Annotated in this window: 45 protein-coding genes, 3 tRNA genes and 1 pseudogene (2 of these 49 only partly in view); 36 read left to right on the plus strand and 13 right to left on the minus strand. The window is 59.4% G+C overall.

Annotated features, from left to right (window positions below):
• From dapB to AEQ67_RS07070, 5 genes are all read left to right on the plus strand, one after another.
• Positions 1-257, plus strand: the 3' portion of a protein-coding gene (gene dapB, locus AEQ67_RS07050; RefSeq protein ID WP_059403178.1) for a 4-hydroxy-tetrahydrodipicolinate reductase. 550 nt of this gene lie to the left of the window's left edge; 257 of the gene's 807 nt are visible here — the last part of the coding sequence; its start codon lies beyond the left edge, outside the window; the stop codon is at positions 255-257.
• Positions 258-516: 259 nt separating this feature from the next.
• A complete protein-coding gene (carA, locus tag AEQ67_RS07055) occupies positions 517-1,653 on the plus strand; it encodes a glutamine-hydrolyzing carbamoyl-phosphate synthase small subunit (protein WP_059403179.1) in 1,137 nt (378 codons plus the stop codon).
• Positions 1,654-1,772: 119 nt separating this feature from the next.
• A complete protein-coding gene (gene carB, locus AEQ67_RS07060) occupies positions 1,773-4,994 on the plus strand; it encodes a carbamoyl-phosphate synthase large subunit (RefSeq protein ID WP_059403180.1) in 3,222 nt (1,073 codons plus the stop codon).
• A 2-nt stretch (positions 4,995-4,996) separates the two neighbouring features.
• Positions 4,997-5,473: a transcription elongation factor GreA gene (greA, locus tag AEQ67_RS07065; RefSeq protein ID WP_033058235.1), complete on the plus strand. Its 477-nt coding sequence runs from the start codon at positions 4,997-4,999 to the stop codon at positions 5,471-5,473.
• A gap of 28 nt (positions 5,474-5,501) precedes the next feature.
• Entirely contained in the window at positions 5,502-5,906 is a 405-nt protein-coding gene (locus tag AEQ67_RS07070; protein WP_059403181.1) for a hypothetical protein, read from the plus strand.
• 9 nt (positions 5,907-5,915) lie between these two features.
• Here the strand turns inward: AEQ67_RS07070 and AEQ67_RS07075 are convergent, their stop codons facing one another.
• A complete protein-coding gene (locus tag AEQ67_RS07075) occupies positions 5,916-6,224 on the minus strand; it encodes a YhbY family RNA-binding protein (protein ID WP_059403182.1) in 309 nt (102 codons plus the stop codon).
• Between the two features lie 105 nt (positions 6,225-6,329).
• Between AEQ67_RS07075 and rlmE the strand changes: the two genes are divergently transcribed.
• From rlmE to AEQ67_RS07160, 17 genes are all read left to right on the plus strand, one after another.
• Positions 6,330-6,959, plus strand: coding sequence for a 23S rRNA (uridine(2552)-2'-O)-methyltransferase RlmE (gene rlmE / locus AEQ67_RS07080; protein WP_028623127.1), 630 nt, complete (start codon positions 6,330-6,332; stop codon positions 6,957-6,959).
• 202 nt (positions 6,960-7,161) lie between these two features.
• On the plus strand, positions 7,162-9,072 hold the full coding sequence (ftsH, locus tag AEQ67_RS07085; RefSeq protein ID WP_059403183.1) for an ATP-dependent zinc metalloprotease FtsH: 1,911 nt from the start codon (positions 7,162-7,164) through the stop codon (positions 9,070-9,072).
• 8 nt (positions 9,073-9,080) lie between these two features.
• Positions 9,081-9,932, plus strand: a complete 852-nt coding sequence (gene folP, locus AEQ67_RS07090) for a dihydropteroate synthase (RefSeq protein ID WP_059403184.1) — start codon at positions 9,081-9,083, stop codon at positions 9,930-9,932.
• 16 nt (positions 9,933-9,948) lie between these two features.
• A complete protein-coding gene (glmM, locus tag AEQ67_RS07095; protein WP_059403185.1) occupies positions 9,949-11,286 on the plus strand; it encodes a phosphoglucosamine mutase in 1,338 nt (445 codons plus the stop codon).
• A 66-nt stretch (positions 11,287-11,352) separates the two neighbouring features.
• Positions 11,353-12,108, plus strand: coding sequence for a triose-phosphate isomerase (gene tpiA, locus AEQ67_RS07100; protein WP_059403186.1), 756 nt, complete (start codon positions 11,353-11,355; stop codon positions 12,106-12,108).
• A 4-nt stretch (positions 12,109-12,112) separates the two neighbouring features.
• The gene (gene secG, locus AEQ67_RS07105) at positions 12,113-12,496 is read left to right on the plus strand and encodes a preprotein translocase subunit SecG (protein WP_017336473.1); all 384 of its coding nucleotides are present in this window, start codon (positions 12,113-12,115) and stop codon (positions 12,494-12,496) included.
• A 22-nt stretch (positions 12,497-12,518) separates the two neighbouring features.
• Positions 12,519-12,604: transfer RNA gene (locus AEQ67_RS07110), tRNA-Leu, on the plus strand.
• 96 nt (positions 12,605-12,700) lie between these two features.
• Positions 12,701-12,777, plus strand: a tRNA-Met gene (locus tag AEQ67_RS07115).
• Between the two features lie 138 nt (positions 12,778-12,915).
• Complete coding sequence (gene rimP / locus AEQ67_RS07120; RefSeq protein ID WP_010463487.1) at positions 12,916-13,374, plus strand: ribosome maturation factor RimP; 459 nt, start codon at positions 12,916-12,918, stop codon at positions 13,372-13,374.
• A gap of 47 nt (positions 13,375-13,421) precedes the next feature.
• Positions 13,422-14,903 (plus strand): transcription termination factor NusA, encoded by a 1,482-nt coding sequence (nusA, locus tag AEQ67_RS07125; protein ID WP_008024459.1) that lies wholly within the window; start codon positions 13,422-13,424, stop codon positions 14,901-14,903.
• A 27-nt stretch (positions 14,904-14,930) separates the two neighbouring features.
• Positions 14,931-17,459 carry a translation initiation factor IF-2 gene (gene infB / locus AEQ67_RS07130; protein WP_059403187.1) on the plus strand — a complete coding sequence of 843 codons (2,529 nt, stop codon included), beginning with the start codon at positions 14,931-14,933 and terminating at the stop codon, positions 17,457-17,459.
• Between the two features lie 159 nt (positions 17,460-17,618).
• Entirely contained in the window at positions 17,619-18,020 is a 402-nt protein-coding gene (rbfA, locus tag AEQ67_RS07135) for a 30S ribosome-binding factor RbfA (RefSeq protein ID WP_059403188.1), read from the plus strand.
• Between the two features lie 3 nt (positions 18,021-18,023).
• Positions 18,024-18,941 (plus strand): tRNA pseudouridine(55) synthase TruB, encoded by a 918-nt coding sequence (gene truB / locus AEQ67_RS07140; protein WP_059403189.1) that lies wholly within the window; start codon positions 18,024-18,026, stop codon positions 18,939-18,941.
• Between the two features lie 117 nt (positions 18,942-19,058).
• Positions 19,059-19,328, plus strand: a complete 270-nt coding sequence (gene rpsO / locus AEQ67_RS07145; RefSeq protein WP_003197723.1) for a 30S ribosomal protein S15 — start codon at positions 19,059-19,061, stop codon at positions 19,326-19,328.
• Between the two features lie 195 nt (positions 19,329-19,523).
• Positions 19,524-21,629, plus strand: a complete 2,106-nt coding sequence (gene pnp / locus AEQ67_RS07150) for a polyribonucleotide nucleotidyltransferase (protein WP_059403190.1) — start codon at positions 19,524-19,526, stop codon at positions 21,627-21,629.
• Between the two features lie 139 nt (positions 21,630-21,768).
• Positions 21,769-21,844: transfer RNA gene (locus tag AEQ67_RS07155), tRNA-Thr, on the plus strand.
• A 290-nt stretch (positions 21,845-22,134) separates the two neighbouring features.
• Positions 22,135-22,440, plus strand: coding sequence for a DUF6388 family protein (locus AEQ67_RS07160; RefSeq protein ID WP_059403417.1), 306 nt, complete (start codon positions 22,135-22,137; stop codon positions 22,438-22,440).
• 118 nt (positions 22,441-22,558) lie between these two features.
• Here the strand turns inward: AEQ67_RS07160 and nadC are convergent, their stop codons facing one another.
• A complete protein-coding gene (gene nadC / locus AEQ67_RS07165) occupies positions 22,559-23,407 on the minus strand; it encodes a carboxylating nicotinate-nucleotide diphosphorylase (protein ID WP_059403191.1) in 849 nt (282 codons plus the stop codon).
• A 299-nt stretch (positions 23,408-23,706) separates the two neighbouring features.
• Here nadC and AEQ67_RS07170 point away from each other — a divergent pair, with 299 nt between their 5' ends.
• The 5 genes from AEQ67_RS07170 to AEQ67_RS07190 all read left to right on the plus strand — a co-directional run bounded on the left by AEQ67_RS07170 (position 23,707) and on the right by AEQ67_RS07190 (position 30,274).
• Entirely contained in the window at positions 23,707-25,917 is a 2,211-nt protein-coding gene (locus AEQ67_RS07170) for a DUF1631 domain-containing protein (RefSeq protein WP_059403192.1), read from the plus strand.
• A gap of 63 nt (positions 25,918-25,980) precedes the next feature.
• Positions 25,981-26,541 (plus strand): 1,6-anhydro-N-acetylmuramyl-L-alanine amidase AmpD, encoded by a 561-nt coding sequence (ampD, locus tag AEQ67_RS07175; protein WP_059403193.1) that lies wholly within the window; start codon positions 25,981-25,983, stop codon positions 26,539-26,541.
• Positions 26,538-27,377 carry a regulatory signaling modulator protein AmpE gene (ampE, locus tag AEQ67_RS07180; RefSeq protein WP_059403194.1) on the plus strand — a complete coding sequence of 280 codons (840 nt, stop codon included), beginning with the start codon at positions 26,538-26,540 and terminating at the stop codon, positions 27,375-27,377. Before ampD ends, ampE begins: the two co-directional genes overlap by 4 nt.
• Before the next feature lie 242 nt (positions 27,378-27,619).
• Positions 27,620-29,650, plus strand: a complete 2,031-nt coding sequence (locus AEQ67_RS07185; protein ID WP_059403195.1) for a methyl-accepting chemotaxis protein — start codon at positions 27,620-27,622, stop codon at positions 29,648-29,650.
• Between the two features lie 234 nt (positions 29,651-29,884).
• Positions 29,885-30,274, plus strand: coding sequence for a hypothetical protein (locus tag AEQ67_RS07190; RefSeq protein ID WP_059403196.1), 390 nt, complete (start codon positions 29,885-29,887; stop codon positions 30,272-30,274).
• Here the strand turns inward: AEQ67_RS07190 and AEQ67_RS07195 are convergent, their stop codons facing one another.
• Together AEQ67_RS07195 and cra are read right to left on the minus strand one after the other, a co-directional pair.
• Complete coding sequence (locus AEQ67_RS07195; protein WP_059403197.1) at positions 30,275-31,051, minus strand: TatD family hydrolase; 777 nt, start codon at positions 31,049-31,051, stop codon at positions 30,275-30,277. It abuts the gene before it with no gap.
• A 3-nt stretch (positions 31,052-31,054) separates the two neighbouring features.
• On the minus strand, positions 31,055-32,050 hold the full coding sequence (cra, locus tag AEQ67_RS07200; protein WP_059403198.1) for a catabolite repressor/activator: 996 nt from the start codon (positions 32,048-32,050) through the stop codon (positions 31,055-31,057).
• Between the two features lie 288 nt (positions 32,051-32,338).
• Here cra and ptsP point away from each other — a divergent pair, with 288 nt between their 5' ends.
• The 4 genes and pseudogenes from ptsP (at position 32,339) to AEQ67_RS07220 (ending at position 39,598) form a co-directional block, all read left to right on the plus strand.
• Positions 32,339-35,200: a phosphoenolpyruvate--protein phosphotransferase gene (gene ptsP, locus AEQ67_RS07205; protein WP_059403199.1), complete on the plus strand. Its 2,862-nt coding sequence runs from the start codon at positions 32,339-32,341 to the stop codon at positions 35,198-35,200.
• Positions 35,200-36,141 (plus strand): 1-phosphofructokinase, encoded by a 942-nt coding sequence (gene pfkB, locus AEQ67_RS07210; protein ID WP_059403200.1) that lies wholly within the window; start codon positions 35,200-35,202, stop codon positions 36,139-36,141. Before ptsP ends, pfkB begins: the two co-directional genes overlap by 1 nt.
• Positions 36,142-36,152: 11 nt before the next feature.
• The gene (locus tag AEQ67_RS07215) at positions 36,153-37,892 is read left to right on the plus strand and encodes a PTS fructose-like transporter subunit IIB (RefSeq protein ID WP_059403201.1); all 1,740 of its coding nucleotides are present in this window, start codon (positions 36,153-36,155) and stop codon (positions 37,890-37,892) included.
• A 165-nt stretch (positions 37,893-38,057) separates the two neighbouring features.
• Positions 38,058-39,598: pseudogene (locus tag AEQ67_RS07220) on the plus strand (alkaline phosphatase D family protein).
• An 80-nt stretch (positions 39,599-39,678) separates the two neighbouring features.
• Here AEQ67_RS07220 and AEQ67_RS07225 read toward each other — a convergent pair.
• The gene (locus AEQ67_RS07225; RefSeq protein ID WP_059403202.1) at positions 39,679-42,207 is read right to left on the minus strand and encodes a PepSY domain-containing protein; all 2,529 of its coding nucleotides are present in this window, start codon (positions 42,205-42,207) and stop codon (positions 39,679-39,681) included.
• 225 nt (positions 42,208-42,432) lie between these two features.
• Positions 42,433-44,757, minus strand: coding sequence for a TonB-dependent receptor (locus AEQ67_RS07230; protein WP_059403203.1), 2,325 nt, complete (start codon positions 44,755-44,757; stop codon positions 42,433-42,435).
• A 207-nt stretch (positions 44,758-44,964) separates the two neighbouring features.
• Between AEQ67_RS07230 and AEQ67_RS07235 the strand changes: the two genes are divergently transcribed.
• Positions 44,965-45,645 (plus strand): Fe2+-dependent dioxygenase, encoded by a 681-nt coding sequence (locus AEQ67_RS07235; RefSeq protein WP_059403204.1) that lies wholly within the window; start codon positions 44,965-44,967, stop codon positions 45,643-45,645.
• Entirely contained in the window at positions 45,642-46,409 is a 768-nt protein-coding gene (locus tag AEQ67_RS07240) for a tetratricopeptide repeat protein (protein ID WP_059403205.1), read from the plus strand. Before AEQ67_RS07235 ends, AEQ67_RS07240 begins: the two co-directional genes overlap by 4 nt.
• Before the next feature lie 167 nt (positions 46,410-46,576).
• On the opposite strand, the gene AEQ67_RS07245 is transcribed toward AEQ67_RS07240, so the two are convergent.
• From AEQ67_RS07245 to AEQ67_RS07265, 5 genes are all read right to left on the minus strand, one after another.
• Complete coding sequence (locus AEQ67_RS07245) at positions 46,577-47,740, minus strand: type III PLP-dependent enzyme (protein WP_059403206.1); 1,164 nt, start codon at positions 47,738-47,740, stop codon at positions 46,577-46,579.
• 466 nt (positions 47,741-48,206) lie between these two features.
• Positions 48,207-49,373, minus strand: coding sequence for an osmoprotectant ABC transporter ATP-binding protein OsmV (locus tag AEQ67_RS07250; protein ID WP_059403207.1), 1,167 nt, complete (start codon positions 49,371-49,373; stop codon positions 48,207-48,209).
• Complete coding sequence (locus AEQ67_RS07255) at positions 49,370-50,023, minus strand: ABC transporter permease (protein ID WP_007900392.1); 654 nt, start codon at positions 50,021-50,023, stop codon at positions 49,370-49,372. Before AEQ67_RS07255 ends, AEQ67_RS07250 begins: the two co-directional genes overlap by 4 nt.
• Positions 50,024-50,035: 12 nt before the next feature.
• Positions 50,036-50,929, minus strand: coding sequence for a glycine betaine ABC transporter substrate-binding protein (locus tag AEQ67_RS07260; protein WP_059403208.1), 894 nt, complete (start codon positions 50,927-50,929; stop codon positions 50,036-50,038).
• A 20-nt stretch (positions 50,930-50,949) separates the two neighbouring features.
• A complete protein-coding gene (locus tag AEQ67_RS07265) occupies positions 50,950-51,666 on the minus strand; it encodes an ABC transporter permease (RefSeq protein ID WP_059403209.1) in 717 nt (238 codons plus the stop codon).
• 457 nt (positions 51,667-52,123) lie between these two features.
• On the opposite strand from AEQ67_RS07265, the gene AEQ67_RS07270 reads away from it, so the two are divergent.
• The 3 genes from AEQ67_RS07270 (at position 52,124) to AEQ67_RS07280 (ending at position 55,704) form a co-directional block, all read left to right on the plus strand.
• Positions 52,124-53,707, plus strand: a complete 1,584-nt coding sequence (locus AEQ67_RS07270) for a peptide chain release factor 3 (protein WP_054049990.1) — start codon at positions 52,124-52,126, stop codon at positions 53,705-53,707.
• Between the two features lie 347 nt (positions 53,708-54,054).
• Positions 54,055-55,293, plus strand: a complete 1,239-nt coding sequence (locus AEQ67_RS07275; RefSeq protein ID WP_059403210.1) for an MFS transporter — start codon at positions 54,055-54,057, stop codon at positions 55,291-55,293.
• A 156-nt stretch (positions 55,294-55,449) separates the two neighbouring features.
• Positions 55,450-55,704: a hypothetical protein gene (locus tag AEQ67_RS07280; protein ID WP_059403211.1), complete on the plus strand. Its 255-nt coding sequence runs from the start codon at positions 55,450-55,452 to the stop codon at positions 55,702-55,704.
• Between the two features lie 176 nt (positions 55,705-55,880).
• Here the strand turns inward: AEQ67_RS07280 and AEQ67_RS07285 are convergent, their stop codons facing one another.
• Both AEQ67_RS07285 and AEQ67_RS07290 read right to left on the minus strand, forming a co-directional pair.
• Entirely contained in the window at positions 55,881-56,861 is a 981-nt protein-coding gene (locus tag AEQ67_RS07285; protein WP_059403212.1) for a peptide ABC transporter ATP-binding protein, read from the minus strand.
• A protein-coding gene (locus AEQ67_RS07290; protein ID WP_059403213.1) for an ABC transporter ATP-binding protein crosses the window boundary here: on the minus strand, positions 56,861-57,671 show its 3' portion. Its footprint extends 158 nt past the window's final position; only the last 811 of its 969 coding nucleotides appear in the window; the start codon falls outside the window, past its right edge; it ends in the stop codon at positions 56,861-56,863. Before AEQ67_RS07290 ends, AEQ67_RS07285 begins: the two co-directional genes overlap by 1 nt.

A 57,671-nucleotide genomic window follows, 5' to 3' on the forward strand; every position in this document is an offset into this window, starting at 1 on the left:
AGAAAGTTGCGGTCTACGGACGTGAAGGCCACACCGGTGCGCGTGAGCGTGAAACGATCGGTTTTGCCACTGTGCGCGGCGGTGATGTGGTCGGCGATCATACGGTGCTGTTCGCCTGTGAAGGTGAGCGCCTCGAAATCACGCACAAGGCTTCCAGTCGCATGACCTTCGCCAAGGGCGCGGTACGTGCCGCGTTGTGGCTGGAGGGTCGTGAGGCAGGCCTTTACGACATGCAAGACGTGCTCGATCTGCGTTAAGATGCGCCCGAAATCGGGTTCGAACACAGCGTTTGAGCCCGGTTTCACTCCGCCAAGCGACGTCCTGTCGCATTCCCCGGCCTTTAAGGCTCATTGGCGGTAGACCAAAAATGCCTTTTTCTGTAAGCTACAGCTTTAGTGTGTCCACTAAAAGCGCGCAGAATTATTCGGTGAAGAAGCGGGGTGACGTGTCCATACGTCACTCCGCTTTTTTACAACCTGCGATCGCCCTTTCAGGCTTTATTTACGGGAGGTCTTCTTGACTAAGCCAGCCATACTCGCCCTTGCTGATGGCAGCATTTTTCGCGGCGAAGCCATTGGAGCCGACGGTCAAACCGTTGGAGAGGTGGTGTTCAACACCGCCATGACCGGCTATCAGGAAATCCTTACCGATCCTTCCTACGCCCAACAGATCGTTACCCTGACTTACCCGCACATCGGCAACACCGGTACTACACCGGAAGACGCCGAGTCCGACCGCGTATGGTCCGCTGGCCTGGTCATCCGTGACCTGCCACTGGTTGCGAGCAACTGGCGTAACACGATGTCCCTGTCCGACTACCTGAAAGCCAACAATGTGGTGGCAATCGCCGGTATCGACACCCGTCGCCTGACACGCATCCTGCGTGAAAAAGGCGCACAGAACGGCTGCATCATGGCCGGTGACAATATTTCCGAAGAAGCCGCCATCGCCGCTGCACAGGGTTTCCCTGGCCTCAAAGGCATGGACCTGGCGAAAGTCGTCAGCACCAAAGAGAAGTACGAGTGGCGCTCGACTGTCTGGGAGTTGAAAACCGACAGCCACGCGACCATCGACGCCTCCGAGCTGCCGTACCACGTGGTGGCCTACGACTACGGCGTCAAGCTGAACATCCTGCGCATGCTGGTTGCGCGCGGTTGCCGCGTGACCGTGGTGCCGGCTCAAACCCCTGCTGCTGACGTTCTGGCGATGAAACCGGACGGCGTGTTCCTGTCCAACGGCCCTGGTGACCCGGAGCCTTGCGACTACGCGATCCAGGCGATCAAGGACGTGCTGGAAACCGAGATTCCGGTCTTCGGTATCTGCCTCGGTCACCAACTGCTGGCCCTGGCCTCCGGCGCCAAGACCCTGAAAATGGGTCACGGCCACCACGGTGCCAACCACCCGGTCCAGGATCTGGACACCGGTGTGGTGATGATCACCAGCCAGAACCACGGTTTTGCGGTAGACGAAACGACCCTGCCAGCCAACGTCCGTGCGATCCACAAATCGCTGTTCGACGGCACCCTGCAAGGCATCGAGCGTACCGACAAGAGCGCCTTCAGCTTCCAGGGTCACCCTGAAGCCAGCCCTGGCCCGAACGACGTAGCGCCATTGTTCGATCGCTTCATCAACGAAATGGCCAAGCGACGCTAATCGCTCGCCTTGATGTTGCAAAGCTTGAGGGTGGTCCCGACAACCGGCGGCCCCCTCAAGGCTTCACAGATTGAACAAGACGGCTTGCCGACTGACCTGCGGATTTGAGTGACAAACCCATGCCAAAACGTACAGACATAAAAAGCATCCTGATTCTCGGCGCTGGCCCGATCGTGATCGGCCAGGCCTGCGAATTCGACTACTCCGGCGCCCAGGCCTGTAAAGCCCTGCGCGAAGAGGGTTACCGCGTCATCCTGGTGAACTCCAACCCAGCGACCATCATGACCGACCCGGACATGGCCGACGCGACCTACATCGAGCCGATCAAGTGGCAGACCGTTGCCAAGATCATCGAGAAAGAGCGTCCGGACGCGCTGCTGCCGACCATGGGCGGTCAGACCGCTCTGAACTGCGCACTGGACCTGGAGCGCGAAGGCGTTCTGGAGAAGTTCGGCGTAGAGATGATCGGCGCCAACGCTGACACTATTGACAAGGCTGAAGACCGTTCGCGCTTCGACAAGGCGATGAAATCCATCGGCCTCGACTGCCCGCGTTCGGGTATCGCCCACAGCATGGAAGAGGCCAACCTGGTCCTCGAGAAGCTCGGCTTCCCGTGCATCATCCGTCCGTCCTTTACCATGGGCGGCACCGGTGGCGGTATCGCTTACAACCGCGAAGAGTTCGAAGAAATCTGCGCCCGCGGTCTCGACCTTTCGCCGACCAAAGAGCTGCTGATCGACGAATCCCTGATCGGCTGGAAAGAATACGAGATGGAGGTTGTCCGCGATAAGAAGGACAACTGCATCATCGTTTGCTCGATCGAAAACTTTGACCCGATGGGCGTGCACACCGGTGACTCGATCACCGTGGCTCCGGCACAAACCCTGACGGACAAGGAATACCAGATCATGCGTAACGCCTCCCTGGCGGTACTGCGTGAGATCGGCGTTGAAACCGGCGGCTCCAACGTTCAGTTCGGCATCTGCCCGGACACCGGCCGTATGGTCGTGATCGAGATGAACCCGCGTGTGTCCCGCTCTTCGGCACTGGCCTCCAAAGCCACTGGATTCCCGATCGCGCGTATCGCTGCCAAGCTGGCGATCGGCTACACCCTGGACGAGTTGCAGAACGAAATCACCGGCGGCGCGACGCCTGCGTCCTTCGAGCCGTCGATCGACTACGTCGTCACCAAGCTGCCACGCTTCGCCTTCGAAAAATTCCCGAAAGCCGACGCACGCCTGACCACTCAAATGAAGTCGGTCGGTGAAGTCATGGCCATCGGCCGGACCTTCCAGGAATCCCTGCAGAAAGCCCTGCGCGGTCTGGAAGTAGGCGTTTGCGGTCTGGACGAGAAGCTCGACCTGAGCAACCCGGAAAGCATGAGCGTGCTCAAGCGCGAGCTGACCGTTCCGGGCGCCGAGCGTATCTGGTACGTGGCTGACGCCTTCCGCGCCGGCCTGTCGGTCGAAGACATCTTCGGCATGAACATGATCGACCCGTGGTTCCTGGTACAGATCGAAGACCTGATCAAGGAAGAAGAGAAGGTCAAGACCCTGGGTCTGGCCAGCATCGACCGCGACTTGATGTTCCGCCTCAAGCGCAAAGGTTTCTCCGACATGCGTCTGGCCAAGCTGCTGGGCGTCACCGAGAAGGCGTTGCGTCGCCACCGTCACAAGCTTGAGATTTTCCCGGTCTACAAGCGCGTTGACACCTGCGCGGCCGAGTTCGCCACCGACACCGCCTACATGTACTCGACTTACGAGGAAGAGTGCGAAGCCGCGCCATCGGGCCGCGACAAGATCATGATCCTGGGCGGCGGTCCAAACCGTATCGGCCAAGGCATCGAGTTCGACTACTGCTGCGTACACGCGGCACTGGCGCTGCGCGAAGACGGTTACGAGACCATCATGGTCAACTGCAACCCGGAAACCGTCTCCACTGACTACGACACCTCCGATCGCCTGTACTTCGAGCCAGTGACCCTGGAAGACGTGCTGGAAATCTGCCGCGTCGAGAAACCCAAAGGCGTGATCGTCCAGTACGGCGGCCAAACCCCGCTGAAACTGGCGCGTGCACTGGAAGAAGCTGGCGTGCCGATCATCGGCACCAGCCCTGATGCTATCGACCGCGCTGAAGACCGTGAGCGCTTCCAGCAGATGGTTGAGCGTCTGAACCTGCGTCAGCCGCCAAACGCCACCGTGCGCAGCGAAGACGAAGCGATTCGTGCCGCCGCCAAGATCGGTTACCCGCTGGTGGTGCGTCCGTCCTACGTGCTGGGCGGTCGTGCGATGGAAATCGTCTACGAAGAAGAAGAGCTCAAGCGCTACCTGCGTGACGCGGTGAAAGTGTCCAACGACAGCCCGGTGCTGCTTGACCACTTCCTCAACTGCGCCATCGAAATGGACGTGGATGCGGTTTGCGACGGCACCGACGTGGTGATCGGCGCAATCATGCAGCACATCGAGCAGGCCGGCGTTCACTCCGGTGACTCCGCGTGCTCCCTGCCGCCGTACTCGCTGCCTGCGCACATTCAGGACGAGATGCGCGAACAGGTCAAGAAAATGGCCCTGGAGCTGGGCGTAGTCGGCTTGATGAACGTTCAGTTGGCGCTGCAAGGCGAAGACATCTACGTCATCGAAGTCAACCCGCGCGCTTCCCGTACCGTACCGTTCGTGTCCAAGTGCATCGGTGTTTCCCTGGCAATGATCGCCGCTCGTGTGATGGCCGGTAAAACCCTGAAGGAAATCGGCTTCACCAAGGAAATCATTCCGAACTTCTACAGCGTGAAAGAGGCGGTGTTCCCATTCGCCAAATTCCCTGGTGTGGACCCGATCCTGGGCCCAGAGATGAAGTCCACCGGTGAAGTGATGGGCGTGGGCGACACCTTTGGCGAAGCGTTTGCCAAGGCTCAAATGGGCGCCAGCGAAGTGCTGCCGACCGGCGGTACTGCGTTCATCAGCGTGCGTGACGACGACAAGCCACTGGTTGCAGGCGTGGCCCGTGATCTGATCAACTTGGGTTTCGAAGTGGTCGCCACTGCCGGTACTGCCAAGCTGATCGAGGCCGCAGGCCTGAAGGTGCGTCGTGTGAACAAGGTGACCGAAGGTCGTCCGCACGTGGTCGACATGATCAAGAATGACGAAGTCACCCTGATCATCAACACCACCGAAGGCCGTCAGTCGATCGCTGACTCCTATTCCATTCGTCGTAATGCCTTGCAGCACAAGATTTACTGCACCACCACTATTGCTGCTGGCGAAGCTATCTGCGAAGCGCTGAAGTTCGGTCCCGAGAAGACCGTACGCCGCTTGCAGGATCTACACGCAGGATTGAAGGCATGAGCATAACCAAGTACCCAATGACCGTTCAGGGCGCCAAAGCCCTGGAAGAAGAACACGCTCACCTGACCAAGGTCGTCCGTCCGAAGCTTAGCCAGGACATCGGTACGGCCCGCGAGTTGGGTGACTTGAAGGAAAACGCCGAATACCACGCTGCTCGCGAGCAGCAGGGTATGGTCGAGGCGCGGATCCGCGACATCGAAGGCCGTATGCAGAATGCGGTGATCATCGATGTCACGACCATTCCTCACACTGGCAAAGTGATTTTCGGCACGACCGTTGAAATCGCCAACGTCGAGACTGATGAAAGCGTCACTTACCACATCGTGGGTGAGGATGAGGCTGACTTCAAACTTGGCAAGATTTCGGTCGGTTCGCCATTGGCTCGCGCCTTGATTGCCAAGGAAGAGGGTGATGTGGTTGCCGTGAAAACGCCTGGTGGCGTTATCGAGTACGAGATTGTCGAAGTTCGCCACATCTAAACGCCGGCGCCCGCTACGTGCGGGCGCCATGTTTTGGCAGCTGGCTCAGATGTTGTGGGTGGGCGGCTTGTGGCTGTTACACATCGGTCTGCTGCCGGTGTTGGGCCAAATTGGCCTGGCACCGCTGCTGATCGACGAAATTGCAGGCATGCTGAATGCGCTGATGGTGGGATTTGCCGCAGCGTGTGTGATTTTTCAGGCTTTGGTGCTGGTTCAGGCCGAGGGCCTTGCCAGTCTATGGCGCGATATTCGTGGGCAACTGCTGATGATGGCGCTGTACGCGTGTGGGATGTTTTTCGCTGTGCGCTTCGGCTGGCCGGATGCAGTGCGTTGGCAGGTGTTCAGCTATCTGGTGCTGGGTTTTTCCGGGCTGGTGCTGGTGTTGCAGCCGGTGCCAGGATGGAGCGGCAGGGTGCGCGAAGCACACCCTTGACCCTTGTCATCACTTGAAGCGATGGACGTTCGACAGTTGCTTGTTGACGCTGAAGTTCTTGCGGTAAATCAGTGCCATCTTGCCGATGACTTGAACCAGATCCGCTTTGCCGACCTTGCAGAGTTCTGCAACGGACGCCAGGCGCGATTCGCGATCGAGGATGTTGAGCTTGATTTTAATCAGCTCGTGATCCGCCAAAGCGCGTTCGAGTTCGGCTAACACACCTTCAGTCAAACCGTTGTCAGCCACAATCAAAACCGGTTTCAGATGGTGGCCAATGGATTTGTACTGTTTCTTCTGCTCTTGAGTGAGCGGCATAATCTGACCCCTGCGTCTGATCTTGTAAAAAGCGGCGGCCAGTTTACCCGAGCGAGTCCGGGACCGCCCAGTTAATCACGACCCGTTTTATTTTCGAGGTGGCCCGTGGCCCGTTCCAAGACAAGCCTTAAATGGCTGCAAAGACATGTCAATGATCCCTATGTGAAGCAGGCGCAGAAGGATGGTTACCGATCGCGTGCGAGTTATAAGCTTCTGGAGGTCCAGGAGAAATACAAGCTGATCCGTCCGGGTATGAGCGTTGTCGACCTGGGTGCGGCGCCCGGCGGCTGGTCGCAGGTCACTAGTCGGCTGATCGGTGGTCAGGGGCGTCTGATCGCCTCGGACATCCTGGAAATGGACAGCATTCCGGATGTGAATTTCATCCAGGGTGACTTCACCCAGGACGAAGTGCTCGCTCAGATCCTTGAAGCCGTGGGTAATTCGCAGGTGGACCTTGTGATTTCCGATATGGCCCCCAATATGAGTGGTACGCCTGAGGTGGACATGCCAAAAGCCATGTTTCTATGTGAGCTGGCTCTTGATCTGGCGGCCCGGATACTCAAACCGGGTGGTAATTTCGTGATCAAGGTTTTTCAGGGCGAGGGGTTTGATGCTTACGTGAAGGACGCTCGTCAGAAATTCGACAAGGTCCAGATGATCAAGCCGGACTCTTCCCGTGGCAGTTCCCGCGAGCAATACATGCTGGCTTGGGGCTATCGCGGCCGTAGTGAGTAAATCGAGGTTTTTTTGCGGGTCGATAGGTTTTTCGTATTTCGCCCCGTGAGCATTAGCGAATATCGTGTAGAAAGTGTTTCACAAAGGGTTACAGACGGCGCCTGCCAGAGCCGTAGGTAATGTAGTAAGTTAGGCCGGTGAATATCATGCGAAGCGCGCGCCATTAGCGGAGCTTGCTTCAGAGGGTAGTTAATTGAACGATATGGCAAAGAATCTGATCCTGTGGTTGATCATCGCGGCTGTCCTGGTGACAGTGATGAACAACTTCTCCAGCCCTAACGAGCCGCAGACCCTCAACTATTCCGACTTCATCCAGCAGGTCAAGGATGGCAAGGTCGAGCGCGTAGCGGTTGATGGCTATGTCATCACCGGCAAGCGCAACGATGGCGACAGCTTCAAGACCATTCGTCCGGCAATCCAGGACAACGGTCTGATCGGCGACCTCGTGGACAACCACGTCGTAGTCGAAGGCAAGCAGCCTGAGCAGCAAAGCATCTGGACTCAACTCCTGGTCGCAAGCTTCCCGATCCTGGTGATCATCGCCGTGTTCATGTTCTTCATGCGGCAGATGCAGGGCGGTGCTGGTGGCAAGGGCGGACCGATGAGTTTCGGCAAGAGCAAGGCGCGCCTGCTCTCCGAAGATCAGGTGAAAACTACCCTGGCTGACGTTGCTGGTTGCGACGAAGCCAAGGAAGAAGTCGGTGAGCTGGTCGAGTTCCTGCGTGACCCGGGCAAGTTCCAGCGCCTGGGTGGTCGTATTCCTCGCGGCGTGCTGATGGTGGGTCCTCCAGGTACTGGTAAAACCTTGCTGGCCAAGGCGATTGCCGGCGAAGCCAAAGTGCCGTTCTTCACCATTTCCGGTTCCGATTTCGTCGAGATGTTCGTCGGTGTCGGTGCCAGCCGTGTTCGCGACATGTTTGAACAGGCCAAGAAACACGCGCCATGCATCATCTTCATCGATGAAATCGACGCCGTCGGTCGCCACCGTGGCGCCGGCATGGGTGGCGGTCACGACGAGCGCGAGCAGACTCTCAACCAGTTGCTGGTCGAGATGGATGGCTTCGAAATGAATGACGGCATCATCGTCATCGCTGCAACCAACCGTCCGGACGTATTGGACCCTGCGTTGCTGCGTCCGGGCCGTTTCGACCGTCAGGTCGTCGTCGGTCTGCCGGATATCCGTGGTCGTGAGCAAATTCTCAAGGTTCACATGCGCAAAGTGCCAATGGGTGACGACGTCGCTCCGGCTGTGATCGCACGTGGTACTCCTGGTTTCTCCGGTGCTGACCTGGCCAACCTGGTGAACGAGGCGTCGTTGTTTGCTGCCCGTACCGGCAAGCGCATCGTCGAAATGAAAGAGTTCGAGCTGGCCAAAGACAAGATCATGATGGGCGCCGAGCGCAAATCCATGGTCATGTCCGAGAAAGAGAAGCAGAACACCGCTTATCACGAAGCAGGCCACGCTATCGTGGGTCGCGTCGTGCCTGAGCATGATCCGGTCTATAAGGTCTCGATCATCCCGCGCGGTCGTGCACTGGGTGTGACGATGTTCCTGCCGGAAGAAGATCGCTACAGCTTGTCCAAGCGTGCATTGATCAGTCAGATCTGCTCGCTGTATGGCGGCCGTATCGCTGAAGAAATGACCTTGGGCTTCGATGGTGTCACTACCGGTGCCTCCAACGACATCATGCGCGCCAGCCAGATTGCACGGAACATGGTGACCAAGTGGGGCCTGTCGGAGAAACTCGGTCCGTTGATGTATGCCGAAGAAGAGGGCGAGGTGTTCCTCGGTCGCGGCGGTGGCGGTCAAAGTGCAAGCTTCTCCGGGGAGACCGCCAAGCTGATCGACTCCGAAGTCCGCAGCATCATCGACCAGTGCTACGGCACGGCCAAGCAGATCCTTACGGATAACCGCGACAAGCTCGACGCTATGGCTGATGCCCTGATGAAGTACGAAACGATTGATGCTGATCAGATCGACGACATCATGGCGGGTCGTACGCCTCGCGAACCTCGCGACTGGTCGGGCGGCACGGGTACTTCCGGAACACCTCCGGTGGTGCAGAATGAGCGTCCGGAAACACCGATCGGCGGTCCGGCTGCTGACGTTTAAGGTTTGAAATGACTTCTGTTCAGTCCTCGACCCGGTTGCCTTGCGGCAACCGGGTTCTTGATTTGGCCCAGACGCATGTCATGGGTATTCTCAATGTCACTCCTGATTCCTTCTCTGACGGTGGCCAATACAGCCAGCTCGATGCGGCTTTGCGCCACGCCGAAGCCATGGTGGCGGCTGGCGCGACGCTGATCGATGTCGGCGGTGAGTCGACCCGGCCGGGTGCCAGGGCGGTTTCCCCGCTGGAAGAGCTGGAGCGTGTAGCGCCCATCGTTGAGCGCATCAATCGCGAACTGGATGTCATCATCTCGGTCGATACCTCCGCGCCGGCGGTCATGCGCGAAACAGCACGACTAGGCGCAGGGTTGATCAATGACGTACGCGCGCTGCGACGCGATGGTGCTCTGGATGCGGCCGCGGCTACTGGTCTGCCGGTCTGTCTGATGCATATGCTCGGTGAGCCGGGCGATATGCAGGACAATCCGCACTATCAGGATGTTACGAGAGAGGTGGGCGAATTTCTCGCCGAGCGCATGGCTCAATGTGCGTCGGTAGGGATTCCGGCTGAGCGGATCATCCTTGATCCTGGCTTTGGATTCGCAAAAAACTTGCAGCACAATCTAAGCTTGTTCAAGCATATGGAAGATCTGCATGCCTTGGGGCGGCCCCTGTTGGTCGGGGTTTCGCGAAAGAGCATGATTGGTCAGGCTTTGAGTCGTCCGGTCGGAGAGCGCCTGCATGGCGGTCTGGCGCTCGCAGCGCTGGCTTCGCTCAAGGGTGCGCGTATATTGCGCGTCCACGATGTAGCCGAAACAGTCGATGTGCTGCGGATGATCGCCGCAGTAGAATCAGCCGAATAAGAATGATGGAGTGCTTATGACTAGAAAATATTTTGGGACCGACGGCATTCGTGGTCGTGTTGGCGAATACCCGATTACTCCTGACTTCATGCTCAAGCTTGGCTGGGCGGCGGGCATGGCGTTCCGCAAAATGGGTGCCTGCAAGGTGCTGGTGGGCAAGGACACCCGGATCTCCGGTTATATGTTCGAGTCGGCGCTCGAGGCCGGGCTGACGTCGGCGGGTGCTGACGTCATGCTCTTGGGCCCGATGCCGACGCCGGCCATCGCCTATCTGACGCGTACCTTTCATGCCGAAGCTGGCATCGTGATCAGTGCCTCGCACAATCCTCACGATGACAACGGCATCAAGTTTTTCTCCGGAAAGGGCACCAAGCTTCCGGATGAAGTCGAGCTGATGATCGAAGAGTTGCTCGATACCCCGATGACCGTGGTTGAGTCGAGCAAGATCGGCAAGGTATCGCGGATTAACGACGCTTCGGGTCGTTACATCGAATTCTGCAAGAGCAGCGTCCCGACCGGCACCAGCTTCGCGGGCCTCAAGATTGTGATCGACTGCGCTCACGGTGCGACCTACAAGGTGGCGCCTAGTGTGTTTCGTGAGTTGGGCGCTGAAGTCGTTGTGCTGTCAGCACAGCCAAACGGTCTGAATATCAATGACAATTGCGGTTCGACCCACATGGGCCAGCTGCAGGCTGCGGTTTTGGCCGAGCACGCCGATCTGGGTATTGCTTTCGATGGTGATGGCGACCGGGTCCTGATGGTGGATCACACCGGCGCGATCGTCGATGGTGACGAGTTGCTGTTCATCATTGCTCGTGATCTGCATGAGCGTGACAAGTTGCAGGGTGGTGTAGTCGGTACGCTGATGAGCAACCTGGGGCTGGAACTGGCCCTGGCCGATCTCTCGATTCCTTTTGTGCGCGCCAACGTCGGCGACCGTTATGTGATCGCTGACCTGCTGGAGCGCAACTGGCTTCTGGGTGGCGAGAATTCGGGGCATATCGTCTGCTTCAGTCACACCACTACCGGTGATGCGATTATCGCTGCGCTGCAGGTGCTGATGGCGCTGAAGACACGCTCCGAAGGGCTGGCTCAATCGCGTCAGGCGCTACGCAAGTGCCCGCAGGTGCTGATTAATGTGCGTTTCGGCGGCGGTGCAAGCCCCCTCGATCACTCGTCGGTCAAAGAGGCCAGCGAGCGCGTTACCAAGGCGATGGCGGGGCGTGGACGCGTGTTGTTGCGCAAGTCCGGGACTGAGCCGCTGGTACGTGTGATGGTCGAAGGTGAAGACGAAACGCAGGTTCGTGGCTATGCCGAAGAGCTGGCAAAACTGGTTACTGAAGTTTCTGCCTGAATTCGGCTTGCCAGCCATGATTGTGTTGGGTAACATCTGCGCCCACTTTGACCGACGAGGTACAGCATGCGTCGCCCTATGGTAGCTGGTAACTGGAAGATGCACGGTACCCGCGCCAGCGTCGCTGAGCTGATCAAGGGCTTGCGTAATCTAGCCTTGCCGAGCGGTGTTGATGTAGCGGTATTTCCGTCTTTCTTGCATGTCAATCAAGTGATTGATGGTCTGGAAGGCAAGTCGATCAAGGTCGGCGCGCAGAACGCTGCGGTGGAATCCAAGCAAGGTGCATTGACCGGTGAAATTGCACCGGGTCAGTTGGCTGATGAAGGTTGTTCCCTGGTACTCGTCGGGCATTCCGAGCGTCGCCAGATCATCGGCGAGAATGATGAAACACTCATTCGCAAGTTCGCAGCGGCACAGGCGTGTGGCTTGATTCCGGTGTTGTGCATAGGGGAAACCCTGGAGCAACGTGAAGCCGGTAAAACTCTTGAGGTTGTCGGGCGTCAGCTGGGCAGTATCATTGAGGAGCTCGGTGTCGGTGTCTTTGCAAATGCAGTAATTGCTTACGAGCCGGTCTGGGCCATTGGCACCGGGCTGACTGCTTCGCCGCAACAGGCGCAGGATGTGCACGCAGCCATTCGCGCTCAGTTGGCGGCAGAGAATTCTGAAGTCGCACAAGGTGTGCGGCTTCTATACGGCGGCAGCGTGAAGGCGGCCAATGCGGTCGAACTGTTCGGCATGCCGGATATCGATGGGGGGCTCATTGGTGGAGCTTCCCTGAATGCAGATGAGTTCGGTGCGATTTGTCGCGCCGCGGGAAACTGAAAAAATGCTGGAAACAGTCGTAGTCGTTTTTCATCTGCTGGGTGCATTGGGCGTAGTTGCCTTGGTATTGCTGCAGCAGGGTAAAGGTGCGGATGCTGGCGCGTCTTTCGGAGCAGGTGCTTCAAATACTGTGTTCGGAAGCCAAGGTTCCTCTACCTTTCTTAGTAAGTTTACTGCTATACTTGCCGCCGGTTTCTTCATAACCAGCTTAGGGTTAGGTTACTTTGCTAAAGAGAAGGCTCACCAGCTGACTCAAGTAGGTTTGCCAAACCCGGCAGTGTTGGAAGTTCCAAAGCAACAACCGGCTTCTGATGATGTACCGGTGCTTCAAGAGCAAAAGTCGGCTACTCCAGCGACTGACGTACCTCCAGCTCAAGAGCAAAAGTAAGAAGGGTTTCAAACGTAGTATTGCCGAGGTGGTGGAATTGGTAGACACGCAACCTTGAGGTGGTTGTGCCCATAGGGTGTAGGGGTTCGAGTCCCCTTCTCGGTACCAATTATCAGGAGAGCCCGCTGTTGCGGGCTTTCTTGTAGGTGGAAGGTTACATTGACCCTGTCAGGGATCGGTCGTATACTTCCGCCCCAGCTTTGTCGCGGGGTGGAGCAGTCTGGTAGCTCGTCGGGCTCATAACCCGAAGGTCGTCGGTTCAAATCCGGCCCCCGCAACCAGTTTAAGGAGCCCCTTTTAAGGGGCTTTTTGTTAGCTGGACACTTTCAACGCCGCTATTCGACGGCGTTTCAAGGATGGGCGTTTCGCCCATTTTTTTATTTTGCACAGCATGCACATACATGCACGAGGGGGTTCAGGTGTCGAGCAAGCTAGAAGAGTTGCAGGCCTTGCTGGCCCCGGTGGTCGTGGCCCTAGGCTATGAATGCTGGGGTATTGAGTTTTCGGCTCAAGGTCGCCACTCAATGTTGCGCGTTTATATCGATAAAGAGGGCGGTGTGCTGGTGGACGATTGCGCCATTGTCAGCCGTCAGATCAGCGGTGTCCTGGACGTTGAAGATCCAATCGCCGTTGAATACACCCTTGAAGTTTCCTCGCCTGGCATGGAACGCCCGCTGTTCACTATTGAGCAGTTTGCAAAATTTGCCGGTGAACAAGTGAAGATCAAGCTGCGCTCGCCTTTTGAAGGACGACGCAACTTTCAAGGCCTTCTGCGCGGTGTAGAAGAGCAGGACGTCGTGGTGCAGGTAGAAGACCATGAGTTCCTGTTGCCGATCGATATGATCGACAAGGCCAACATTATTCCCAGTTTTGACTGAGACGCGGATCCCGCGGATCCAATGGCTTGCGAAAGGCGAGGCGTACGATGAGCAAAGAAGTACTGCTGGTTGTTGAGTCGGTATCCAATGAAAAGGGCGTACCGGCAAACGTAATTTTTGAAGCGCTGGAGCTGGCTCTGGCCACGGCTACCAAAAAGCGTTTTGAGGACGAAGTTGATCTGCGTGTGGAAATCAATCGCCACACCGGTGCTTACGAGACTTTCCGTCGCTGGACGGTCGTTGAAGAAGCTGACCTGGACGATCCGGCCATCGAAACCTGGCCGAGCAAGGTTGCCGAAACGCATCCTGGCGCTCAGGTGGGTGATGTCGTCGAAGAAAAAATCGAATCGATCGAGTTCGGCCGCATTGCTGCACAGACTGCCAAGCAAGTCATCGTGCAGAAAGTTCGCGAAGCCGAACGCGCTCAGGTTGTTGACGCTTACCGCGAGCGCCTGGGTGAAATCATCTCCGGCACCGTGAAGAAAGTGACCCGCGACAACGTGATCGTCGACCTGGGCAACAACGCTGAAGCGTTGCTGGCTCGTGAAGACATCATCTCTCGCGAAACCTTCCGGGTTGGCGTGCGTCTGCGTGCGCTGCTCAAGGAAATCCGCACCGAGAACCGCGGCCCGCAGCTGATCCTGTCGCGTACCGCGCCGGAAATGCTGATCGAGTTGTTCCGCATCGAAGTGCCGGAAATCGCTGAAGGCCTGATCGAAGTAATGGCTGCATCCCGTGACCCGGGTTCGCGCGCCAAGATCGCGGTCCGCTCCAAGGACAAACGCATCGACCCGCAAGGCGCTTGCATCGGTATGCGCGGTTCGCGCGTCCAGGCAGTGTCGGGTGAGTTGGGCGGTGAGCGTGTGGACATCGTCCTGTGGGACGATAACCCGGCTCAGTTTGTGATCAATGCAATGTCGCCGGCTGAAGTGGCGGCAATTATCGTTGACGAAGATGCCCATGCAATGGACATCGCCGTTGGCGCAGACAATCTGGCTCAGGCCATCGGTCGCGGTGGTCAGAACGTGCGTCTGGCTAGCCAGTTGACTGGCTGGACCCTGAACGTGATGACCGAATCGGACATCCAGGCTAAGCAGCAAGCAGAAACCGGCGACATCCTGCGCAATTTCATCGACGAGCTGGAAGTCGACGAAGACCTGGCACAGGTGCTGGTAGATGAAGGTTTCACCAGCCTGGAAGAGATTGCCTACGTACCGTTGGAAGAAATGCTCAACATCGACGGCTTTGACGAAGAAACCGTCAACGAGCTTCGCGCTCGCGCCAAGGATCGTTTGTTGACCAAAGCCATCGCTACTGAGGAAAAGCTGGCAGACGCCCATCCGGCCGAAGACCTGCTCTCGCTTGAGGGTATGGACAAGGATTTGGCGATGGAACTGGCGGTGCGCGGCGTAATTACCCGCGAAGACCTGGCCGAGCAGTCTATTGACGATCTGCTCGACATCGACGGCATTGACGATGATCGTGCCGGCAAGTTGATCATGGCCGCCCGAGCCCACTGGTTCGAGTAATTAGGCGCGGCCTGAGGAGAGAAGTGCATGACGCAAGTCACGGTGAAACAACTGGCCGATGAGGTCAAAACACCGGTAGAGCGCCTGTTGCAGCAGATGCGTGAGGCAGGTCTGCCGCACACCGCCGCCGATGAAGGTGTGAGCGATAGTGAGAAGCAGTCTTTGCTGACTCACTTGAAGAGCAGCCACAAGGCGAAAGTGGAAGAACCGCGCAAGATTACATTGCAGCGCAAAACCACCAGCACCCTGCGTGTTGCTGGCAGCAAAAGCATTAGCGTTGAAGTACGCAAGAAGAAAGTCTTCGTACAACGCAGCCCGGAAGAAATCGAAGCCGAGCGCAAACGCGAACTGGAAGAACGTCGCGCAGTAGAAAATGCTGCTCGTCAGAAGGCTGAAGAAGAAGCCAAGCGTCGCGCCGAAGAAGAAGCGCGTCGCCAGCCTGCTGCTGCGCAAAACGCCACTAACGACGCTGTCGCAGCTCCTGCTGCGGTTGCCGAGCCAGTGCGTGAAAGCGCTCCGGTTGTGGCAGCTGCTCCGGCACCTTCTGCTGACGTTCGCAACAAGCAGAACGAACAGCGCCGTCCGGACAAACCACGTGCCGACGATAACAATCGTCGTGGCAGTGGCGATGGTGAGCGCAAAAACGCTCCGCATCGTGCTTCGGTCAAGGAAAAAGCGCCTGCTCCACGCGTTGCCCCACGTACTACCGACGAAGAAAGCGATGGCTTCCGTCGTGGTGGTCGCGGCAAGGCCAAGCTGAAGAAACGCAACGCCCACGGTTTCCAGAGCCCAACCGGCCCTGTAGTGCGCGAAGTGAAGATCGGCGAGACCATCACTGTTGGCGATCTTGCCCAGCAGATGTCGGTCAAGGCTGCTGAAATCATCAAGTTCATGTTCAAACTGGGTACTCCAGCGACGATCAACCAGGTACTGGATCAGGAAACTGCCCAACTGGTTGCCGAAGAACTGGGCCACAAAGTGACCCTGGTCAGCGACACCGCCCTGGAAGATTCCCTGGCCGAGTCCCTGAAGTTTGAAGGTGAAGCGTTCTCCCGTGCACCGGTCGTGACCGTAATGGGCCACGTTGACCACGGTAAGACCTCGCTGCTCGACTACATCCGTCGTGCCAAGGTAGCTGCTGGCGAAGCCGGCGGTATCACCCAGCACATCGGTGCGTACCACGTTGAAACCGAACGCGGCATGGTCACCTTCCTCGACACCCCTGGTCACGCCGCGTTTACCGCAATGCGTGCCCGTGGTGCCAAGGCGACCGACATCGTGATCCTGGTGGTTGCAGCGGACGACGGCGTAATGCCGCAGACCATTGAAGCCGTTCAGCACGCCAAGGCTGCTGGCGTTCCGCTGGTTGTTGCAGTGAACAAGATCGACAAGCCGGGCGCTGATCTCGATCGCATCCGTAGCGAACTGTCGGTTCACGGCGTGACGTCGGAAGAGTGGGGCGGCGACACCCCGTTCGTATCGGTGTCGGCGAAAGTCGGTACTGGCGTGGACGAGTTGCTCGAAGCTGTCCTGCTGCAAGCCGAAGTCCTGGAACTGAAAGCAACGCCTTCGGCCCCAGGTCGTGGTGTTGTGGTTGAATCGCGTCTCGACAAAGGTCGTGGCCCGGTTGCTACCGTTCTGGTTCAAGACGGTACTCTGCGCCAAGGCGACATGGTGCTGGTCGGTTCGAACTATGGCCGTGTTCGCGCCATGCTCGACGAGAACGGCAAGCCAATCAAAGAAGCCGGTCCTTCCATCCCTGTCGAGATCCTCGGCCTGGACGGTACTCCGGACGCTGGCGACGAGATGAGCGTTGTTGCCGACGAGAAGAAAGCCCGTGAAGTGGCTCTGTTCCGTCAAGGCAAGTTCCGCGAAGTCAAACTGGCCCGCGCTCACGCTGGCAAGCTTGAAAACATCTTCGAGAACATGGGTCAAGAAGAGAAGAAGACGCTCAACATCGTCCTCAAATCCGACGTCCGTGGTTCGCTGGAAGCGTTGAACGGTGCCTTGAACGGCCTGGGTAACGACGAAGTGCAAGTGCGTGTTGTTGGTGGCGGTGTCGGTGGTATCACCGAGTCCGACGCTAACCTGGCATTGGCCTCCAACGCTGTACTGTTCGGCTTCAACGTGCGTGCCGATGCTGGCGCTCGCAAGATCGTCGAGCAGGAAGGTCTGGATATGCGTTACTACAACGTGATCTACGACATCATCGAAGACGTCAAGAAAGCCCTCACCGGTATGTTGGGCAGCGATGTTCGCGAGAACATCCTGGGTATCGCTGAAGTGCGTGACGTGTTCCGTTCGCCGAAGTTTGGCGCGATCGCCGGTTGCATGGTTATCGAAGGTGTTGTTCACCGTAACCGTCCAATCCGTGTACTGCGTGAAGACATCGTTATCTTCGAAGGCGAGCTGGAATCCCTGCGCCGCTTCAAGGATGACGCTTCCGAAGTACGTGCCGGCATGGAATGCGGTATCGGCGTGAAGAGCTACAACGACGTCAAGCCTGGCGACAAGATCGAAGTTTACGAGAAGGTTCAGGTTGCTCGCAGCCTCTAACTCGCGCACTTCAAGGGCCACGTGGGGCCTGCGCATGCAAATGCGCGGCACCGCGTCAGGACTCTAAACGCAACGCCCGGTCTGGCTTTTGTCAGGCCGGGCGTTTGCCGCTTTCAGACCCCTCGGGTTTCACCGTGGGGCAGTAACAGGTAACAAGACATGGCAAAAGAATACAGCCGTACCCAACGTATCGGCGATCAGATGCAGCGTGAGCTGGCACAGCTGATCCGTCGTGAAGTCAAAGATCCGCGCGTCGGCCTGGTCACCATTACCGCTGTTGAAGTCAGCCGTGACGTCGGTCACGCGAAGATTTTCATCACCGTGATGGGCCAGGACAACGCTGAAGACATCGCGCAAAGCATCAAGGTGCTCAACTCAGCTGCCGGTTTCCTGCGCATGCAGTTGGCTCGCGAAATGAAGTTGCGCAGCGTTCCACAGTTGCATTTCCACTACGACGAAAGCGTCGTGCGTGGCGCGCACCTGTCGGCCCTGATCGAGCGTGCGGTGGCTGAAGATAATCAGCACCCGGTTGCGGCTGAAGCCGACGACGCCAAGGAGTAATCGGTGGCTCAGGTCAAACGTATCCGTCGTAATGTCAGCGGCATCATCCTGCTCGACAAGCCGCTGGGGTTCACCTCCAACGCCGCGTTGCAGAAGGTCCGCTGGTTGCTGAATGCCGAGAAAGCCGGGCACACCGGCAGTCTCGATCCGCTGGCCACCGGTGTACTGCCGTTGTGCTTCGGTGAGGCCACCAAGTTTTCGCAATACCTGCTCGACTCCGACAAGGCTTATGAAACCCTGGCACAACTGGGCAAGACCACCACCACGGCGGATGCCGAGGGTGAAGTTTTGCAGGAACGCCCGGTGACCGTTGGTCGCGTCGATGTCGAGGCTGTACTGCCGAATTTTCGCGGTCAAATCAGTCAGATACCGCCGATGTACTCGGCTCTCAAGCGTGATGGCCAACCGCTGTACAAGCTGGCCCGTGCAGGCGAAGTAGTGGAGCGCGAACCGCGTTCTGTTACTATTGCGCGCTTGGAATTACTGGCCTTTGAAGGTGATACTGCGCGGCTTGCGGTGGATTGCAGCAAAGGCACCTATATCCGCACCCTGGTGGAGGATATCGGTGAGCAACTCGGTTGTGGCGCTTACGTTGCTGAACTGCGACGTACCCAGGCCGGGCCTTTCACGCTGGCGCAGACGGTCACGCTTGAAGAGTTGGAAGCGGTACATGCCGAAGGCGGCAACGAAGCGGTCGACCGCTTCCTGATGCCATCGGACAGCGGCCTGCTGGATTGGCCACTGTTGCAGTTCTCGGAGCACAGCTCGTTCTACTGGCTCAACGGCCAGCCGGTACGAGCCCCGGATGCACCGAAGTTCGGCATGGTACGGGTTCAGGATCACAACGGTCGCTTCATCGGTATCGGTGAAGTGAGCGAAGACGGGCGCATCGCGCCGCGTCGACTGATTCGGTCAGAATGACCGGACGAGGGTGGCTGTTAACAGGCACGGTCACTACTCATTTTTAGATACAGGGATTTGTCCCTGGCCTGTTGAAGCTGTTTCTTTGAAACAGTTTCCTGATAAAAGGATTGCCTCATGGCTCTCGACGTTCAAGAAAAAGCTCAAATCGTAGCTGACTACCAGCAAGCTGTTGGTGACACTGGTTCGCCAGAAGTGCAAGTTGCACTGCTGACCCACAACATCAACAAACTGCAAGGTCACTTCAAGGCCAACGGTAAAGATCACCACTCCCGTCGTGGTCTGATCCGCATGGTAAACCAGCGTCGTAAGCTGCTGGACTACCTGAAAGGCAAGGACGTGAGCCGTTACAGCGCTCTGATCGCTCGCCTGGGTCTGCGTCGCTAATAAGCGATTGCGCTAGAGGTTGGTTGTCTGTCGTACGTCAGTGGGTTTCCCGCTGGCGCATGGCAGGCTCCCAGCCTCAAGTTTTATCTGGATAGTCGTTTTACCCTGGACAGGCGTTGGGCCGATTCCCGACATTGCCCAAGAATTTCGCAAGAAGACAAGTTCCCCAAGAGCCACAAAAGAAGGTAGGACACCGTGAACCCGGTAATCAAAAAATTCCAGTTCGGTCAGTCGACCGTTACCCTCGAGACTGGCCGTATCGCCCGTCAGGCCTCCGGCGCAGTATTGGTCACCGTTGACGACGACGTCAGCGTATTGGTGACCGTAGTCGGTGCCAAACAAGCCGATCCAGGCAAGGGCTTCTTCCCTCTGTCCGTTCACTACCAGGAAAAGACTTACGCTGCCGGTAAGATCCCTGGCGGTTTCTTCAAGCGTGAAGGCCGTCCTTCCGAGAAAGAAACCCTGACTTCCCGACTGATCGACCGTCCGATCCGTCCGCTGTTCCCAGAAGGCTTCATGAACGAAGTGCAGGTTGTCTGCACCGTCGTTTCCACCAGCAAGAAGACCGATCCGGACATCGCTGCGATGATCGGTACGTCGGCTGCCCTGGCCATCTCCGGTATTCCTTTCGATGGCCCGATCGGCGCTGCCCGCGTTGCGTTCCACGAAAGCACCGGCTACCTGCTGAACCCGACTTACGAACAACAGAAAGCATCGAGCCTGGACATGGTCGTTGCCGGTACTTCGGAAGCCGTGTTGATGGTTGAATCGGAAGCCAAAGAGCTGACCGAAGACCAGATGCTGGGCGCGGTACTGTTTGCTCACGACGAGTTCCAGGTTGTGATCAACGCCGTTAAAGAACTGGCTGCCGAAGCTGCCAAGCCAACCTGGACCTGGGCTCCTGCGCCTGAAGCCACTGCTCTGCTGGGCGCGATCCGTGCCGAGTTCGGCGACGCGATCTCCCAGGCTTACACCATCACCATCAAGGCCGACCGTTATGCTCGCCTGGGTGAGCTGAAAGACCAGGTTGTGGCCAAGCTGTCCGGTGAAGAAGGCCAGCCTTCTTCCAGCGAAGTCAAAGCCGCTTTCGGCGAAATCGAATACCGCACCGTTCGCGAAAACATCGTAAACGGCAAGCCACGTATCGACGGCCGCGACACCAAGACCGTACGTCCTTTGAACATCGAAGTCGGCGTTCTGCCTAAGACCCACGGTTCGGCTCTGTTCACCCGTGGCGAAACCCAGGCACTGGTTGTTGCAACACTGGGCACCGCCCGTGACGCACAGCTGCTGGACACCCTGGAAGGCGAGAAAAAAGACCCGTTCATGCTGCACTACAATTTCCCTCCGTTCTCGGTAGGTGAGTGTGGTCGCATGGGTGGCGCTGGTCGTCGCGAAATCGGTCACGGCCGTTTGGCTCGTCGTTCGATCGCCGCCATGCTGCCTGCCGCCGACGTGTTCCCGTACACCATCCGTGTTGTGTCGGAAATCACCGAATCCAACGGTTCGAGCTCCATGGCTTCGGTCTGCGGCGCTTCCCTGGCCCTGATGGACGCTGGCGTTCCGATGAAGGCACCGGTTGCCGGTATCGCCATGGGTCTGGTTAAAGAAGGCGAGAAGTTCGCCATCCTGACCGACATCCTGGGTGACGAAGACCACCTGGGCGACATGGACTTCAAAGTAGCCGGTACTGCCAAAGGTGTTACCGCGCTGCAGATGGACATCAAGATCAAAGGCATCACCGAAGAAATCATGGAGATCGCTCTGGGCCAAGCCCTGGAAGCGCGCCTGAACATTCTCGGTCAGATGAACCAGATCATTGGCCAGTCGCGTACCGAACTGTCGGAAAACGCTCCGACCATGATCGCGATGAAAATCGACACCGACAAAATCCGTGATGTCATCGGTAAAGGCGGCGCGACCATTCGTGCGATCTGTGAAGAGACCAAGGCTTCGATCGACATCGAAGACGACGGCTCGATCAAGATCTTCGGCGAAACCAAGGAAGCGGCTGAAGCTGCACGTCAGCGCGTTCTGGGCATCACCGCAGAAGCTGAAATCGGCAAGATCTACGTCGGTAAGGTTGAGCGCATCGTCGACTTCGGCGCATTCGTCAACATCCTGCCAGGCAAGGACGGTCTGGTTCACATCTCGATGCTGAGCGACGCTCGTGTCGAGAAAGTGACCGACATTCTGAAAGAAGGCCAGGAAGTGGAAGTGCTGGTACTGGACGTGGACAACCGCGGCCGTATCAAGCTGTCCATCAAAGACGTAGCAGCAGCCAAGGCTTCGGGCGTTTAATCACTCCCCACGCCTGACCGCTTCAACGTTATAAGAAATGCCCCGCAGTGAAAGCTGCGGGGCATTTTTTTGTCTGCACAAAACTGAAACGCTGGGTGAAGTTGCCGGACCCCAAAGCCAGTGCTAGGTTTAGCCCATCGCCCGTGTAGCTCAGCCGGTAGAGCAGCGCACTCGTAACGCGAAGGTCGCAGGTTCGATTCCTGTCTCGGGCACCACTCTCTTCGTCATTTGCTTTTCTGCCCGGCTCCTTGCCGGTGCGGTTGAGCCTGTTCAGCGCGTTGTCCCTGATGGCGTCCGGTTTTTTGTAGATTTGATGTAAAGAGCCGTATAAATCGTCAGCCAAAGGTCCTATATTCGGAGCTGCATGAGCTCCACCCTGCAGTTTTCAAATGATCCCAGAATGGTTCTGAAGGCCAGACAAACCGGGCTTCACACGGTTTTTTGCGTCAGAGAGATCCTTGATGATCCAGATCCATCTTCCATTCCCCAGATCAGCGAGAACGACATGACCGTTAAAGAATTGACCCAAGAAGCCAGACACGAAGAAGCGCTGAAGAAGTACTTGCTGGATTCGCCCCAGCTAGCCGAAGAGATCAAAGACCTGCCCGCCGACGATCAGAAAGACCAGATCCAGTGGGCGTTCGAGGACGAAGCGGAATCGCAAGGCTTGCAGCCTTGGGAGCTGACGCTCAAGTACACCTCGACGCCTGAAGAGTTCGAGGCGGCGCGTCTGGTTTTGCATAAAGAGGCGGCTGAAGTGTTGGGCGTCGAGTGGGAAGAATACTGTGAGATGAATAATCTGGTGGTCTGAAAAAACATGTAGGAGCGAGCTTGTTCGCGATGGACTCAAGAGCGGCGCGTTTAGCCAGTAAACACGCGTTTTCGTTAACGACCATCGCGAGCAAGCTCGCTCCTACAGTTTGATGTGATCAGAGACTCAGGCGCATCGACAGATCGACAGCCTTCACATCCTTGGTCATCGCACCAATCGAGATGTAATCCACTCCGGTTTCGGCGATCGGCAGCAGCGTGCTTTCGTTGATCCCGCCACTGGCCTCCAGTTTTGCCTTGCCGGCGTTCAAACGCACGGCTTCGCGCATGTCATCCAGGCTCAGCTCATCGAGCATGATGATGTCGGCACCGGCCGCCAGGGCCTCTTTCAGCTCTGCCAGGCTTTCCACTTCGATCTCCACCGGTTTGCCCGGTGCAATCTTGTGCGCAGCATTGATCGCCTCAGGAATGCCACCGCAAGCGGCAATATGGTTTTCCTTGATCAGGAAAGCGTCATACAGGCCAATCCGGTGATTGTGGCAACCGCCGCAGGTCACTGCGTACTTTTGGGCCAGGCGCAGGCCCGGCAGGGTTTTACGGGTGTCGAGCAGTTTTACCTGAGTCTCGCCAACGAAATCCGCCAGGTATTGCGCGCGAGTGGCCACGCCAGAGAGCAATTGCAGGAAGTTCAGCGCACTGCGTTCGCCCGTCAGCAGTGAGCGTGCCGGGCCTTCGAGGTGGAACAGCGCCTGATTGGGTTTGACCCGTTCGCCATCGCGCACTTGCCAGTGCACGGCAACCCGCGGGTCCAGTTGCCGGAAAACCGCATCGACCCAAGCGGTGCCGGCGATGACAGCGGCGTCGCGGGTGATGATGGTGGCTTTGGCCAGGCGTTCGGCCGGGATCAACTGCGCGGTGATGTCGCCGCTGCCGATGTCTTCGAGCAACGCACGGCGCACGTTGGCTTCGATTTCGGCGGTCAAATCGGCGAGACGTAGATTCGGCATAACGGACTCCACAAACAAAGTGGCCCGATTATAGGGCCATGGTGTGGAGCAACCCAAGGCATCAGCGACCTTCCCATCACTCTGAAACCTGCATTTGGTCGATTCACTCGTGCAATTGGCACTAAGCATAGGTCTGCCTTAAACGTCTATTTCGACAGTAAGCGCAGAGTCTGCTGGTACAGGTGTAACCTTTTGCAAGATAATCTGCCTTGCATTTGACGTCATGGCTTTGACGCGCTGGCTTTTTGGCTGGCGCATCTTTCTTATCGAACCAAAGACTCACCGTTTCAGGAGGCAGGATGCACAACGACGGGAATGTAGTGCCTTTGCACAAGGCGGCTACCGATCAGGCGACTCACTCGCCGCTCGCCCGCCTGCCTGTGACTCTGCTTCAGGTTCGCGACAAGGCCGCACAACAGCTCAGGCTGGCTTTGCAGGCGCTGTTCGATAACGCCGACGACACGTTGTTCGAAATGGCCGATCGGGCGCGCAATGACGTCGAACAGAATATTTTCTTCGAGGCCATGCGCGACTTGCGCCTCAAGCGGAAAAGCATCGAACGGGTTTTTCTCGAACACTTCTTCGAGGCGTTTGTCAGCCTCACCCAATACGACACCACACAAGCTGGCTTGCCCCAGGCATTGGCCTTCGACGCTTCGGTTCCGCAACCCAATGACGACATGGAGCGTAACGTGGCGGTGCAAGCCATGGTCAGTAAAGTGCTCAACCGCGACGGTTTCGCGCTCGGCCAGCTGACTGCCCGACTCAACGCCATGCTGGGTCGGGAGCTTGTCGATCAGCTCAACCCCATGGGGCCGGCGATGCTCTGTGAGTATTTCTTGCAGGCGGGGCGCCACCTGGGGGTGGAGATCAAGGTCAAGCTGATCATCCTCAAACTGTTTGAACGCTACGTGCTGAGCGGCGCCGATCAGCTCTACAGCGAAGCCAATCAATTACTGATCGCCACCGGCGTGTTGCCCGACCTCAAGCCTGCCCCGGCACGCCGGGCCACGGATCGTGCGGCCGCCAGTGTCCGTGAAGAAACTGCACCCACCGGCACTCGCGCCAGCAGCGCGCAGATCGACGACGGCGTGCAGGAAGTTTTCGCGGCGTTGCAGGAGCTGCTGCTGCACGTTCGCGGCAGCGTCGCGCCTACACTCGAGGCCAGTGCCCAGACCCAGCCAATTTCCACCCGCGACCTGCTGCGCCTGCTCTCGCACTTGCAGCAATACGTGCCGTCGCCGGCCGCCCAGGACGACTTCGACCTGCGTAACCAGCTCGAACAACTGCTGACCCGGGTCAGCGTTAAAAGCGGCAAGTCGCGGGTGGTCGGGGTGGCCGACGAAGACGTGATCAACCTGATCGCCATGCTCTTCGAAAGCATCCTCGACGACCGCAACCTGCCGGACTCTCTCAAGGCGTTGATTGGCCGCTTGCAGATCCCCATGCTGAAAGTGGCGGTGCTCGACAAAAGCTTCTTCAGCCGCAGCAGTCACCCGGCCCGGCGCCTGCTCAACGAAATCGCCACCGCTGCCTTGGGTTGGGGCGGGTGCGATGACCATCAGCGCGACAGCCTGTACCTGCGCATCGAGCAAGTGGTGCAGCGCTTGTTGAACGATTTTGGTGATGATCCGGCGATATTTTCCGAGCTGCTGGCGGACTTTCTTGCGTTCACCAGTGACGAGCGCCGTCGCAGCGAGTTGCTGGAGCAGCGCACCCGTGACGCCGAAGAGGGCCGCGCCAAAACCGAACTGGCCCGCCAGCGAGTCGAGCAGGCGCTGAACCGGGCGTTGCTGGGCAAAGTGCTACCGCAAGGCGTGGTAGCGTTTGTCCAGGAAGCCTGGAGCAAAGTGCTGCTGCTGACGTGCCTCAAATACGGCGATCAGTCGGCCGAGTGGCACGCCGATGTGCAGACCATGGAACAGTTGATCTGGAGCGTACAGCGCCACGACGAACCTGACGCGAGCTTGCGCCTGTTGGCCCTGGTGCCGGGGTTGCTCAAGTCATTGCGCGACGGATTGAGCAGTTCGGCGTTCGATCCGTTTGCCACCGGTGAGTTTTTCAGTGAACTGGAAACTTTGCATGTTCAGCTGTTCGAATCTCCGGGGCAAAAACATGAACAGCCTGCTGATGTGCCAGTGATGATCGAAGTGCGCGAGGAAATCGTCCTGCGGACCGCCGATGAAGGCCCGATCGAAACGCCTGCAATCCGTCTGCCGCCGGACGATGCGGGTTTGCTCCAAGTCGATCAGCTGCGCCCAGGGTGCTGGGTGGAGTTTCAGGAAGACCGGGAAAACACCCTGCGCTGCAAACTGGCGGCAATCATTGACGCCACCGGCAAATACATTTTCGTCGACCGCACCGGGATGAAAGTGCTGGAGCGCAGCCGCACTGGCCTGGCCCTGGAATTTCGCCGTGGTGTGGTGCGTGCGCTCGACGACACCTTGCTGTTCGACCGGGCCCTTGAGTCGGTGATCGGCAATTTGCGGCGCCTCAATCGCGGCAAGTGATCGCGCCCCGAGGGTCTATCGCGGCATACTGGGCACCACACAGTCGTCGTTGAAGGAACCTGTATGCAGTTGGACCTCGCGAGCGGTTGGTGTCAGGGCGTGTGTGTATGCCCTTCGCCCAACTTCAATGCGCGCCCCATGGGCGAAATTTCCCTGCTGGTGATTCACAACATCAGCCTGCCGCCAGCGCAATTCGCCACCGGCAAGGTGCAGGAATTTTTCCAGAATCGTCTGGATGTCACGGAGCATCCCTACTTTGAAGGGATTGCTGACCTGCGGGTATCTGCGCATTTTCTGATTGAGCGTGACGGCACAGTCACTCAGTTTGTCTCTTGTCTTGAGCGCGCCTGGCACGCCGGTGTCTCAAGCTTCGAAGGGCGGGAAACCTGTAACGATTTTTCCGTGGGCATCGAGCTTGAAGGCACGGATGATCTGCCGTTCACCGACGCTCAATATGACGCGTTGACGACCCTGACCCGGCAGCTGCAAAGCGCTTTCCCGGCCATCACCGCCCAACGCATCTGCGGGCACAGCGACATCGCACCCGGACGCAAAACCGATCCGGGGCCCGCATTCGACTGGGCACGCTATCGCGCGGCCCTGGTAATAGAGGAACAACAATGAGTTTTCTGGTGTTGCTGTTGGCGGTCTGGATCGAGAAGTTCTCGGCCCTGCGCCATCGGGTTCAGCGTGATGGCGGTTGGGTGCGCGAGTTGCACAAACTGGAATCGAGCCCGCGTCTGGCGAAAAGTCCGTGGCTGGTCCTGGTGGTGCTGGTGTTGTTGCCGGTAGCGCTGTTGGGTTTGCTGTTGCTGGTGCTGGAACCGGTTGGCTACGGTCTGCTGGCGTTGCCGGTGCACTTGCTGGTGGTGATTTACAGTCTGGGGCGTGGCGATTTGCTGGCCGGTCTCGGGCCGTTTCGTGACGCCTGGCGCCGGGAAGACCTGCAAGCCGCTGCCCATGTGGCAAAACGCGACGTGGATATCTGCGCCGACAGCGGCGAGCAATTGCTCGAACGGGTCGAGGGGCACTTGCTGTGGGAGGCTTATCAGAGCTTTTTTGCAGTGATTTTCTGGTACTTCCTGCTCGGCCCGGTCGCGGCGCTGAGCTATCGACTGCTGGCCCTGACCGAAGAACACGGGCAGAACCCGGCCGTGGTCGAACGCGCTACACAGTTGCGTCACGCGTTCGATTGGGTGCCGGTGCGTCTGCTGGCGGCGAGTTTTGCCCTGGTGGGTAACTTTGTCGCGGTGGGTCGTGTGATGGTGCACGAGCTGCTGAACTGGAACATCAGCGCCGCTCAGTTGATCGAGAAGGTCGGCCTGGTGGCCGGTGAGATTCCGGCCCCGGTGGTCGGGCCGGACGGCATCAACAACCTCGATCGGATCTGGGAGTTGCTACTGCGAGCCGCGGTGCTCTGGTATGCCGGTTTTGCGCTGTGGACTGTCTTGATCCGCTAGTCCCTGTAGGAGCGAGCTTGCTCGCGATGGACTCAAGAGCGTCGCGTTTATCCAGTAACCGCGCGGTATCGTTAACGTCCATCGCGAGCAAGCTCGCTCCTACAGTACCGTGTGTCTGCCGTTAACCTTAAGTTACAAAACCTCCCGCCGATTTAAGTTATACAGAGCTGGCGCCGAATAGTGGCTATCTGCTCTCGACCCGCGCCTGCCAATAAAAATAAGAAATCAAAGGGAGACTTCCAGTGAAGAGCTTGCTCTATCCCGCTGTCGCGCTGATGAACCGTCTGAGCTTCGGTATGAAGTTCAGCCTGATCAGCGTGCTGTTCCTGGTGCCGATGCTGGTGACCAACTTCTATCTGGTGCGCGATTCTTATCGCGAATTCCACGGCACTCGCGTCGAGCTGCAAAGCCTCGATCTGCTGGGCAGCAGCTTGACGTTGCGCCGCGATCTGGAAACCCTGAACAACCTGGTGCAGATCAACGTCACCCTCGGCCAGTCCGGCAAGGCCGGCAATGTCGAGTCGCAGATCAGCACCCTGGGGCAAAGCGTGTTGAGCCGTTTGCAAGGGTTGACGGCGATGACCACCGACCCGGAGCAAATCGCGGTTTTCGATACCAAGCGCGATGAAATGATCGCCGCGTTCAAGGCCCAACAAGCGGAAAGCTCCCTGCAAAGCAAAAGCGGGATGATCGCCAAGTTGCTCGGCAACGCGCAGATTTTCAGCCAGATCATCGCCAGTCAGGCTGGCCTCAGTCGCGACACGCAGAGCGACATGCGCCAGCTGAGCGAACTCATCACCAACGTCACGCCACCCGTTACCCAGTTGCTCGGTGAAGGTCGGGCGATGGGCTCGTTTTCGCTGGGGCAAGGGTTTCTCAATTCGGCGTCGAGCACCCGTTTCGATGAGCTGCTGGCGCAGATTGAAAAGCTCCAGGCCGAATACGGGCTGAAGTTGCAGGATGCCCTGGGCTCCAGCAAAGCCGCAAAAGAGGCCCTGGCGACCCAGGCTGAAAGCAGCAAGGCGTCGTTGAAAAAGGCCAGTGAGCTGTTTGAAGAGCAAGTGGTGATGGCGGACACGCTCGATGCGCCGTGGCAGGGTTTTTACGATCAGATTACGAGCCTGATGGACCAGACCTACCAACTCAATGAAGCGACCCTGAAGTTTCTCGGCAGCCAGTTGCAGCAACGCCTGGACCAGAACCGCACCCACATGGTGTTGCAAGCCGTGGCGCTGTCGGTGGTGTTTGTGTTGATCTTTTATCTCTACGGCGGTTTCTACGCCTCGACCCGCACCACCCTCAAGCGTCTGGGCGCCGTGATGGACAAAGTGGCGGCGGGCGACATGACCGTGACCTTCAGCGCCAACAGCCGCGGTGAACTGGGCGAGTTGGGCGAGGTGTTCAACGGCACCGTGAAGAAAATCCATGACCTGATCGAACGGGTGGGGCAGACCGTTAGCGAGGGCGAGCGGCAGGCCGGTCAGGTCGAGAATGTATCCGCCCAGAGCAACCAGGCCGTGGCGGGGCAGCGTTCGCAGATCGAGCAAGTCGCCACGGCGATGAACCAGATGTCGGCCACCTCGCTGGAAGTGGCACGCAGTGCCGCCGCCGCGGTCAGCAGCGCCCACAGCGTCAACGACGAGACCATTAGCGGTCGCGGCCTGGTGCAATCGCAACAAGGCAGCATCGCTGCGTTGGCCACTGAAATCGATCAATCGGTGTTGGTGATCAACCAACTGGCCAACGACAGCCAATCCATCAGCCGCGTACTGGAAGTGATCAAAAGCATCGCCGAACAAACCAACCTGTTGGCGCTGAATGCGGCCATCGAAGCCGCGCGGGCCGGTGAGCAGGGCCGTGGTTTTGCGGTGGTCGCGGATGAAGTCAGGACCCTCGCCAAGCGTACCCAGCAATCGACCGAAGAAATCGAGCAGATGATCGCCAAGCTGCACAGCGGCGTCGGTGCTGCGGTCAAGGCCATGGGCACCAGTCATCAGATGGCCAACGGCACGGTGGGGCAGTCGGAAAAGGTCCAGCAAGCGTTGGAAAACATCCTCGGCGCGGTCGGCATGATCGTTGATCAAAACCAGCAGATCGCCGCTGCGGTGGAACAGCAGACGGCCGTGGCGCACGACATCGACCAGAACATCGTCGAGATCAACCGCGCCGGCGAACGTACCGCCGAAGGCGCGCACCAGACCGAAGATGCGAGCCGTGCGTTGTCGGCGCAGGTGGTGGAACTCAAACAGTTGATCAGTGCGTTCCGCGTCTGAGGCCACACGCTGAATCAACTGTGGGAGCGGGCTTGCCCGCGATTGCGGACTGGCAGACAACATCAATGTTGAAGCTGATGGCCTCATCGCGGGCAAGCCCGCTCCCACAGTTTTTGCGCACAATCTGTAGTATTTATTTCCTCATCAGGTCAGAAGATTCCTGTTTTCTTCCGTAGGCTGGTTTATGGTCTTCAATGAAGGAAGATCTACAGACCGCATGGAGGAGGCCCGGTTATGTCTGCTGCAACAATTGGAGTCCAGGGGCACTGCGCCCATTGTGGGAGCACGCTGCTGCTCAAACCCTGGCAACTCAACGCTATCGCCATCAACGAGGCATTCACCTGTTGCCACTGCGAGAAAGCCTTGCAGTTGAACGATCCGCAACAGATCAAGCGCTTCAAGTCCCTCGACTCCCTGGCATGGCTGCGGGCGAGCACATTGGTCATGGTCTGCACCGCGTTGCTGGTGGCGTTGGTACTGGAGTGGGTCGGGATACTCAGCGTCGTCGAGCAGCTGAATTTTTCGCTACTGGCGATTTTCGTCTACTTCATCGTCATGCGGTTTGCCCGCCACCGGCACCACATGACGCTGACACTTGAAGCCGCCAAGGCTCACGTCAACTGATTACCAGTTAAACAGCTCACAGGTGTTGGCAGTGCTGGCGGCGGCCAATTGCTCAGGGCTGATCGCCATGATCGCGGCCAGTGCCGAGCAGATCGCCGGCAGATGCGCCGGGCTGTTGCGTTGACCGGGGAACATGGCGGGCGCCATGTCCGGTGAGTCGGTTTCCAGCACCACCGACTCAAGGGGCAACTCGGCGAGCACACGGTGCATGCGCAGCGCCTGTGGCCAGGTCGCGGCGCCGCCCAAGCCCAGTTTGAAACCGAGCTTGGTGTATTCGCGGGCTTCTTCCTTGCTGCCGGCGAAGGCGTGGATGATCCCCGCACGTTTCAAGCGAAACCGTTTGAGCGTGGCAATCACCGCCGCGTGGCTACGTCGCACGTGGATCAGCGCCGGCAGATTGAAGTCCACCGCCAGTTGCAGCTGCGCATCGAACAGCGCCTGCTGACGCTCGCGATCAAGGGTTTCGATGAAGTAGTCCAGGCCGATTTCACCCACCGCACACAGCTGCCGATGACCGGCCAGCCGCGTCAGCCAGTCGCCGAGTCCTGTCAGGTCTTCGGGGCGATGATCATCCAGATACACCGGGTGCAAACCGAATGCCGCATGCAGGTCGGGATCGCTCTGCACCAGGTCCCAAACCCGTTGCCAATTAGCCTGATAAACCCCCAGCACCACGATCCGCCGCACCCCGAGGGCGCGGCTTTCGGCCAGCAGCGCCTGACGATCCGCGTCGAAGTCGGGAAAATCCAGATGCGTGTGGGTGTCGATCAGCTCCACGGTTCAGTCCTGGTGAATACGCTGCTTGAACGTCCGCGCGATGGCCTGCACGCCGGGTTGGTAATCGGACTTCTCGATGGCAGCCAGAGCCAGTGCGAGGGCCTTGTCGGCGATCAGCTGATGTTGCTGGGCCATGGCGTTGACCGGCAACGGCAGAAAGTCCAGCAACTGCGTGTCGCCGAAGGTGCCGAGGCGCAGCGGACGGGTTCTCAGCGGGAAGTCATGCAGGGCGTCGAACACGCCTTGCAGCAGCACGTAGGAGGTAGTCACCAGCGCATCCGGCAAATGGCCCAGGCGCTGCAGCAACTCTTCCATCAATTGTTTGCCGCACTCGCGGCTGAACGACTCGCCGTGCTCGATCAGCACCTCGCCTTTGAACCCGGCCAGCGCCTCTTTGAACCCGCCGGCGCGCTCCTGGCTGATGCTCAATTCGGGGCGTGCACCGATCAGCGCGATCTGCTTGGGCAACGGGTCCAGTAGACTGCGGGTCAATTGCAGGCTCGCCTCGCGGTCGTCGCTGATCACCGAGCAGAAATGCTCGGGCTCCATGACCCGGTCGATGGCGATGATCGGAATGCCTTTGGCCTGTAACTGGTGATAACTGTCGTCACCGGCCGGCAGGCAACTGGCGACGATCAACGCATCGCAGCGTCGGGCGCGGAACAGTTTCAGCAGTTGCCGTTCGCTGTCCGGTGCATCATCGGAACTGGCGATCAACAGTTGATAGCCGCGAGCCCGGGCACCTTGCTCAAGCAATTTGGCGATCCGCGCGTAACTGGGGTTTTCCAGGTCCGGCAGGATGAAACCCAGGGTGCGGGTGTGCCGACTGCGCAGCCCGGCCGCTTGGGGATTGGGCGTGAAGCCATGTTGTTCGACGACCGCGCGCACGCGCTCGACGGTGGCGCTGCTGATCCGTTGCTGTTCTGCCTTGCCATTAATGACGTAGCTGGCGGTGGTAACGGACACACCGGCCAACTGGGCGATATCACTGAGTTTCAACCCGGGATTTCCTTGTTTGTTCGAGCTTGCCCCGACATTTTCGTCAATCCTACCCGATTCGGGCAGGCGACCATTGTCGCAACACTCCGACAAGTTGGACTTCAAGGATGGGACATTATCGAGTAACGTGCCAATCATTCTAGATTAAACGTTTCAGCAAGCGTATTTTCTACGTTATGGGCTCTTTGGACGGTTCTGCCGCGAAACCGCCAAAAGTGATGACCAAAAGCCTAAGCTGAATCATTCAAAACAATACCTGGCGCCATCAGGTGCCAAAAAGGAGAAAGCATGCTCGAGCTCACCATAGAGCAGATATCCATGGGCCAGTCGGCGGTGGATAAATCCGCAGCGTTGCACTTGCTGGCCCAGCATCTGGTCGCCGATGGCCTGGTCGCCGAGGGTTACCTCGCCGGTTTGCAGGCGCGCGAAGCCCAGGGCTCGACCTTTCTCGGTCAAGGTATTGCCATCCCCCACGGTACGCCCGACACCCGCGACCTGGTGTTTACCACCGGCGTGCGGCTGATGCAGTTCCCCGAGGGCGTGGATTGGGGTGACGGTCAGATCGTCTACCTGGCGATTGGTATTGCGGCCAAATCCGATGAACACCTGCGCCTGTTGCAACTGCTGACCCGCGCCCTTGGCGAAACCGATCTGGGCCAGGCCCTGCGCCGCGCCAGTTCCGCCGAAGCCTTGCTGAAACTGCTGCAAGGCGCGCCGCAGGAACTGGCGCTGGATGCGCAGATGATCGGCCTCGGGGTGTCCGCCGACGATTTCGAAGAGCTGGTTTGGCGCGGTGCGCGTTTGCTGCGCCAGGCCGACTGCGTGAGCAACGGTTTTTCCGCGGTGTTGCAGCAAGTCGAAGCACTGCCGCTGGGCGATGGCCTGTGGTGGTTGCACAGCGAACAAACGGTGAAGCGTCCGGGCCTGGCGTTCGTCACCCCGGACAAACCGATGCGCTATCTCGGCCAGCCGTTGAGCGGGCTGTTTTGCCTGGCCAGCCTCGGCGAAGCCCATCAGGCCTTGCTCGAACGCCTCTGTGCGTTGCTGATCGAAGGACGTGGCCACGAATTGGGCCGCGCCACCAGCAGCCGTAAAGTCCTTGAAGTGCTGGGTGGTGAGTTGCCGGCCGACTGGCCGAGCGCGCGTATTGCGCTGGCCAACGCTCACGGTTTGCATGCGCGGCCGGCCAAGATCCTCGCGCAACTGGCGAAAAGTTTTGAAGGCGAAATCCGCGTGCGCATTGTCGATGGCCAGGACAGCGCGGTGTCGGTGAAGAGCTTGAGCAAGCTGCTCAGCCTCGGTGCCCGTCGCGGTCAGGTGCTGGAATTCGTCGCCGAACCGAGTATCGCTGCCGATGCCTTGCCAGCCTTGCTCGCCGCCATCGAAGAAGGCCTCGGTGAAGAAGTCGAGCCGTTGCCGGCCGTCAGTCAGCAACGTGAAGTGATGGCCGACGTTGCCGAGGTATTGCTCGCACCGGCCTCCGGCAGTCTGGTTCAAGCCATCGCCGCCGCACCGGGCATCGCCATCGGCCCGGCGCATATTCAAGTGCTGCAAGCGATCGAATACCCGCTGCGCGGTGAGTCCGCCGCCATCGAGCGCGAGCGTCTGCAGCAGGCGTTGGCCGACGTGCGTCGTGATATCCAAGGGCTGATCGAGCGCAGCAAGTCCAAGGCGATTCGCGAGATTTTCATCACCCATCAAGAGATGCTCGACGACCCGGAACTCACCGATGAAGTCGACACCCGCCTCAAGCAAGGCGAAAGCGCCGAAGCGGCGTGGATGGCGGTGATCGAGGCCGCCGCCAAGCAACAGGAGTCGCTGCAGGACGCCTTACTCGCCGAACGTGCCGCCGACTTGCGCGACATCGGTCGTCGCGTGCTGGCGCAGCTTTGTGGTGTCGAGACCCCGAGCGAACCCGATCAACCGTACATTCTGGTGATGGACGAAGTCGGCCCGTCCGACGTTGCGCGTCTCGATCCGGCCCGTGTCGCCGGCATTCTGACCGCCCGTGGTGGCGCCACCGCTCACAGCGCCATCGTCGCGCGCGCCCTCGGCATTCCGGCATTGGTCGGCGCGGGTGCAGCGGTGCTGCTGCTGGCGCCGGGCACGCCGTTGTTGCTCGATGGCCAGCGCGGTCGTCTGCATGTGGACGCCGATGCAGCGACGTTGCAGCGCGCCACCGAAGAGCGCGACACCCGCGAACAACGGCTGAAAGCGGCCGCCGAACAACGTCATCAACCGGCACTGACCACTGACGGTCATGCAGTCGAAGTGTTCGCCAACATCGGCGAAAGCGCTGGCGTCACCAGCGCGGTGGAGCAGGGTGCCGAAGGCATTGGCCTGCTGCGTACCGAACTGATTTTCATGGCCCGCTCGCAGGCGCCGGACGAGGCCACTCAAGGAGTGGAATACCGTCGCGTCCTCGATGGCCTGGCCGGCCGTCCGCTGGTGGTGCGCCCCCTCGACGTCGGTGGTGACAAACCGCTGCCGTATTGGCCGAACGCGAAAGAAGAAAACCCGTTTCTCGGCGTGCGCGGCATTCGCCTGACCCTGCAACGCCCGCACATCATGGAAGCGCAATTGCGCGCCTTGCTGCGTGCTGCCGACAACCGGCCGCTGCGGATCATGTTCCCGATGGCTGGCAGCGTCGATGAGTGGCGTCAGGCCCGGGACATGACCGAGCGCCTGCGCCTGGAAATCCTGGTGGCGGATTTGCAGTTGGGGATCATGATCGAAGTACCGTCGGCGGCATTACTGGCGCCGGTACTGGCCAAAGAGGTCGATTTTTTCAGTGTCGGCACAAACGACCTGACCCAATACACCCTGGCCATCGACCGTGGTCACCCGACGTTGTCGGCCCAGGCGGACGGCTTGCATCCGGCGGTGCTGCAACTGATCGACATCACCGTGCGCGCGGCCCATGCCCATGGCAAGTGGGTCGGCGTGTGTGGCGAGCTGGCGGCCGAGCCGCTGGCGGTGCCGGTGCTGGTCGGTCTCGGTGTCGATGAACTCAGCGTCTCGGGTCGCAGCATTGCCGAGGTCAAGGCGCGCATCCGCGAACTCAGCCTGGCCCAGACCCAAACCCTTGCCCAACAGGCCCTGGCCGTGGGCAGCGCGAATGAAGTGCGCGCATTAGTGGAGGCTTTGTAATGGCCAAGATCCTGACCCTGACCCTCAACCCGGCGCTGGACCTTACCGTTCAGTTGCCGGTCCTTGCACCCGGTCAAGTCAACCGCAGCGACGAGATGCACACCCACGCCGCCGGCAAAGGCGTGAACGTGGCGCAGGTGCTGGCGGACCTTGGGCATCAGCTCACGGTCAGCGGTTTCCTCGGTGAAGATAACCTTCAAGCGTTCGAAACCCTGTTCGCCAAACGCGGGTTTGTCGACGCGTTCATCCGTGTACCCGGCGAGACCCGCAGCAACATCAAACTGGCGGAAAGCGCTGGGCGCATCACCGACATCAACGGTCCCGGACCCTTGGTCAGTGAAGCGGCGCAGCAGGCGTTGCTTGATCGATTGGATCACATTGCGCCCGGCCATGATGCGGTCGTCGTCGCAGGCAGCCTGCCCCAAGGCATCAGCCCGCTATGGTTGGAAGCGTTGGTTTTGCGCTTGAAAAATCTCGGCTTGAACGTGGCGCTGGACACCAGCGGTGAAGCGTTGCGGGCCGCGCTCAATGCCGGCCCGTGGCTGATCAAACCCACCACCGAAGAGCTGGCCGACGTGCTCGGTTGCGAGGTGGTTGCGGTCACGGCCCAGGCCGAAGCGGCGAGCCGCTTGCACGCGCAAGGCATCGAGCATGTGGTGATTTCCCACGGCGCTGATGGCGTGAATTGGTTCAGCGTCGGCTCGGCGATGCACGCGACGCCGCCCAAGGTCAGCGTGGTCAGCACGGTGGGCGCCGGCGATTCGTTGCTGGCCGGCATGCTCCACGGTTTGCTCAGTGCCGACACGCCTGAACAGACCTTGCGCACTGCCACGGCGATTGCCGCGATGGCGGTCACCCAGATCGGTTTCGGCATTGGCGATGCGGCGCAATTGGCGCGGCTCGAACAGGGCGTGCGCATCCGCACCCTGACAGAACAATAAGAGGGTTTGTCATGAAGTTAGCCATTGTTACGGCCTGCCCGAACGGCATGGTCACCAGTGTGCTGTGCGCGCGGTTGCTCGATGCAGCGGCTCAGCGTCAGGGCTGGAGCACCAGTGTCGAAGTCAACGATGCGGCGCATCCAGAACGACAATTGTCGGCAGCCACCATCGAGGCCGCCGAATGGGTCTTGCTGGTGACCAGCACGCCTGTGGACCTGTCGCGATTCGTCGGCAAACGCGTGTTCCAGAGTACCCCGGCTCAGGCGCTGCAAGATGTCGAAGCGGTGTTGCGCCGGGGTGCTGAAGAGGCTCGGGTTTACGTTGCTCCCGAAGCCGTCGTCGAGCCAGTTGAGGTCAGTAAAAGTGCTCCGCGCCTGGTCGCGATCACGGCCTGCCCAACCGGTGTCGCTCACACCTTCATGGCGGCCGAAGCCTTGCAGCAAACGGCCAAGCGTCTGGGCTACGATTTGCAGGTGGAAACCCAGGGCTCGGTCGGTGCGCGCAATCCTCTGAGCGCAGCGGCGATTGCCGATGCCGATGTGGTGCTGCTGGCCTGCGATATCGAAGTCGCCACCGAGCGTTTCGCCGGCAAGAAAATTTACCGTTGCGGCACCGGCATCGCGTTGAAACAAGCCGAAGCCACGTTGAACAAAGCCCTCGCCGAAGGCAAACAGGAAACGGCGGCAACCGGCGCCAAAGGTCCGGCCAAGCAAGAGAAAACCGGCGTCTACAAACACCTGTTGACCGGTGTGTCATTCATGCTGCCGATGGTGGTGGCGGGCGGGCTGATGATCGCCTTGTCGTTCGTCTTCGGCATCACCGCTTTCAAGGAGGAAGGCACCCTCGCCGCCGCCCTGATGCAGATCGGTGGCGAGACCGCGTTCAAGCTGATGGTGCCGTTGCTGGCGGGGTACATCGCCTACTCGATCGCTGACCGTCCGGGCCTGGCGCCGGGGATGATTGGTGGTCTGCTCGCCAGTACGTTGGGCGCCGGTTTTATCGGCGGGATCATTGCCGGTTTCATCGCCGGTTACGCGGCCCAGGCGATCAACCGTTATGCGCGATTGCCGCAAAGCCTTGAGGCGCTGAAGCCGATCCTGATCATTCCCTTGCTGGCGAGCCTGTTCACCGGTCTGGTGATGATTTATGTGGTCGGCAAACCGGTGGCCGGGATGCTGGCGGGGCTGACGCAGTTCCTCGACAGCATGGGCACCACCAACGCCATTCTGCTCGGCGTGCTGCTGGGCGGCATGATGTGCGTCGACCTCGGCGGGCCGATCAACAAGGCGGCTTATGCGTTCTCGGTGGGGCTGTTGGCGTCGCAGAGTTATGCACCGATGGCCGCGACCATGGCGGCGGGGATGGTGCCGCCGATTGGTCTGGGCATCGCCACGTTTATTGCCCGGCGCAAGTTTGCCCAGACCGAGCGCGAGGCCGGTAAAGCGGCGTTGGTGTTGGGCCTGTGTTTCATCTCTGAAGGGGCGATTCCGTTCGCCGCGAAAGACCCGTTGCGGGTGATTCCGGCGAGCATCGCCGGGGGGGCGCTGACCGGTGCGTTGTCGATGTATTTCGGCTGCAAGTTGATGGCGCCGCACGGTGGGTTGTTTGTGTTGGCGATCCCGAATGCGATCAATCATGCGCTGTTGTATCTGCTGGCGATTGTCGCCGGGAGTCTGCTGACGGCGGTGGCGTATGCAGTGCTCAAGCGGCCGGAAGTCGTTGAGTTGGCCATAGAACCCGTCAACGCCTGACACCCGCCCTTGTAGGAGCGAGGCTTGCCCGCGAAGACGGCCTGACAGTCAGCATCTTTGTTGAATGTTAAGCAGCCTTCGCGGGCAAGCCTCGCTCCTACAAGGGGAGTGTCATGTCGGTTTCATGTGTACATGCTTTAGTTTTTCCTTTTCAGGGAGAACACCATGAGCGAATTCGACCTCGGTCGCCGTCGTGTCATGCAAGCCGTTGGCGCCGGGCTGTTGTTGCCCGGTTGGGCGCCGGCGGTGATTGCCTCGGTCAAGGATCGGCCGCAACTCACCGATGGCGTGCAGTCTGGCGACCTGCTCGGCGACCGCGCGATGGTCTGGAGCCGCAGCGACCGTCCGGCGCGGATGGTGGTGGAATGGGACACTCGCAGCCTGTTCACCAATCCCCGGCGATTCGTCTCGCCTCTGGCCGATGCCCGCACCGATTTTACCGCTCGGGTCGAGCTCACCGGCCTGCCCGCCGACCAGGCGATTTTCTACCGTGTGCAGTTCGAAGACGCCCAGACCGGTGTCGCCAGCGAGCCCTGGTTCGGTCACTTGCGCAGCGTGCCGCAAACCCGTCGCGATATTCGTTTTGTCTGGAGCGGTGACACCGTCGGCCAGGGCTTCGGCATCAACCCGGACATCGGCGGCATGCGCATCTACGAAGCCATGCGCTTGCGCCTGCCAGACTTCTTTATCCACAGCGGCGACACCATCTACGCCGACGGCCCGGTGCCGGCGCAACTGCCCACCGAAAGTGGCCGCGTGTGGCGCAATATCACCAGCGAAGCCAAGAGCAAAGTCGCCGAAACCCTCGACGAGTATCGTGGCAATTACCGCTACAACCTGATGGACGAAAACATCCGTCGCTTCAACGCCGAAGTGCCACAGATCTGGCAGTGGGACGACCACGAAGTGGTGAACAACTGGTCCCCTGGCAAGCAATTGGATCTGCGCTACAAGAGCAAAGATATCCACAGCCTGGTCGGCCACGGGCGCCAGGCCTGGCTCGAATACGCACCGATGCGTTTGCAAAGCGCCGATGGCGGCGGGCGGATTTATCGCCAGCTCAGCTATGGGCCGTTGCTTGATGTGTTTGTCCTCGACCTGCGCAGTTATCGCGGAGCCAATGACGACAACCTCGGCGCCGTGAAACCCTTCCTCGGTCGTGAACAACTGGACTGGCTGAAAGCTTCGTTGAAAGCCTCCAATGCGCAATGGAAAGTCATCGCCGCCGACATGCCCATCGGCCTCGGTGTACCCGACGGTGAAGTGAGCCCCGGTGTGACACGTTGGGAAGCCGTGGCGAACGGCGACCCGGGATCGGCTCAGGGCCGTGAACTGGAAATCGCCGAGTTACTCGGTTTTCTGCGGGCACAACAGGTGCGCAATTTCGTGTTCCTGACGGCGGATGTGCATTACTGCGCGGCGCATCATTACCACCCGGACCGTGCAGCGTTCCAGGATTTCGAGCCGTTTTGGGAGTTTGTGGCGGGGCCCTTGATGCGGGGGGGTTCGGGGCTGCGCAGCTGGGGAAAACCTTTGGCCCTGGGGGGGGGTTTGAAAAGGCTCCACCGGCGCAGAACGCGTCACCGTTTGCCGGGTTTCAGTTTTTTGGCGAGGTGAATATCGATGGGCAGACAGGGGAGATGAGTGTGGTGTTGCGCGATCTCGATGGGGTGGCGGTGTTTGAGCAGCGATTGCAACCCGCTTGACCTGTTGGAGCCGGCTTGCTGGCGATGGCGGTTTTGAAATCGCCTTCGCCAGCAAGCCGGCTCCTACAGGTCAAGGTGGGTCAGTAGACGTCGCGGCGGTAGCGGCCCTGTTCGATCAGGCGGTCGACCTCTGGGATGCCGAGGATTTCGTTGAGCACGTGGTCCACGCCGGAAGCCATCCCTTGCAAGCTGCCGCAGATGTAGATCACGGCGCCGTCCGCCAGCCATTGCTTCAACACGTCCGCCGATTCGCGCAGGCGATCCTGCACGTAGATTTTCTCGGCCTGATCCCGCGAGAACGCGAGGTCGAGGCGCTCCAGATCACCTGAAATCAACCAGTCTTCCAGCTCGTCGCGGCACAGGTAGTCGTGCTCGCGATGGCGCTCGCCGAACAACAGCCAATGCCGTTGCTGGCCGTCGGCAATCCGCGCCTTGAGCAAGCTGCGCAGCCCGGCCAGCCCCGTGCCGTTGCCCAGCAGGATCATCGGCACCGGTTCGCTCGGCAGATGGAAACCGCTGTTGCGTCGTACGCGCAGGCTGATGGTGCTGCCCACCGGGGCATGTTCGGTCAACCAACCGGAGCCGATGCCGAGACTGCCGTCGGGATGCAGTTCCTGACGCACGATCAATTCGAGCACGCCGTCGGCGGCGATCGAGGCGATGGAGTATTCGCGCATGGCCAACGGCACCAACGCACTTACCAGTGCCTGGGCATGCAGACCGACCAGATGCGTTCTGTTCTCCGGCAGTTGCCGAGTGGCCAGGGCTTGCTCCAGCGATTGCGACAGGCCGTCGAGCTCAACCGTGGCCCGGCCATCAATCCCCAGGCCATCGAGGAAATGCTCGATGGCCCACGGGCAATTGCGCGGCAACACTTCCACCAGATCACCGGCCAGCCAACTGCTGGTGGTCGGGGCGGTCAGGCCCAAAAGGTAAACCCCCGAAGCACTGCTGTCAGGGTTGAGCAACTCACGGCGAGTCAGCGTCCAGTTGTCATAGCTCGGCGCTTGCCAGGTGTCCACGGGCGCCTGTCCGGTCAGCAGACCGAGTTGCTGCTGCCAGTGACGCAAGGCGTAAGGGTCGCCGCTGTCGACTTCCACCGGGGCGAACAGCGTCTTGCCGCCGTGTTCACCGAGCCAGCCATGCAAGCGTCGGGCGAAGCCGCAGAAGTGTTGATATTGCCGATCACCGAGTCCGAGCACGGCATAGTTGAGGCTCTCCAGGCTCAAGGCCCGGCCCAGCACTTTGCGTTCAAAACTCCGGGCGCTGTCCGGCGCTTCACCGTCACCGAAGGTGCTGACCACGAACAGCGCATGGTCGGAGTCACGCAAATCCTGTTCGCTGACATTCGCCAGCGGCGAAACCTTCACCGGCAGGCCGGCCGCCTGCAATTGGCCGGCGGTCTGCCACGCCAGTTGCTCGGCGAACCCGCTCTGGCTGGCGAAACCGATCAACCAGGCCGGTGCATCGCTGCCCGGTTGCACGAGGCCTTTGCGCGCGTCCTTGATCTGCTTTTTCTTGCGGCGACGGTCGAGGTACAGCAACCAACCGGTGACAAAAAACAGCGGCATGGTCAGTGCACTGACCGTCAGGATGATCCGCCCGACGATGCCGAAATAGCTGCCGACGTGCAGCGCATAAATACTGGTCAGCAGTTGCGCCTTGAAGCTCTTGTCGCTGTAACGGTCAACCCGCTTGACCACGCCGGTTGCCGGGTCGAGGCTGATCTGGTTCAACGCGCGATCATGCGGCGAGGTGTTCAGCAGGTAGAACACGGTCGCCGGTTGCCCGGCCACGGGCGGCATACGGATGTTGTAGGCGGACAGGTTCGGGCCGGCAGCGCTGTAGATGCTGCTCCACATCGCCGCGTAATCGGCGGTGGGCGCCGGACCACTCGGCGCAGGGCCACGGCCACCGCGAACGCGTTCGTTTTGCGGCGCATCGGAAAGCAGTCGGGTCAGGCCTTTGTTGTACCACTCATAGGACCAGGACAATCCGGTCAGCGCCGCGAGGAGGTAAAACACCAGGCACCAGGTGCCGGCCACCGAGTGCAAATCCCAGTTGAAGCTGCGGCCCTTTTTCTTCCAGTCGAGGGTCAGCCAGGCACGCCAGCTGTTCCACTGGCGCGGCCAGCGCAGGTACAGGCCGGACAGGCAAAAGAACACCAGAATCAGCGTGCAGGCACCGGTGATTTGCCGACCGGTATCGCCCATGGCGAGGAAGCGGTGCAGTTGCAACATGAAGCCGAAGAAGTCTTCGCCGACGGCATGGCCCATGAATTCGGCGGTGTACGGGTTGAAGTAGCGCATCTCGCCACGGCGTTCACCCGGTGGCGGGGTAAAGGACACTCGCGCAGCGTTGCCGCTGTCGGTCTCGACCCAGATCATTGCGACTTTCTTGCCCGAGGCGCCTTCGATTTTCTCCACCAGTTCGACTGGCGGCAGCACGCCGGCGACCTGTTTTTCGACCTGCAGCACTGAAGGGTTCAAAGCCGCCAGGATCTCATCCTCAAACGACACCGTCGCCCCGGTGATGCCCATCAGGGCCAGGACCAGCCCGGCGCTGATGCCGAAAAACCAGTGCAGCTGGAACAGGGTTTTCTTCAACACGTCGCTCGCCTTGTTCGTTCAAAAATAGTCATCACGGCGCGCATTATGCCGTGGGTTGTCGAGAAACATTCTTTCTTACGCACAAAAGCCCCGTTCATGTAGATGAACGGGGCTCAATTCTGTAGGAGCGAGCTTGCTCGCGAAGGTCGTCAACGATGACGCGGTAAACCTGACCCCGCGTCGTTCTTGAGTTTTTCGCGAGCGAGCTCGCTCCTACAGCGGTGGTTAGAAGTGGAAGTTGGTGCTCAGCAAAGCAGTGCGGCCCGCCGCCTGGTTGGCGAAGTGAGTCGAGAAGGCCTTGTCGTAGTAGGTTTCGTCGGTCAGGTTCTGCACGTTCAATTGCAGATCCACGTTTTTGCTCAGCTTGTAGGCGGCCATTGCATCGTAGCGAACGTAGGAATCAACCATGGTGGTGTTGGCTGCGCTACCGAACACGTCGTCAACATAGAACGCGCCGCCGCCGATGGTCAGCTTTGGCGTGACTTGGTAAGTCGTCCACAGGCTGGCACTGTTCTTCGGTGTGTTCGGCAGTTCGTTGCCATCGTTGGCTTTGTTGGCCGGCAAATCGCCGCCATCCACTTGCTCGCTGTCCATGTAGGCATAACCGGCGAACACCTGCCATTTGTCGGTGAGCTTGCCGGTGGCCGACAGCTCGAAACCTTGAACGCGGGTTTTGCCGACGTTTTCGTACGTGGTGGTGTTGGTTTGCACCCGAGCGTTGTCTTTCTCGGTGCGGAAGATGTCCGCCGTCAGCGACAGACGATCGTTGAGCAGATCCCACTTGGTGCCGATTTCGTAGTTCTTGGTGGTTTCCGGCTCCATGTCGCTGCCCAGCAGGTTGCCGTTGCGATCTGGGGTGCCGCCCAGCGGGTTGCCATCCTGACCTTCGCCGAGGCTGGAGCCTGGCGGCGTGGCGGACGTCGCATAGGAGGCATAGATGCTGCCGTTTTCCGCGGGCTTGTAGACTACGCCGAACTGACCGGTGACGAACTCGCTGGTGTCGTCGCCCTTGGACGTGGTGTTGCCTGCTGCCGTGTAGGTTTTGTACTCGGTGTCAAAATGGTCGTAGCGCAGGCCCATGTTCACCAGCCACTGCTCGGACAGCTCCAGGGTGTCGAACACATACAGCGCGTACGTGTCGGCCTTGGTGGTGGTGCCGGCGTAGTTACGCGAAATTGCACCGTTCCATGGATCGCTCGGGGTCGGGTTGGACAACGAGGTGCAGTTGAAGCCGCTGGGTGCACCGATCAATGCAGGGTTGCAGTTGGTCGTTACAGCCGCTGTGCCTGGGGTGGTGTCGGTGTTGACGCTGTACGAAGATTTTTTGCTTTCTTCGTGGCTGAACTCGACGCCAGTGGCGAAGCTGTTCTTGAACCCGGCGATGTAGAAATCACCAAACAGGTCGGTCTGGTTCGTTGTCGTCTCGGTGTTGCTCACGCGAGTGTTGGCCCGACGCCAGACGCTGCCATTGTTGACGTTGCCCTTGCTGTCGTCCGGCTGGGTCAGGATGTAATCCTGCATGCTGGTGCCGTGGCGCAGGGTGTTCTTGACGGTCAGCGCGTCGTTCAGGTCGTGCTCGATGGCGAAGGTCGCGGTGTCGACGCGAGTCTTGCGGAAGTCGCGGCCGTCGAGACCATAGAAGTTGCTGCTGTCGCCGCCGTCGTCAGGCTTGTCCGGGTTGGACTTGGTGCGAGCAGTCGAGCCTGCGACCGGGATCGAGTAAGGAATGCCCGAATCAGGCGTGTCGTTGCTTTCCAGATGGTAGTAGTCGAGGTTGACCCGGGTGTCGGTGCCCAGGCCGAAGGCCAGCGACGGCGCGATGCCCCAACGGTCGTAATCGACGCTGTCACGGCCGGCGACGTTGCTTTCGTGGCTCATCAGGTTAAGACGGCCTGCGGCGGTGTCAGTGAACTGGTAGTTGCCGTCGAAGGTGTAGCGCTGGGTCTGGTCGGAGCCCCAGGTGAAGCCGCCATCAAGCGAGTCACCCAAGTGAGCCTTTTTGCTCACCAGGTTGATGCTGCCGCCCGCCGCACCACGGCCGCCGATAGCCGAGTTCGGGCCTTTGCTGACTTCGATCGATTCTACGGCGAAGATTTCACGGCTCTGCGAGCCGGTATCGCGCACGCCGTCCAGGTACGTATCGCCCTGGGCATCGAAGCCGCGAATGAAGGGACGGTCGCCTTGCGGGTTGCCGCCTTCTCCGGCACCAAAGGTGATGCCGGGAACGGTGCGCAGCGCGTCCTGCATGTTCAGGGCGCCGGTGTCCTTGAGCACTTGTTGCGGAATGACGGTGATTGAGCGCGGTGTGTCCACCAGCGGCGCGGTGTACTTGGGTGAGGAGGCTTTTTCGACGTTGTAGGAAGTCGAGTCCTGAGCTTCACCAGTGATCGCGGTAGCGCCCAGGGAAATGGTGTTGCCCGGTGCTTTTTCGTCGGTTTTTTCAGCTGCGAAAACCATGTGGCCCGCGGAGCTGGCAGTGATCGCCACGCCAATTGCAGAAGCGAGTAAACGCGGTGAACTGACCGGTAGTTGTGGTTGTTGGCGTGACATTTTTATTCCCCTCCCCAAGGATTTGAGGCCGCGGAATATAGGGTAAACAGGTATTTGTATCAATTGCGAAACTTTACTATTTGCACTGAATTTACATTCTTTACAATTTACCCTTACGGTTTTTGCTGTTTCATTCGTCTCTGGGGTTTTACACGGGCAATAAGAATCAATACCATTGGCGCCTCTTTGTCTTCAGGTGTCATCCCCATGCTGCTGCACATTCCCGGCGTGTTCGCGAAAGAACAAGTGCAGCGCATTCGCGAGGCTCTGGAACAGGCCGATTGGGCCGACGGCAAAATTACCGCCGGTTATCAGTCGGCCAAAGCCAAGCACAATCTGCAACTGCCCGAGGGCCATCCGCTGGCGAAGGAAATCGGCGCGGCGATGCTTGAGCGGTTGTGGGGAAATCCGTTGTTCATGTCAGCCGCGTTACCGCACAAGGTCTTCCCTCCGTTGCTGAACTGTTACACGGCCGGCGGCAGTTTCGACTTTCACATCGACAACGCCGTGCGTCAGCCCAAGGGCAGCATCGAGCGGGTCCGTACCGATTTGTCGGCGACGCTGTTTTTCAGCGAGCCGCAGGACTACGACGGTGGCGAACTGGAAATCCAGGACACCTTCGGCACCCAACGCGTGAAGCTGCCGGCCGGCGACATGGTCCTGTATCCGGGAACCAGCCTGCACAAGGTCAACGCCGTGACTCGCGGCACGCGGTATGCCTCGTTCTTCTGGACCCAAAGCCTGGTCCGTGAAGACAGCCAGCGTGCGTTGCTGTTCGAGATGGACGGGGCGATTCAACAGCTGACCCAGGACATGCCCGACCATCCTTCGCTGATTCGTCTGACTGGCACGTATCACAACCTGTTGCGGCGTTGGGTCGAGGTATGAGTTTCCAACTGCGCCGCGAAGAAGTGCTCGACGGTGATCGGCTCAAAGCCATGCTCGATGAAAGCCCCGCCCGAGCGGCCCAGGCGATTCTGCTCGCGGCCCGCGAAGGTGTGCTCGATGCCCAGGCCTTGCTTGGGCAGATTCTGCTGGACGGGCAGGGCATCGCGCAGGATCAGCCGCTGGCCGCGCGCTGGTTCGAAATCGCCGCCAACGGTGGACACCTGATGGCGCGCAACATGCTCGGTCGTTGTCATGAGCACGGTTGGGGCTGCAACGCCAACGCCTCGGTTGCCGCCAGGCATTACCGTCAGGCGGCCGAGGCCGGGCTGGATTGGGCGATGTACAACTACGCCAACCTGCTGGCGACCGGACGCGGGGTGATTGAGGATCAGGCGCAAGCGCTGAATCTTTATCGCCGCGCTGCTGACCTGGGCCATGCAAAGTCGATGAACCTGCTGGGGCGTTATCTGGAAGAAGGGCGCGTATGCCCGGCTGATCCGCAGGCTGCACGTGACTGGTATCGACGTTCGGCGGTGGGCGGGGATTTTCGTGGGCAGTTCAGTTATGCCGCGGTGCTGGCGGATGAAGGGCATATCGATGAGGCGCTGGACTGGTTGCGCAAGGCACTGGCCGGCGGCAATCTGAATTTTCTGCGGGTGGCGAGCAAAGCGCTGCTGAATGCGCCGAATCCACAGATTCGCGCCCTGGCCTCCGATTATGCCCGGCGCCACGCCGACCTGACACAGGAATCCACCCCCCCGTAGGAGCTGTCGAGTGCAACGAGGCTGCGATCTTTTGATCTCGCTTTAAAAACAAAGTCAAAAGATCGCAGCCTCGTTGCACTCGACAGCTCCTACAGGGGGAGTGGTGGATTTTAGGTGTAAAAAAGCCCATGACAGGTCATGGGCTTTTTGTTTTGCGCGTGTAGCGCTTACACGTAGAACGATTTCAGCGGCGGGAAGCCATTGAATTCAACGGCGCTGTAGCTGGTGGTGTAGGCACCGGTCGACAACCAGTACAAACGATCACCGATCGCCAGGTTCAGCGGCAGGCCGTACTTGTAGTTTTCGTACATGATGTCGGCGCTGTCGCAGGTCGGGCCGGCGATGACCACTTCTTCCATCTCGCCTTTCTTCTCGGTCCAGATCGGGAACTTGATGGCTTCGTCCATGGTTTCGATCAGGCCGGAGAACTTGCCCACATCCGTGTACACCCATCGCTCTACCGCGGTACGGGATTTACGCGCGACCAACACCACTTCACTGACCAGGATGCCAGCGTTGGCGATCAGCGAACGGCCCGGTTCCAGGATGATTTCCGGCAGCTCGTCGCCGAAGTCTTCCTTGAGGAAACGGATGATTTCTTCAGCGTAGGTTTCCAGGCTGTTGGTGCGGGTGATGTAGTTGGCCGGGAAGCCGCCGCCCATGTTGATCAGCTTCAGGTGGATGCCGTCTTCTTCTTTCAGGCGTTCGAAGATCACTTTGACCTTGGCAATCGCCGCGTCCCAGACGCTGATGTCGCGCTGTTGCGAGCCAACGTGGAACGAGATGCCGTAAGGCACCAGGCCCAGGTCGCGAGCGAGGATCAGCAGGTCCATGGCCATGTCGGTCTGGCAGCCGAATTTGCGTGACAACGGCCAGTCAGCCGTGGTCGAGCCTTCGGTGAGGATGCGCACGTAGACTTTCGAACCCGGTGCAGCCTTGGCGATGTTGCGCAGGTCGGCTTCGGAGTCGGTGGCATACAGACGCACGCCCTTCTCGTAGAAGTAGCGGATGTCCTTGGATTTCTTGATGGTGTTGCCGTAGCTGATGCGATCCGGGCCAACGCCCTGGTTCATCACTTTGTCGAGCTCGTAGATCGAGGCGATGTCGAAGTTCGAGCCTTTCTCTTTGAGCAGGTCGATGATTTCGACGGCCGGGTTGGCCTTGACGGCGTAGTAGACCTTGGCGAAATCGAAACCGGCGCGCAGGTCGTCATAGGCCTGGCTGATCATCGCGGTGTCGATGACCACGAACGGGGTTTCTTGTTTGTCGGCGAACGCCTTCATTTTGTTGAAGGTATCGCGCGCGAAATAGTCTTCGACGTTGATCGACATGCTGGGAACTCCTACTGGCAAACTGAAATTAACAATGGGTGCAAATGAACGTCCTCCGTATCCCCACTTTGGTTCGCCTACTTCCCAAGGCATGTCGCCGAAAGCAAAAAGGCCATGGGAAGCGGTGCTTTCCCTTGGCCTTGCTGTCTCGTCGTCAGTACTTGAGCCGGATGGATCGTTTCCAGCATGGACGTTCGGCGCGAACTTTAGGGCGTGAGGGGCTTGAGATCAACAAAAAATGTCGCGTTTTTGCACGCATCCGTCGTGCGGTCCCGGACATCTACTGATGTAACCGACCTGCATGACAGTGTGATGTTCCCGTAGAAGGGCGAATTGCGGGGATTGAGCCGGAATTTGTGCTGCCCCAATCGCGGGCAAGCCCGCTCCCACAGGATTCTTGGTGTACACGAAATTTGTGTACGACAGTAACCTCTGTGGGAGCGGGCTTGCCCGCGATGGCGTCAGATCAGGCGACAGCAGCCTCGGCAGCCTCAGCAGGCGAAACAATGCTGGTCTTGCCGCCACGGGATTTGCCGGAGCTCAGGTACTCGGCAATCGATTCCTGGGTCACTTCGCCGAGGAACACCCGTTCCGCGTCCATCACCGGCAACCACGAACGGTTGAACTCGTACATGCGCGACAGCAGGATGCGCAAATGCTCGTCGAACGCCGCCGTGGCGTTGAACTCGCGCAGGTATTGCGCGCAGGTCCCGGTCTGACGGTGCAGGTCGCGACGGCGCACATAACCCAGCGCCTTGTTCTCACTGTCCGTGACCACCACATAACGACGGTCCAGTTCGTCCATCAATTCCAGGGCCTCGGCCACAGGCGTTTCCGGGCTCACCGACGGCGCGTTGTCCGCCGCGTCTTCGGCTTTTACCAGCAACAAGCGCTTGAGGGTGCTGTCCTGGCCGACGAAATTGCTGACAAAATCGTCCGCCGGGTGCGCCAGCAGGGTGTCCGGGTGATCGATCTGCAGCAGCTTGCCGGCGCGGAAGATCGCAATCTTGTCGCCAAGCTTGATCGCTTCGTCGATGTCGTGGCTGACCATGATCACGGTCTTGTTCAGCGCGCGTTGCATCTCGAAGAACTCGTTCTGGATCATCTCGCGGTTGATCGGGTCGACCGCACCGAACGGTTCATCCATCAACAACAGCGGTGCATCCGCCGCCAACGCGCGAATCACGCCGATCCGCTGTTGCTGGCCACCGGACAGTTCACGCGGGTAGCGATTCAGGTATTGCTTGGGCTCAAGCTTGATCATGCTCATCAACTCGCGGGCGCGGTCGTGGCATTTCTGTTTGTCCCAGCCCAGCAGGCGCGGAACGATGGTGATGTTTTCCTCGATGGTCATATTCGGGAACAGACCGATCTGCTGGATCACATAACCGATGTTGCGACGCAGGGTCACCGCGTCGAGGTCGGTGGTGTCTTCGCCGTTGATCAGGATCTTGCCCGAGGTCGGCTTGATCAGGCGGTTAATCATCTTCAGCGTGGTGCTTTTGCCGCAGCCCGATGGCCCGAGGAACACGCAAATTTCGCCTTCATTGACGGTCAGGCTTACCGAGTCCACGGCTTTCACATCTTTGCCGTTGCTTTGGAAGGTCTTGCTGAGGTTTTGAAGTTCGATCATTTCAGGAGTCCTTTTGGAGTCAGCGTGCGTTGCAGCCATTGCAGAAGCAGGTCGGCGAAGATGGCCAGGAGACTGACCAGCACGGCGCCGACGATCAGCATCGACATGTCGCTGCGGCTGATTGAAGCGAGAATAAGTACACCGAGGCCGCCGGCGCCGATGGTCGCGGCGATGGTCATGACACCAATGTTCATGACCACGGCGGTGCGCACACCGGCGAGGATCACCGGCACCGCAATCGGCAGTTCAACCATGCGCAGGCGCTGGCCGAAGGTCATGCCGATGCCGCGAGCGGCTTCGCGAATGCCCGGTTCGACGCCAGTCAGCGCCAGGTAGGTGTTACGCATGATCGGCAGCAGCGAGTACAGAAACACGGCGGTGATCGCCGGCATCGGTCCCAGGCCCTGGCCGAATTTGGAGTAGAACGGCAGCAGCAGGCCGAACAGCGCAATCGACGGCACGGTCAGCAGCACCGTGGCGCTGGCTTGCAGTGGGCCGGCCAGTGTCGGGAAGCGCGTCATCAGGATGCCCAGCGGCACGCCGACCAGAATCGCCAGGGTCACGGCGATGCCGACCAGGGTGATGTGCTGCCAGGTCAGGTGCAAAACCTGCGGCCAATCGAGATGGGAAAAGGCGTTCAAGAATTCCATAACTTTTCCTCCTCAGTTGATGGGGTGCTGGCGCAGGAAATCGGCGGCAACGGATGAAGGGCTTTCGTGATCGACATCGACCCGTGCGTTCAGCGCGCGCATGGTTTCGTCATCGAACAACTCGGCCAGCGGTTTGATTTCTTCCGCGAGTTTCGGGTGCGCGTCGAGGTAGACCTGACGCACTACCGGTGCTGCGGTGTAATCCGGGAAGTAATGCTTGTCATCTTCGAGCAACTTGAGCTTGAAGGCGTTCAAGCGACCGTCGGTGGTGTAGACCAGGCCGGCAAACACCTGGCCGTTACGCAGGGCGGTGTAGACCAGCCCGGCGTCCATCTGCCGGGTGTTCTTGCGGGTCAGGTTCATGCCGTACAGATCGACCATGCCCTCCAGGCCGTCGGAGCGGTTGGCGAACTCGGTGTCCAGCGCGACGAGGTGGTTGGTCTTAGCCTCAGCCTGCATCACCGTGTTCAGCTCGCTGATGGTGTTGATCTGCGGATAGGCCTGCGCGGTTTTTTCCGGCAGGGCCAGGGCGTAGGTGTTGCTGAACTTCGACGGCGTGAGCCAGACCAGGCCTTTTTTCGCGTCGACTTCTTTCACCTTGGCGTAGGACTGAGCGCTGTCGAGCTTGTCCGTGATGTGGTTGTAAGCCACCAGCGACACGCCGGTGTATTCCCACATCAAATCCAGCTGGCCACTTTCTTGGGCGCTGCGGGCCAGGGTGCTGCCCAGACCGCCGGTGACCTGGGTGTCATAACCCTTGGTGCGCAGGTATTGGGAGGTGATTTCCGCCAGCAGAGTTTGTTCGGTGAACACCCGGGCGCCGATGCGGATCACGGGTTTTTCAGCGGCTTGGGCCATCCCTGCGAACAGCAGGACGCAGCCCATTAATAAGCTAATTTTCTTCATGTTTATTCCTTTGCCGAGGCTTAAGACGGGCGCAAGCCGCGTTCGAGCCAGAGGCGGCTGGCGAGTGTCACCAGGCCATCGAGCAGCAAGGCCAGCAGGGCGGTGCACGCCGCGCCGAGCAGCAGTTGCGGCTGATTGTTCAGGGCGATGCCGGGGAAAATCAGGCTGCCCAGGCTGTTGGCGCCGATCAGGAATGCCAACGGTGCGGTGCCGACGTTGATCGCCAGGGCCACGCGTACGCCACCGATGATGATCGGCACGGCGTTTGGCAGTTCGACTCGCCACAGCACTTGCGTCGGCGTCATGCCGATGCCGACGGCGGCTTCCTTGAGCGAACCCTGCACATTTTTCAGGCCTTCATAGGTGTTGCGCACGATCGGCAACAGCGAGGCGAGGAACAGGGCGAAGATCGCGGGGCCGCTGCCGATGCCGAGGATCCCCAGGGCGATGGCCAGTACGGCGAGTGGCGGCACGGTGTTGCCGATGTTGAAGATCTGCATGAAGCGTTCAGCGCGGTCCACCATGGTCGGGCGGCTGAGGAAGATACCGGCGGGGATGCCCACAACGAGGGCGGCCAGCATGGAAACAAGGACGAGAATCAGATGAGCTTGCAGGTAAAACAACAAATCGTCGCGGTAATGTTCGATCGTGTTGACGCCAATCCAGTGGACCAGCAGGGCCAGGAGAGCGACGACAACCGCACCTCCTATCAGCCCCTTGCCATAGCGAATAGCCACAGGCGGACTCCTTTTGTTCAGTCGGCGGACGCAGTCCCATGTGGCAATGCCATTCCTGGCTGCCGGGGTATTAAGCGTTCGCGAGAAGCAGCTCTACAGGCCGAGTGCGTTTCCTTGTAGGAGCGAGCTTGCTCGCGATAAACATCCAGGCAACGCGTCTATCCAGACAACACGCGTTATCGTTGACGTCCATCGCGAGCGAGCTCGCTCCTACAGGGGAAGGCGTACGGCGTATCGAGCCATAAGCGCAGCCTCGTCAGGCTAACTTGCTGATTTTTCAGCCCCTGACGCATAGCCGTAACAGGGGAGTGGACGCCTCCACCTTTTAAAAGGTTCCATAATTAAAAGCATTTAGCCACCCCGCATCCCGATCGCCCGTGGGCGAACGGTGGTCCGGAGGTCGTGTTTTGGGCTATACTCGCCGCCCTTTTTTGAATCACCTGCCAGGCGATTTCCCATGACCAAACAGGCCGCCGAAGTCGCGAAACGCCGCACTTTCGCCATTATTTCCCACCCCGATGCCGGTAAAACCACCATCACCGAGAAGCTCTTGCTGATGGGCAAGGCGATTGCGATTGCTGGCACGGTGAAGTCTCGCAAATCCGACCGCCATGCCACCTCCGACTGGATGGAAATGGAAAAACAACGGGGTATTTCCATTACCACGTCGGTCATGCAGTTCCCGTATCGCGACCACATGATCAACCTGCTCGACACCCCGGGCCACGAAGACTTCTCCGAAGATACCTACCGCACCCTGACAGCGGTCGACTCGGCATTGATGGTTCTCGACGGCGGTAAGGGTGTAGAGCCACGGACCATCGCGCTGATGGACGTCTGCCGTCTGCGTGACACGCCGATCGTCAGCTTCATCAACAAACTCGACCGTGACATCCGCGACCCGATCGAACTGCTCGACGAAATCGAAGCGGTCCTGAAGATCAAGGCGGCGCCGATCACCTGGCCGATTGGTTGCTACCGCGACTTCAAGGGCGTTTACCACCTCGCCGACGACTACATCATCGTCTACACCGCCGGTCACGGCCATGAGCGCACCGATGTGAAAATCATCGAGAAGCTCGACTCCGATGAAGCCCGCGCGCACTTGGGCGACGAGTACGATCGGTTTGTCGATCAGCTGGAACTGGTGCAGGGCGCCTGTCACGAATTCAATCAACAGGAATTCCTCGACGGCCAACTGACCCCGGTGTTTTTCGGTACTGCGCTGGGCAACTTCGGTGTCGATCACGTGCTCGACGCCGTGGTCAACTGGGCACCGAAACCGCTGGCCCGTGTCGCCAACGAGCGCACCGTGGAACCGGTCGAAGAGAAATTTGCAGGCTTCGTGTTCAAGATCCAGGCGAACATGGACCCGAAACACCGCGACCGTATCGCCTTCATGCGTATCTGCTCCGGCAAGTACGAAAAAGGCATGAAGATGCGCCACGTGCGCACCGGCAAGGACGTGCGGATCGGCGATGCGCTGACCTTCTTCTCCTCCGAGCGTGAGCAACTGGAAGAAGCGTTTGCCGGCGACATCATCGGCTTGCACAATCACGGCACCATCCAGATCGGCGACACCTTCACCGAAGGTGAAGTCCTCGGTTTCACCGGTATCCCGCACTTCGCCCCGGAACTGTTCCGCCGCGTGCGTCTGCGCGACCCGCTGAAATCCAAGCAACTGCGTCAAGGCCTGCAGCAACTGGCCGAAGAAGGCGCCACCCAGGTGTTCTTCCCTGAGCGCAGCAACGACATCATCCTCGGCGCCGTCGGTGTGCTGCAGTTCGATGTGGTCGCCAGCCGCTTGAAAGAGGAATACAAGGTCGAATGCTCCTACGAGCCCATCACCGTGTATTCCGCGCGCTGGATCGATTGCGACGATAAGAAGAAGCTTGAAGAGTTCAAGGTCAAGGCTGTGGAAAACCTCGCCATCGACGGCGGCGGTCACCTGACCTACCTGGCCCCGACCCGGGTCAACCTGGCGCTGATGGAAGAGCGCTGGCCAGACGTGAAATTCCGTGCGACGCGTGAGCATCACTAAGCGCTGATCGGCGATACCGAAAACCCCGTTGCGAAAGCTGCGGGGTTTTTTTTATGCCTGTAGGAGCGAGCTCGCTCGCGAAAAACGCCAACGATAATGCGCAGTGCCTGATGAAACGCAGCGTCCTGACATCCATCGCGAGCAAGCTCGCTCCTACAGGTTGTGTGGTGCACCCGATCTCTGTGTCAGGCGTTTCTGTAGGTCTTCTTCCCTGATTTCGTAGCTTTACTCTGGTTTTCCGGTATCGGGGCTTTTACCCGCGACAACGAACTCGTCGACGTCTAGGGTTCAGAGAACAGTTCGCAAGGAGCGACTTTCCATGAGCAGGAGCCCCCGGAACCTTTGGCATGACTAGTCGGCTCACTCACCTGATTCGACTGGACGGCTATTTCTGTCCGATGGCCTGGATGCTGGCCGCGTTACTCTTCATCAATCGGTTGAGCGCCATGGTCAAGCTGTTCATGGCGCTGTACCTGCGTCAGGAACTTGGGCTGACGATTGAAACCGTGGGCTGGTTGTTATCCGGGTACGGGGCCGGGTTGCTGATAGGGTCGATGGTTGGCGGACTGCTGAGTGATCATGTCCCTACGGCGCGGCTCACCGCGGCGTTGTTTTTTGTCTCGGCATGGGTACTGGTCTTGTTGGGGCTGGTCACTGAGGTGTCGTTGCTGGCGGGCTTACTGCTATTCAGCGGTGTACTCGATGGTGCGATTCGTACGCTTCATCAGCGGTTGATCATGGAGTATTGCCAGCTTGCACAGCGGGCTCGTGCGCAGTCATTGAGCCGTATTGCCAGGAACCTGGGCATGGCGGGCGCCGGGGTGATGGGTGGGTTTCTGGCGCAGACTGATTTTCGCTGGGTGTTTTTTGTCAGTGCGGCCATGACGCTGTTGGCGTTGTCCTGGTTTGTCCGGGTGACATTTCGTCGACCGGTTCTGCGGCCGGATGAAGGGCCTGACAGTGCTTCAGGCTTATGCGTGCCGTATCGAGACAAACCATTCCTTTGGCTACTGGCGGCTTCTGTCTTGCTCGGCATTGCCTTTGACCCGGTCTACAGCCTGCTGGGCAACTATTTGCTCGAATACTATCGACTGGGTACGGAAGCCATCGGCTGGCAATTTGCGCTCAATGCAGTGCTGGTGGTGTTGCTGCAAATTCCGTTGTCTCACTGGAGTGAGCAGTGGGGTATGCGCCGGCAACTGCTGGCGGGCAGTGTGTTGTTGGCTGGCGGGCTCGGGATGTTGCCTTTGGGTTCCGGCTTGTTGTACGTCTGCCTGTCGACCGTGATTTGGTCGCTCGGCGAAGCGCTGTTCATGCCGCCACTGAACGTGCTGGTCATGCAGCATGCGCAAGCCGGAAAAAGCGGGCAGTACTTTGGCCTGTTTTTCATGTGCTGGAGTGCCAGCGTACTGATTTCGCCGGCGCTTGGCGGCCAGTTGTATGGTCATTTCGGTGGGCACAGCGTGTGGCTTGTCAGCGCGGCCTTGGCGCTGTTGTCCATCCCGCTGTTTTATGGAGCGACGCGTTTATCGGAGCGGCAGCGGATTCTCTCCTCGGCGCACGGCGAGCCCGCGTCACTTAGCTGATCTGGTTATAGCCATTATGCAAAACCAATCTCCCTGTCTGCGGCATTCTGTCCATTCGATAGCGTCCTATCTGGAGAACCGGGTGAATCGGAACTAGATTTCACTCAGCGCCAGACACGCACCCCATGCTTCACTGAAGAAAGGATGGAATCGGCTATGAGCATTTTTCAACGCATTGTGCTGTTGCTTAAGGTTTTGGTGATGCTGTCCGTTGGTATGTCGGCGGCGTGGGCCGAGTGCGAGGATCATGGAGAGCAGGCTTCGAGTGGGCCGGTGGCGCACAGTGGCATGATGATCGCTAAATCAGAATCCGAGCCTGGAGACAAAGGTCAGGGCGGTAGCGAGGACGATGACGATTCGACCACCGAAGAGCCTGACAGCGACGACGATGAAGGCGACAGCCAGACGTAAATGACGGACAAAAGAAAACCCCTTCTGCCCGATTGATGCGCAATCGAAGCAGAAGGGGTTAATGAACAGTTCGCTTATCCCTGTGGGAGCGGGCTTGCTCGCGAAAGCGGTCTGTCAGTCGGCAGCGATGTTGACTGAAATGACGCCTTCGCGAGCAAGCTCGCTCCTACAGTTTTTTATGCCGCGCCGTCGAGGAATTGCTCGGCGTAGTGGCAAGCCACCTGGCGGCTGTCGAGCAGGCGCAGGGCCGGCTCTTCAGTACTGCAGCGCTCGGTCGCGTACGGGCAGCGCTTGTGGAAAGCGCAGCCGGACGGCGGGTTCAGCGGGTTGGGCAACTCGCCGACGATCTTGATTTTCGGTTTGTCCGGATCCGGGTGGATGGTCGGAGTCGCCGACAACAGCGCCTGGGTGTACGGGTGCAGGGGACGGGTGTAGATGTCCTCTTTCGGGCCCATTTCCACGGGTCTGCCGAGGTACATCACCATCACGTGGTCGGCGACGTGACGCACCACCGCCAGGTTGTGGGAGATGAACACGTAGGCGGTGTTGAACTCTTGCTGCAGGTCCATGAACAGGTTCAGCACCTGCGCCTGAATCGACACGTCCAGTGCGGAAGTCGGTTCGTCCGCCACCAGCACTTTCGGCTGCAGCATCATCGCGCGAGCCAGGGCGATCCGCTGGCGCTGACCGCCGGAGAACATGTGCGGATAACGCTGGTAGTGCTCAGGGCGCAAGCCCACCTGCTTCATCATCGCCTGGACTTTCTCGCGACGTTCGGCGGCGCTGAGGCTGGTGTTGATCAGCAGCGGTTCGGCCAACTGATCACCGACCTTTTGCCGTGGGTTCAACGACGCATACGGGCTCTGGAACACCATCTGCACGTCTTTGCGCAGTTGCTTGCGTTCAGCCTTGTTGGCGCCGGTGACTTCCTGCCCGGCGATTTTCAAGGAACCGGAGGACGGCTCTTCGATCAGCGTCAGGGCACGGGCCAGGGTGGACTTGCCGCAACCCGATTCGCCGACGACAGCGAGGGTCTTGCCGGCTTCCAGTTCAAACGACACGCCGTTCAGGGCGCGCACGGTCGCATGGCCCTTGAACAAGCCACGGGACACTTCGTAGTGACGGGTCAGGTCGCGGGCGGTAAGTACGACGGCCATTACGCCACCTCCTGATTCAGCGGGTAGAAGCAGCGGGCGAGGCTGTTGCTTTTCGGGTCGAGCGCCGGACGTTGGGTGCGGCAGTTTTCCTTCACATACGGGCAGCGTGGCGACAGCAGGCAGCCTTGCGGACGGTCATAACGACCGGGAACGATGCCCGGCAGCGTGGCCAGTCGCGATTCACCCAGGCTGTGTTCCGGAATGGCCTTGAGCAGCGCTTCGCTGTACGGATGCGCCGGAATGTCGAACAGCTGTGGCACCTGACCCACTTCGACCGCTTGGCCGGCGTACATCACGCACACGCGCTGGGCGGTTTCGGCCACGACCGCGAGGTCGTGGGTGATCAGCACCAGGCCCATGTTCTGCTCTTTCTGCAACGCCAGCAGCAGGTCCATGATCTGCGCCTGAATCGTTACGTCGAGTGCCGTGGTCGGTTCGTCGGCGATCAGCAGTTTCGGTTCGCCGGCAATCGCCATGGCGATCGCAACGCGCTGGCTCATACCGCCGGACAGTTGGTGCGGGTAGGCGTCCATACGGCTGGCGGCGCCGGGGATTTCCACTTTTTCCAGCAGCTCGATCGCGCGGGCGCGGGCTTGCTTGCTGGACATTTTCAGGTGCAGGCGCAGCACTTCTTCGATCTGGAAACCGACGGTGTAGCTCGGGTTCAGCGCGGTCATCGGGTCCTGGAAGACCATGGCCAGGTCTTTGCCGACGATTTGCCGGCGTTGACGGTTGCTCAGCTTGAGCATGTTCTTGCCATCGAAATTCAGGGCGTCGGCGGTGACGATCCCCGGATGTTCGATCAGGCCC

Origin of the sequence: Pseudomonas sp. RIT-PI-q (assembly GCF_001297125.1) — a bacterium.
GTDB lineage: Bacteria > Pseudomonadota > Gammaproteobacteria > Pseudomonadales > Pseudomonadaceae > Aquipseudomonas.

Bases quoted from the DNA above. Each gene is read 5' to 3' on its own strand.
- AEQ67_RS07275 (WP_059403210.1), top strand. From the start codon at position 54,055: ATGACTAGTCGGCTCACTCACCTGATTCGACTGGACGGCTATTTCTGT.
- AEQ67_RS07240 (WP_059403205.1), top strand. From the start codon at position 45,642: ATGAGTTTCCAACTGCGCCGCGAAGAAGTGCTCGACGGTGATCGGCTC.
- AEQ67_RS07230 (WP_059403203.1), bottom strand. From the start codon at position 44,757: ATGTCACGCCAACAACCACAACTACCGGTCAGTTCACCGCGTTTACTC.
- AEQ67_RS07245 (WP_059403206.1), bottom strand. From the start codon at position 47,740: ATGTCGATCAACGTCGAAGACTATTTCGCGCGCGATACCTTCAACAAA.
- AEQ67_RS07070 (WP_059403181.1), top strand. From the start codon at position 5,502: ATGTTTTGGCAGCTGGCTCAGATGTTGTGGGTGGGCGGCTTGTGGCTG.
- carB (WP_059403180.1), top strand. From the start codon at position 1,773: ATGCCAAAACGTACAGACATAAAAAGCATCCTGATTCTCGGCGCTGGC.
- AEQ67_RS07285 (WP_059403212.1), bottom strand. From the start codon at position 56,861: ATGGCCGTCGTACTTACCGCCCGCGACCTGACCCGTCACTACGAAGTG.
- AEQ67_RS07255 (WP_007900392.1), bottom strand. From the start codon at position 50,023: ATGGAATTCTTGAACGCCTTTTCCCATCTCGATTGGCCGCAGGTTTTG.
- AEQ67_RS07270 (WP_054049990.1), top strand. From the start codon at position 52,124: ATGACCAAACAGGCCGCCGAAGTCGCGAAACGCCGCACTTTCGCCATT.
- AEQ67_RS07250 (WP_059403207.1), bottom strand. From the start codon at position 49,373: ATGATCGAACTTCAAAACCTCAGCAAGACCTTCCAAAGCAACGGCAAA.
- ampD (WP_059403193.1), top strand. From the start codon at position 25,981: ATGCAGTTGGACCTCGCGAGCGGTTGGTGTCAGGGCGTGTGTGTATGC.
- AEQ67_RS07235 (WP_059403204.1), top strand. From the start codon at position 44,965: ATGCTGCTGCACATTCCCGGCGTGTTCGCGAAAGAACAAGTGCAGCGC.
- tpiA (WP_059403186.1), top strand. From the start codon at position 11,353: ATGCGTCGCCCTATGGTAGCTGGTAACTGGAAGATGCACGGTACCCGC.
- rbfA (WP_059403188.1), top strand. From the start codon at position 17,619: ATGGCAAAAGAATACAGCCGTACCCAACGTATCGGCGATCAGATGCAG.
- AEQ67_RS07160 (WP_059403417.1), top strand. From the start codon at position 22,135: ATGACCGTTAAAGAATTGACCCAAGAAGCCAGACACGAAGAAGCGCTG.
- AEQ67_RS07190 (WP_059403196.1), top strand. From the start codon at position 29,885: ATGTCTGCTGCAACAATTGGAGTCCAGGGGCACTGCGCCCATTGTGGG.
- ptsP (WP_059403199.1), top strand. From the start codon at position 32,339: ATGCTCGAGCTCACCATAGAGCAGATATCCATGGGCCAGTCGGCGGTG.
- glmM (WP_059403185.1), top strand. From the start codon at position 9,949: ATGACTAGAAAATATTTTGGGACCGACGGCATTCGTGGTCGTGTTGGC.
- AEQ67_RS07215 (WP_059403201.1), top strand. From the start codon at position 36,153: ATGAAGTTAGCCATTGTTACGGCCTGCCCGAACGGCATGGTCACCAGT.
- folP (WP_059403184.1), top strand. From the start codon at position 9,081: ATGACTTCTGTTCAGTCCTCGACCCGGTTGCCTTGCGGCAACCGGGTT.
- AEQ67_RS07170 (WP_059403192.1), top strand. From the start codon at position 23,707: ATGCACAACGACGGGAATGTAGTGCCTTTGCACAAGGCGGCTACCGAT.
- nadC (WP_059403191.1), bottom strand. From the start codon at position 23,407: ATGCCGAATCTACGTCTCGCCGATTTGACCGCCGAAATCGAAGCCAAC.
- AEQ67_RS07075 (WP_059403182.1), bottom strand. From the start codon at position 6,224: ATGCCGCTCACTCAAGAGCAGAAGAAACAGTACAAATCCATTGGCCAC.
- secG (WP_017336473.1), top strand. From the start codon at position 12,113: ATGCTGGAAACAGTCGTAGTCGTTTTTCATCTGCTGGGTGCATTGGGC.
- ampE (WP_059403194.1), top strand. From the start codon at position 26,538: ATGAGTTTTCTGGTGTTGCTGTTGGCGGTCTGGATCGAGAAGTTCTCG.
- nusA (WP_008024459.1), top strand. From the start codon at position 13,422: ATGAGCAAAGAAGTACTGCTGGTTGTTGAGTCGGTATCCAATGAAAAG.
- infB (WP_059403187.1), top strand. From the start codon at position 14,931: ATGACGCAAGTCACGGTGAAACAACTGGCCGATGAGGTCAAAACACCG.
- rpsO (WP_003197723.1), top strand. From the start codon at position 19,059: ATGGCTCTCGACGTTCAAGAAAAAGCTCAAATCGTAGCTGACTACCAG.
- AEQ67_RS07260 (WP_059403208.1), bottom strand. From the start codon at position 50,929: ATGAAGAAAATTAGCTTATTAATGGGCTGCGTCCTGCTGTTCGCAGGG.
- pfkB (WP_059403200.1), top strand. From the start codon at position 35,200: ATGGCCAAGATCCTGACCCTGACCCTCAACCCGGCGCTGGACCTTACC.
- ftsH (WP_059403183.1), top strand. From the start codon at position 7,162: ATGGCAAAGAATCTGATCCTGTGGTTGATCATCGCGGCTGTCCTGGTG.
- AEQ67_RS07280 (WP_059403211.1), top strand. From the start codon at position 55,450: ATGAGCATTTTTCAACGCATTGTGCTGTTGCTTAAGGTTTTGGTGATG.